This is a genomic window from Acinetobacter sp. YH12041 (assembly GCF_013419975.1).
In the GTDB taxonomy this organism is placed as follows: Bacteria; Pseudomonadota; Gammaproteobacteria; order Pseudomonadales; family Moraxellaceae; genus Acinetobacter.
In genome coordinates, this window is the sequence record NZ_VOZC01000017.1 from 1 (window position 1) to 57671 (window position 57671).

Here is a 57671-nt window from a genome sequence, read left to right on the forward strand (position 1 = left end):
GGTGCATTCTAGAGGATTTCAGAATCATTGCAACCCCCAATTCACTATATTTTTCACGTATGTATCTTTTTTCTACGAATTTCGTTAAAAAATCGCTTTTTTATCTAAATTTTGAGCATTTTTCTTCAATAAAAGCCGTATTTATTGCAATTCAATTTAAAACAGTAAAATTTATTAAGACCTGATAACTATCAAAAAACTGTGATTTTTAAATAAGACCGTACAATTTAAGGGCTGTATCCAGAATTTTCCGAAACTTTCTTATATCAGCTTACACATTTTGCTGTTTTCTATCCGACTTATATATATGGAGCTTTTTTTAAGATCAAAATCCTTGCTGAATACAGATTTTTTCTTAACACCCGCTTTTAAGAAGCAAAAATGAGGATATGATCTTTCTAGATTTCAGATCATCCAGAAAGCTTACTTAAGTGCAGAAGAATAAGCCAGAAGATTAAAATCGTTTAAGCCACATTTGAGTATCTATCTTTTACCCAATGCTGCATCACTTCCTCAATCACTTCTTTCTTGCCATTGTAATCTTCAGCAGCAAACAATAATTTGGCCCGACGTGGCAGACGTTCTTTGACTAATGAAAAGAGTAAATAGTGGGAGGCAAGATCTAATTGCTGAAATAAGGTCTGTGCCTGATCAAAAGATTTTTGTTTCTGCTCAGCAGACTCATATTCGAAGAGAAAACGCAAAATGAAATTGATGTCTTCATCAAACATCTGTTCAGTCTGGTATTGATACACCTTATTTACCTTTCTTTTTATAGATGGATTGAGATTCAAAAATGATTCATTTATCTCATTATAGATTTAGCTTTAATCCCAGCTGATTCATCCATCTTTGTTTTGAATTTATTGAAGATTGAACATATAGCCAGACAACACCAATAAAAAAGGAAGAGATCTCTCCCAAAATCTCTTCCTTAGAATTGAATCTTTACCCGATCCATTATGTCATTATTATAGTTATTCACATTATATTAACTTGTCTCTTTACTTAGAGACCTGATCAATTATGGAGTTGTCTGTTATTGATCATTACCCTCTAGATATGCTTTTCACGGAATCTCTAGACGAATAAATCTTATACACAAAAAACCAGAAATGCAAGCCAAATGGCAAAATTTAAATGTTGTTTTTATAAGGTTTTTTTTGAATTTCTATATTTATATAATTCATATACAACTTAAAAAATAAAAGCAGGCAGAAGCCTGCTTTTATTTCAATAACTTAGAACCAGGCTTAGTCGACGAAGGTCACTTTTGCAATTGCTTTTTTGCTAGCCTGGATAATTAAAGTTACGTTCTCTTTCACAGAAAAAGACGCATCAACCGGTTTCCAGTCCACTTTTACAGTGCCGCGACCTAAGGCATCTTTAGCTTGAGCAGCATTTTTGGTTAAGCCAGCTTCACGTAAAATTGAAGTAATGAAGATTTCACCACCAAATTCGCCACGTGAAATGGTCACTTCTGGCGTACCTTCAGGCAGCTCACCTTCAGTAATGATATTACCTGCACCTTTATGGGCGTGAGCAGCAGCTTCAGCACCGTGGAAACGTTCCACCAGTTCCAGCGCAAGGATGCGTTTCACTTCCTGCGGGTTACGGCCTTCTTCGATTTCTTTCAGCAAGCCTTGAATTTCTTCTATAGATTTGAAGCTGAGCAGATCGAAATAACGCTCAATCAATGAATCCGGCATAGACAGTACTTTCTGGTACATCGCGCCCGGTGCATCAAATACACCAATATAGTTGCCTAAAGATTTAGACATCTTGTTCACACCATCCAGACCTTCAAGAATTGGCACAGTAATGCACACCTGCGCTTCCTGGTTATAACGGCCTTGTAGAGTACGGCCCATCAACAGGTTAAAGGTCTGGTCTGTACCCCCTAACTCCACGTCAGCTTCTAAAGCAATTGAGTCATAACCTTGAACCAGTGGATATAAGAATTCGTGAATCGCAATCGGTTGCTGGTTGTTATAACGCTTGGTGAAGTCATCACGCTCTAACATACGTGCAACTGTTTGTTGTGATGCCAATTGAATCAAATCAGCTGCAGTTTTTTGTGCAAACCATTCCGAGTTAAACACGACTTTGGTTTTGTTTGGATCAAGAATTTTAAATACTTGTTCCTGATAGGTTTTTGCGTTTTCTAGTACCTGCTCGCGTGACAATGGCGGGCGGGTTGCACTCTTACCAGTCGGGTCACCGATCATCGCAGTATAATCCCCGATCAGGAAGTACACTTCATGACCCAAGTCCTGGAATACTTTTAATTTATTGATTAAAACTGTATGACCTAAGTGCAGGTCCGGTGCAGTTGGGTCAAAACCCGCTTTAATTTTTAAAGGACGATTCTGCTTTAATTTCTTCAGAAGGTCTTCTTCGGAAATAATTTCGTGGGTGCCTCGTTGAATGAGGGCAAGTTGTTCTTCAGCCGGCAGGAAATTTGACATCACAAAATCCAAATACATCAGTTATTCAATTTGTGCGATATACTAACACTTTTTCAGCACATTGCAGGCTTAAGAATAATCATGACAGCGATCTATATTGGGGTAATGACCGGCACAAGCATGGATGGTGTCGATATTGTTGCTGCTTCTTTTGATCCACTTCAGCTTCATGCCACCCTCACCTTGCCTTTTGATCCCGATCTTCGTGATGAATTGATGGCGTTAACTTTGCCAGATGACAATGAAATCGACCGCATGGGCAAAGCTGATGTCGCATTGGCACAAATGATTGGTCATGGCATCAATACGCTGATTAAAGAAAATAATTTAGATCGATCTCAAATCAAGGCAATTGGCTCGCATGGCCAGACCATCCGTCATCGCCCCGAACATGGTTTTACCCTGCAAATTGGTGATCCGAATATTATTACCGAAATCACCCAGATTCCGGTCATTTCCGATTTCCGTCGTCGTGATCTGGCTGCTGGCGGCCAAGGCGCACCTTTGGTTCCCGCTTTCCATCAAGATATTTTCCAGCATGACAGCATTCACCGTGTGATTCTGAATCTGGGCGGCATTGCCAATGTGAGTATTCTGCCGGCAGGTCAACCAGATCAGGTCTATGGCTTTGATACTGGGCCTGCCAATATTCTGATGGATGCCTGGTGTCAGCGTTATACTGGCCAGCCCTTTGATGAAAATGGTAACTGGGCTGCTTATGGCACGCCAATCCGTAGCCTATTGGACCGTTTACAGGAACATGAATTCTTCTCAAAAGAGCCACCGAAAAGTACCGGCCGCGAAGACTTTAATCTGGAATGGCTGGATGAACAGATTGCTGACTGGCGCAATGACCTTCAATATGATGAACTTGAAGATACACCAGAGAATGTGCAAGCTACTTTAATGAAGCTCACTACCCGTGCGATTAAAAAAGCCATTTACCGTTCCGGTCTGGATACCGGTGAAGTTTATGTTTGTGGTGGTGGTGCCTATAATTCACATTTATTGGAACAGTTACGCTGGCGTTTGCGTAAACATCATTGGAGCGTACAAACCACAGCCGACCTTGGCTTAAATCCGACTTGGGTGGAAGGCACAGCTTTTGCCTGGCTGGCGATGCGTTTTATGAATCAACTCAGCGGCAATCTGCCGGCTGTGACAGGTGCATCAGGTTATCGCGTTCTGGGTACAATTACCTCTGTATAAGAGCAGCTTTAAGCTCACTATATATAGTTATAAAAAAGGTCTGCATATTTGCAGACCTTTTTTATAATGAAGAATCATATTTAGATCATGTCTAAATTCTTCCTAACGCATCATGAGTTTGGCATTTTCATTTCTAAATGCACGCAGGATTTGCTGTCCTGCACGACCGGTCGGGCTTAAACCCAGACGGTTCTGTTCCTGACGAATCGCCTGACGGGTTTTATCCCCAATTAGACCATCTACCTCACCAATATCATAGCCACGGTTTAACAGGAATTGCTGGATCTCGCGACGTTCCGCACGTGACGTACCCGGATCATCGGTTGGCCAAGCTGCCTGGATGCTTCCTTTACCTTGTAAGCGGTCAGATAAATGTGCAATCGCTAAAGCATAACTTTCTGCTGCATTATAGCTATAAATGGCATCAAAATTCTTAAAGACTAAAAATACCGGGCCATTTTCACCTGCAGGTGCCAATAAGCCAGCCTGAGAAGATTCTGATAAATTGCCCTGCAATGGCGAAGTACCGTCAGCGCGCACCACACCACGGTTCATCCAGCTACTCAGTGATTTTTTATTGCGTCGGCCTTCGCCTGAAACAGACATGCCTTGTGGAATTTTTACTTCAAAGCCCCAAGGTTGGCCAGTCTGCCAGCCACGTTTTTTCAGGAAATTGGCTGTAGAAGCCAGTGCATCAGGAATACTGCCGACTAAATCACGACGACCATCCCCATCAAAATCTACCGCTAGTTCATCATAGGTTGATGGCATAAACTGGGTGTGACCAAATGCGCCTGCCCATGAACCTTTGAGCTGGCTTTCATAGACATCGCCACGCTGTAACAGTTTCATAGTGGTGAAGAACTCACCACGGAAATAACTTTGACGACGACCTTCACAACTCAAAGTACCCAAGGCCTGTAATAAAGGATACTTCCCGGAAATGTCTCCAAAATTACTTTCTACGCCCCATACGGCTACGATGGTTTCTGCCGGCACTCCATAGGCTGCGCTAATCCGGTTTAATACCTCACGATGTTGCTGCAGTTTTTGTCGACCCAGCTGTACACGTTCTTCATCCACTAGTCCGGACAGATAATCCCAGATTGGGGTCGAAAACTCAGGCTGATAATTCAACTTTTCAATCACAGAATAATCGGGTGTTAAATTTTGCGTATAACGATCGTAGGTTGAACCACTTACGCCTTGTGCAATCGCCTGACTGCGCAAATTGGCAAGACAATTCTGAAAATTATTTTGGGACGCATAATTGACCGGGCTACTCGGCACAGAAGACATATCCGTTGATGTCACACGCTGACCATTAATAATCAGTTCTGCCTGTGCCTGTGTAGCAGCTAAAACCAAAGAACCAACAAAAAGTGCAAGCCGTTGCATAAGACCCTTAAATATTTAGATTTTGAATTATGTTTCTACCTTAACAGCTCATGATGAAAATTAAAGCGCCAATGCGTAAATTTAAATTCATAATTCCTACACTTTTGAATTCATTTTGTAGCTTTTAAATTTAAAAACTTATCCACAAGTCCATTTTAAATTCAAATCAGGCTCATTTTTTAAATTTAAATTCAAAACTCAGGAAATTACTTTTGAATTTAAAAAATGATTGTGGATAACTTGTCTTTAGATCAGGACTGCTCAATCAGCCAAAGGCTTCTGGTATATAGTATTTCTATTTTAAATTCATTTTTATTAGAAGTAACTATATTTAAATTCAGAACTTTGAATTCATTGATCAGCTTTTAAATTTGAATTCATATTTTTGAATTTAAATTTAAGCAGCGAAGTTTAAATTCAAAGTTCATTTTTAAATTTGAATTTATTTTTATGAATTTAAATTCAAAATCTATTTCCAGTTTTAAATTCAAACTCAATATTAAGTTTATCCACAAGTGAATAACCCAGAATTCAGCCCAAAATAGCAGCGAATTAAATTATTATATTTATACTCAATTGATCAGTTTATAAGCAATTGATTTTAAAAATGATCCGACCAATGGCAGGGGATTTTTAAAGAGGCGCAATCATGCCTGAATCTGGACAAATAAAAAAGCGATCACCGAAGTGATCGCTTTTTTTATCAGCAGCTTAAAGCTTAGATGGTCATATCTTCGCTCAATGCCAGTGGATTTGGCAAAATCTTGGCCAGTTGACGGCATAAAGTGGTCAACTGAGCACTGTCTGTGGGCATCAAAGTGATGTGGCCAATCTTGCGGCCTTCACGTTCTGTTTTGTTGTACAGATGCAGGTGGGCACCTTCTAAAGCCAAGACTTCTTCAGATTTAGGATGCTGACCGATAATGTTCACCATCACAGTTGGACGCACCACTTCAGTTGAACCCAGTGGCAGACCTGCGACCGCACGAATATGGTTTTCAAACTGCGAGCAGACAGCGCCTTCAATCGACCAGTGACCTGAGTTATGCACACGTGGTGCCATTTCATTTGCATACAGGCCTTTGTCTGTCACAAACAGCTCAAGGGTCAAGACACCCACATAATTCAAGTGATTGAGCAGGCGAGTGATGTAATCCTGCGCGACTGGCTGCAGATCCGCACTATTGGGTGCCGGAACGATGGAATGCGACAGGATGCCGTTATGGTGATGATTTTCAGCCAATGGCCAGGTTTTGACATCACCATTTTGACCACGTACCGCAATGATGGATACTTCACGCGAGAAAGTCACAAAACTTTCGGCAATCAATTCACCAGCAGGGCCGAGTTCCGCCCAGGCCTGATCAATCTGATCTGCTGAACGTAGAACGAACTGGCCTTTGCCGTCATAACCACCACGAGAGGTTTTCAACACGATCGGTAAGCCAAGCTCAGCAACGGCCGCCTGCAAGCTTTCGACTGAAGTCACCGCTTTATATGGTGCAACCGGAATTTCCAGTTCATCAAATAGTGCCTTTTCAGACAGACGATGTTGTGCAATAGCTAAAGCCTGACGAGGCGGATGTAGATCTTTGTTTTGCGTTAAAACGTCTACATCAGCCAGCGGTGTATTTTCAAACTCCAGGCTGAAGACATCTGCGCTATTGATGAAATCCTGCAAGCCATTTACAGCTTTGGTTGAAAAAACCGGACCCAAAGCCGCAGAAGGGCAGTCCGTATTGGCTTCAAAGAACGTACATTGAATATTTAGAGGTAGTGCGGCTTGTGCCATCATCCGGCCTAGCTGACCGCCACCAAAAATACCGATGGTTTTATCCATTGTGTTTGATCCCGTATTAAGCTTGGACTTACATTTGACCTGGAATATTGTTACTTGCGACTTTCTCGGTTTGTGCCGCGCGGAAATCTGCGACATTTTTTGCGATCTCTGGACGGGTTAAACCTAAAATCTGTGCTGCCATAATGGCTGCATTGGTTGCACCGGCAGGACCGATCGCCAATGTTCCTACGGCGATACCCGCTGGCATTTGCACGATAGAAAGCAATGAATCGACACCATTTAAGATCGAAGATTTGACGGGTACGCCCAGTACTGGCAGATCAGTTTTGGCTGCACACATACCTGGTAAATGCGCTGCACCACCTGCACCGGCAATAATCACCTGAATACCACGATCACGCGCTTGTTCAGCATATTCAAACAGACGGTCCGGGGTACGGTGTGCGGAAACGACTTCGGCTTCAAATGGGACACCAAGCTGCTTGAGCATTTTGGCAGTGTGTTCGAGAGTTGCCCAATCTGATTGAGAACCCATGATAATACCTACGAGAGGAGTATCTTGTGCAGCAGCCGCATTCATTGCAAATTTTCCAGAGATTAAAGTAAGAAAGATAAATCTCGACGAGAGAGCCAAGCTTGAATAGGAATGCATATTATAGACTGATTTTTCAGCTTCATAAAATTTAACGGTCAAAGCAAGGCTCGATTTTTCTTATTTTTTTATTGGATTCTTAAAAACTGGAATAAAAATAGGGAAGTAGTGGCTAGTAGATGATTTCAGGAACTGCGGAATACAAAATAGACACAGCCACAGAGACATAGCGCTGCCCATAAATAATCCAGTTTAAACGGCTGTTTGAACAGAAAAATCATAAAGGGAACAAAGACCAGTAGAGTGACGACTTCCTGAGTAATCTTCATTTGACCCACCGCCAGTCCCTGTTGGGCTAATAATTTGGTCGCTGGAATCATCAGGCTATATTCAAACAAGGCAATGGCCCAGCTAAATAAAATCGCCTGCCACAGCGGTGCATCATGCGGCAGAAATTTGAGATGTCCATACCAGGCCAGGGTCATAAAACAGTTGGCAATCACCAGAAGAAATAGAGCCGGTAGCATCTGCATGCACTCTGCAAAAAGTTCGGGCTTATTTTACGATTTATTTTGCCAAAAGATATTCCGGAAGCTTGAAAATTTCCCTGAATTTGTCTGTGAAACAGGATTTAAAAAATCCCGCAGGAATGCTTGAACTTTGACTATCTTTTCGGTCAAAGCCTTGCTATCGTTGCTTGCAAATCGAATAAATCATGGCAACAGCACCAGTACAAAGTGATGTGTCAGGCAAAATGGAGTGAAGTAGATGCATCTGCATATTTTGGGTATTTGTGGCACCTTTATGGGTTCACTGGCATTACTGGCACGTGATCTGGGCCATAAGGTGACAGGATCGGATCAAAACGTTTATCCACCGATGTCGACCCAGTTGGAAAATGCAGGCATTACTTTAATGCAGGGCTATGACCACAGCCATTTACAGCCGCATCCGGATCTGGTGATTGTCGGCAATGCCATGAAACGTGGTATTGATGCAGTCGAATATATGCTGAATGAAGGCCTGCCTTATATTTCAGGTCCACAGTTTCTGGCAGATCATGTCCTGCAAGGTAAACACGTTTTAGGTGTAGCTGGTACGCATGGTAAAACCACAACTACCACCATGCTGGCATGGGTACTGGATCAGGCCGGTTTAGAACCTGGCTTCCTGATTGGCGGTGTACCGCTTGGCTTTTCTGAAAGTGCGCGTTTAGGTGGCGGGAAATACTTCTGTGTCGAAGCCGATGAATATGATTCTGCCTTTTTCGACAAGCGTTCCAAGTTCGTGCATTACCATCCTAAAACGGCGATTCTGAACAATCTGGAATTTGACCATGCCGATATCTTTGATGATCTGGCAGCGATTCAGAAACAATTCCATCATTTAGTCCGCACTATTCCAAGCGAAGGCCGGATTATCGCGCCAATTACTGAAACGAATATTGATGAAGTGCTAGAGCAGGGCTGCTGGACGCCTGTGGTTCGTACTTCATTAGATGCCAATGAAAAATCTGAGCTTTATGCTGAACAGCTTTCAGAAGATGGTTCTCACTTCAAGGTACTCCAATACGGTATCGTGAAAGGCGAAGTGAAATGGAATATGACGGGTCAGCATAGTGTAGCCAATGCACTGGCAACGATTGCTGCTGCTGAACATGTCGGTGTCTCTATTGAAACGGCTTGTGAAGCACTTTCAAACTTTGGCGGTGTTAAGCGCCGTATGGAACTGCTGGACACTGTACGCGGCATTGAAGTCTATGATGACTTTGCCCATCACCCAACCGCGATTGATACCACCCTTGATGGCGCACGCAAGCGTCTCGGTGAACGTAAGCTGTGGGCAATTATTGAACCACGTTCCAATACCATGCGTATGGGCAGCCATAAAGATGGGTTGGCACATTCCGCGCGTCTAGCGGATGAAGTGATCTGGTATCAACCTGAAGGCCTGGATTGGGATCTGCAACCGGTGATTGACGCTGCACCAAATAAAGCTGTAGTCGCACGTACTCTGGATGAGATTATCCAGACTGTAGTGGCTGAAGCAGGTGAGGGCGACGCTGTAGTAATCATGTCCAATGGCGGTTTTGGTGGTCTGCATCAAAAACTGATTAGTGCTTTAAAAGCTTAAAGATTTATATGAAAAAGCCCGTAATAGCGGGCTTTTTTATTTTAAACATTAAATTCGCTTTCTATCTTTTCTTAAGAAAATAGAACCTCATCCAAGTTCAAATCAACTTTCTTATTTCACTATTAAAACAGCTAAAATTTATCTTTTTTCTTTTCATTATCTTTTGTTGCAATCTGGATATAAGACTCATTGCAGTCTTTGAGTGCCCTAGGCACAATCAATAAGAACAACAGTATTTCGATCCTCTTTTATCCTTCACCCTCCTGATGATTTTCCAGGCTGTAAAGGCAGCAAAAAAATAGCTTTATCTCTCTTGTTCAGACCCTCATTTCCTTAGGAGATCTGTCATGACAACAATGAAAGCCATGGTTTATTACGGCGCCAATGATATTCGTTTTGAAGAACGTCCTATTCCCCAAATTCTGCAACCTACTGATGCCATTATCAAACTTAGCAAAGTCACCATTTGTGGTACCGACCTCGGGATCTGGAAAGGTAAAAACCCCGAAATTGAAGAGGTCGCAAAAGAAAAAACCGGCAGCTTTAATGGCCGGATTCTCGGTCATGAAGGTATTGGTATTGTGGAAGAAGTCGGTTCTGCAGTTCAAAACTTTAAAAAAGGTGATCGGGTGATTATTTCCTGTGTCAGCCGCTGCGGCACCTGCGAAAACTGTCAGAAACAGCTGTATGCCCATTGTAGAAACGAGGGTGGCTGGATCATGGGCTATATGATTGACGGCACTCATGCCGAATATGTCCGAACCCCATTTGCCGATACTTCTCTCTATCACCTACCAGAAGGTCTGAATGAAGATGTTGCGGTCTTTCTTTCAGATATTTTACCGACCTCACATGAAATTGGTGTGCAATATGGTCAGGTCAAACCGGGAGACAATGTGGCGATTGTCGGTGCCGGCCCAATCGGCATGAGTGCCTTGCTCACTGCTCAGTTTTATTCTCCAGCCAATATCATCATGGTCGATGTCGATGATAACCGGCTGGAATTTGCCAAAACTGTCGGTGCCACCCATACCGTGAATTCAGCCAATAAGGATGCTATTCAACGTGTACTGGACCTCACTGATGGAAGAGGAGTGGACTGTGCCATTGAAGCGGTGGGCCTGGAAGCCACCTGGAATATTTGCCAGCATATTGTGAAAGAAGGCGGTCATCTGGCCAATGTCGGTGTACATGGTAAATCGGTCAATTTTGAACTGAATAAACTCTGGATTAAAAACCTGACCATCACCACTGGCCTGGTCAATACCAATACCACCGGGATGCTGCTCAAAACCTGCTGCTCCGGCAAACTGCCACTGGAAAAACTGGCCACCCATCACTTCAAGTTTGCTGAATTTGAAAAGGCCTATGATGTGTTTAAACATGCCTCTGACGAAAAGGCTTTAAAGGTCATGATTGAAATGACTTAGATCATCATTGGCAACAAAAAAGTCCGCTATGCGGACTTTTTTATTTTTTAGCATCAATCAAAAATAGGGAATATAACCACGCTGTTTATAACCTTGAGGAGAAGCAAGATTGGCCTGATTTTCATCCAGACGATAGAGCAGTTCCAGGAATCCACCCAGTTGTTCCTGTTGCAGTGCATGAGGTTCAAATTGGCCTAAACCTAAACGTGAAAATAAAGAAGAAATTTCACTATGTTTATGGACATATTTCATCGACCACTCCGAGAAATGTGGACGTTCTACCGTTGCATCCTGAAAGCGAAGCACCTGATGATGGCGTGGATCACGGCAAATACTCTGAAACAGATTTTCTATCACCTCTGCCTCACCTTCCAGACATTGAAAAAACTTGCCGTGGGAATAATATAAAACCCCGTTAATTTGGTGAGCTTTATTAAATTTTCTCGCTACAGATAATATATCGCTAAGATCCTGTAATAACTCTTGTTCAGATTCTATCCGCTCACTGGCGTAGCAAAGCTGTAGCATAAGGTCATCTCACTGAAGAAAGAATTAAAAGCATAATTTAATCAATTATTTTAATTTAAGTCGATCATTTTTTAATCAAATATCCGTTTTTGCTTACATTGTTTTAGGTTTGCTTTTCCAAAGAAAACTTCTAACAATTACCTCCTGAGAGGAAATCAATGATTTCAGATATATAGCGATAATGATGAAGGAGTGAAACCTGATGTTAAAAGATCTGATTTTCACTGTAGCGTTGTTGTGTATATGTTTTATGCTTTTGATTATGCTGAATGAGATGGCCTTGACGACCGAGACCAACATTCTGCTCAGTTCAGTTTTTGTAGGCTGGACGCTTTTACAGTTTGTTCGCCGTCGTATGTTTTTTTATATCAGTGTAAGCCTGATGATAGGAATACTTACGCTCTTAGGCAAATATGAAGAAGTGTTATGGAACAGCATAGGCCTGATGGCAGGTTATGGCGTATATAACCTGCTGCAGCGTATTTCTGTACCTGCACTTAAAGGCAAATTACAACATATCTCTATCTTGGATAAGTTTAATTCAATTGCTAAATAGCAGCTGCCACATCCTGTAGGCTGCGATCACGTTTAAACATGACATCTACATAGGAACATTGGGGAATAATTTTTAAGCTATTCTTGCGGGCAAAGTCGACCAGCACATCCAGCATTTTGCGTGCTACGCCTTGACCGCGTAAGGAATTATCTACCCAGGTATGATCAGCCACGATGGTCGATGCTTCTTGCCACTGATATGTAATTTCAGCCAGACGTCGACCATCTTCCTCCATAAAAAATACACCGCCGCGTTTTGAATCTTGATGTTGAATGTCCATACTGAAGGCTGATCCCTTAATAAAATTATTGGTTTATTTAATTTAAAACATCTTCCTGAAGAAATAATATGAATTATTGTTAAGTTTTTAATATTGGATGAAATTTTTTATTTTCTTTCATCATTTCCTGTGAATTTTTTCAAATATTGATAATTTTTTATTTCTTTATTTTGCCTGATTGAGGGTGATGCAGTTTGAGTCACCGCATGTCACTCCAAAAATTTAATTTTATCTACTCCCTAATTCAGAAAGACAGGATTAGAATGCAGCATCTTTTTGCATGCAACTTCGTATGTCTAACTCATCTTCCGCTTCTTCTGTCACCAAGCAATGGATTGGTGTCATCGCTTTAGCCTGCGCGGCTTTTATTTTTAACACCACCGAATTTATTCCTGTGGCATTACTGAGTGGAATCGGGCAAAGCTTTGCCATGTCCGCCACTCAGGCCGGCATCATGCTGACCATTTATGCCTGGATCGTGGCCCTACTATCTCTTCCGATCATGCTGCTCACTAAAGCCATAGAACGGCGTTTTCTACTGATGCTGGTCTTTGCGGTCTTTATTTTAAGTCATGTGCTGTCCTATTTTGCCTGGAGTTTTAGCACGCTGGTGATCAGCCGGATAGGGATTGCCATCGCACATGCCTTGTTCTGGTCGATTACCGCTTCACTCGCGGTTCGGGTCGCACCGAAAGGTAAAGAGTTTCAGGCACTTGGTTTATTAGCCACAGGAACGGCGATGGCGATGGTGCTCGGTATTCCATTTGGCCGGATGATTGGTGAGGCGTATGGCTGGCGTAACAGTTTTGTCCTGATTGCGTGTCTCGCATTGATCATTTGCCTGATTCTGGCCAAAACCTTGCCATTGCTTCCAAGTGTCAATTCAGGCTCCATCAGCAGCTTAAAAAGCCTGATCAAACGTCCAAGCTTAATGCTGGTCTTTGCTCTCACCATTCTGGTGATTACGGCGCAGTTTACCGCTTATAGTTATATTGAACCATTTTCCCTGAATATTGCCCGCTTTGATTCAGCCCAGACCACGACTTTACTCTTGGTCTATGGCGGAGCAGGATTCTTGGGTTCTTATCTGTTTGGCCGCTTTGCCGCACAGTTTCCGAAAATGACCATTCCTGCTTTTACTTTTGGACTGGTTATTTCCATGCTGCTGTTATTGCCCTTGTCGAGCACAGTCACAGGCCTCTCTGGCTTATCTCTGCTGTGGGGTTTGAGCATCATTGGTTTCAGCCTGGCCCTACAATCCAAAACCCTGAACCTGGCTGCAGATGCCACAGATGTTGCCATGGCCATTTATTCCGGCCTGTATAACGTCGGTATAGGCGGAGGAGCTTTGTTCGGCAGTATAGTCACGCTTCAGATCGGGCTATCGAACATTGGTTGGGCCGGAGCAGGGCTGGCGATCCTTGGATTTCTGCTTAGTCTTTATTTGGTTCAGCGTTTGGATTTTCTGCCCAAAGCTGCTGATTAAACGCTGCTTTTTGTAAAATAATTTGTGATTATGCACAAAATCTGTCATGCTCATCTGATATTGAGCAATTGCTCAAACAGAATTGAGTTTGAACAAGGGGAGTAGCCTCCTCCAAACGTTTAAGAATGAAATTTCAGTTTTTGAACGTGTCAGAATATCGTCATTACACTTTGCAAAAAGTCGGTATCTGAGCATCTTGAAATGCGACTGGATCTCCTCCAGTAAAGCACAAAGATGTAGGCAAGACCTTGATCATGTTGTTATAGATGTATTTCATCTGGCAGCAGGTCAAGGTTTTTTTTATGGCCGGTTGTCAGATGTGGAGAATTCCCATGGAAACAATTGGTACACCTTGGCTGTATCTGGCTTTTTTCATTATCGTTGCAGTGATGCTGGTCATCGATTTTATCGGCTTTAAGCATCAGCACGGACAGCCCATAAAAGTGCGCACTGCCGCCTACTGGAGTGTTGCCTGGGTCAGTATAGCGACTATGTTTGGCGGTGCATTATGGCTGTATCTGGAACAGACTTCAGGGGCTGCTCTGGCAAACCAGAAGGTGATGGAATACTTTGCCGGTTATTTGCTGGAAAAATCTCTGGCAATTGATAATGTCTTTGTCTGGCTGATGATCTTTGCTGCCTTTGCTATTCCTCCTGCACTGCAACGCCAGCTGCTGCTCTATGGCGTTTTGGGTGCCATTATTCTGCGGACCATCTTTATTTTTATTGGCGCATGGTTCGTACAGGAATTCTCATGGATTCTATATATCTTCGGTGCCTTCTTGGTGTATACCGGTTTTAAATTCCTGCGCGGTCAGGGAGAAGAGCATACCAATATTGAAGATATGGCAGTTCTGAAATGGCTACGCAAACATATCCGGATTACGCCGCAAATGCGTGGCAATAAATTTTTTGTGCATCAGAACGGTGTCCTGTGGGCAACGCCATTATTTCTGGTGCTGATTCTGGTGGAAGCTTCTGATGTGATCTTTGCGGTAGACTCGATCCCAGCCATTTTCGCTGTCACCACCGATCCCTTTATTGTTTTAACAGCGAACCTGATGGCGATTCTGGGTCTGCGTGCCATGTTCTTCCTGCTCGCTGGTGCTGCATCAAAAATGTACTATCTGCCTTATGGCCTCGGGATCATTCTGGTCTTTATCGGCTTCAAGATGCTGATGCTGGATGTATTCCATATGCCGATCTGGATTTCACTGAGCTTTATTGTGATTGTCTTGACAGTGACTGCGATCTTGTCGATTCGTCATAGCAAGAAACATAACGAAACTACGCTGTAAAGCTAATCATAAAAAAAAGCCTGCTGATGCAGGCTTTTTTATTTGTCTATAAGCTCAGCTGCATACGCACGCTCTGTTGAAATTATTCGTGATTGTCTGATCTCATAAAAAATACGCATGGTTAAATATGAATGTTCATATAAACATGCTAATTTTTTCAGCTACAATCAATCGAAAAAATCAAAAAGCGCAGGTTTTAAATGTCTTCTATCATTGCAACGACGGCAATACGCGGTCGCTTCCTGGATATCAAGAATACGGTTGCCCAAGCGCGTGAAATTCACGACCAAGTGCGATATGTAGAAGATGGCTTGCTCATCAGCCAGAATGGTGAGATTCAATGGTTTGGCAGCTGGGAAGAGGGGCAGCAGCATCTGCCTGAAGGAGTGCAGGTAGCTCATTATCCTGAGCAGCTGATCGTGCCAGGTTTTATTGATACCCATATCCATTTCCCGCAAACTGAAATGGTCGGTGCTTATGGGGAACAGCTACTAGAATGGTTAAATACTTATACCTTCCCGACTGAGATCCAGTTTCAGGATCCGGCGTATAGCCAGAAAATTGCACAGTTCTTTATTCAGGAATTGCTGAAAAATGGTACAACCACAGCTTTGGTGTTCTGTACCGTTCATCCAGCCTCGGTAGAAGCACTGTTCGAAGCGGCTACAGCACAGAATATGCGACTGATTGCCGGTAAAGTGCTGATGGACCGCCATGCACCTGAAGCCCTAACCGATACCGCAGAATCTGCCTATAGCGATTCTAAAGCCCTGATTGAGAAATGGCATGGTAAGGGACGTAATCTTTATGCGATTACGCCCCGTTTTGCTCCAACCTCAACCCCTGAACAGCTAGAAAAAGCAGGTCAGTTAAAAGCTGAATATCCAGATGTCTATGTCCATACTCATCTCAGTGAAAATAAAAACGAGATTGCCTGGGTAAAAGAACTCTTTCCGGAACGTGAAGGCTATCTGGATGTCTATCATCATTATGGGCTGACCGGTGCTAAATCCGTATTTGCCCATTGTGTGCATCTGGAGGAAGGGGAGTGGGATTACATGCATCAAACCGACTCTGCGATTGCCTTCTGTCCAACCTCAAACCTGTTCCTGGGTAGCGGTTTATTTCCGCTGAAGAAAGCCTGGGATAAAGGCGTGAAAGTCGGCTTAGGTACCGATATCGGGGCAGGAACCTCCTTTAACCAGCTACAAACCCTGAATGAGGCTTATAAAGTACAACAGCTGCAAGGAGAAAAACTTTCGGCTTTTGAGTCGCTATATCATGCGACCCTGGGTGGTGCGAAAGCCTTAAGTCTGGATGACCGTTTGGGGAATTTCAATATGGGCAAAGAAGCAGACTTTGTGGTGCTGGATCTCAATGCCACCGCTTTACAACAACTACGCCAGAGCAGGGCCAAAAATATTGAAGATACCTTTTTTGCACTGACCATGCTGGGGGATGACCGTAATATTGCAGCAACCTATGTCTATGGACAGGCTGTCTATGTCAAAGCCCAATAAATCGCGTCAGCGCAGGATCATTTTGGCTGCAATCGTCGCTGTCTGTGCCTTTGCGCTGAAGAGAGATTCACAGCAGCCCAAAAATTGATTACATTTACAGCAAGTAAAACAGGTGCATCTCAAGCAAGGATGTATTAAAATTGCTGCAATTCAGGTGTTGCAGGTCAACACCTTTTTTATTTTGCTATTTTTATTTTTTAGGTATCTACCCATGACCGTTCAAATGAGCGTAATGATTTCCGCTGAAGAAATTCAAGCTAAAGTCAAAGAGCTTGGTGCTAAAATCGATGCACACTATGCCAATAGTGACAAAGAGCTTGTACTTATCGGTTTGTTACGCGGTTCAGTGATTTTCATGGCAGACTTGTGTCGTGCCATTACCAAGCCACATGAACTCGACTTCATGACTGTATCCAGCTACGGCGGCGGTACGATTTCGAGCCGTGATGTCAAAATCCTGAAAGATCTGGACGGTGAAATCCGTGGTAAAGATGTGCTAGTGGTTGAAGATATTATTGACTCAGGTAATACCTTAAGCAAAGTCCTGGAAATCCTGCAAACCCGTCAGCCAAACTCAATTGAACTATGCACTTTGGTGAGCAAACCTTCACGTCGTGAAATCGAGCTGGAAGTAAAATTCTTGGGCTTTGAAGTCGAAGACAAGTTCATTGTTGGTTACGGTCTGGACTATGATCAAAAATACCGTCATATTCCATTTATTGGTGAAATCGGCCTTTAAGAACCGGTTTAAAAGAAGTGGCTTCGTGCCACTTTTTTTATTTCTTGAATCATTTCAGTAACACAGCAAACAAAAACGCAACAGCCCGTTGCAGGACATGACTTTTTTCAGTGCTTTTCTTGCCGCAAGATAAACATGACGTAAAAACAAAGACATGATAACAAGGAGTATGCTGATGTGGTCAATTATCGTTGCGATTGTGGTGGGTTTTATTGCGGGTCTGGTTGCACGCGCGATTCATCCTGGTGATGACAAGGCTGGATTCATTGTTACGACCCTGCTGGGGATTGCCGGTTCACTGGTTGCGACCTTTGCTGGACGTATGCTGGGCTTGTATTCCCAAGATTCTGCCGCAGGCTTTATTGCCTCAGTGATTGGTGCCGTAGTCATCCTATTTATCTATAATATGGTGACCAAACGTAAACGAATCTAAGCTCTGCTTGGAATAAGTTTCTTTCATAAAAAGAGCACCTAGATAGGTGCTCTTTTTTTATTGAGCATAGTCAGAATTTTACAGGCCGAATTCTTTGAAACCTTGTTCAATCTGTTCTGCTGGCTGAGCGCCCATGACTTTAAAACCATTCGAGAAAATAATCGCTGGTGTGCCATTTACACCGAGTGATTGTGCCAGCTGTTTATTACGTTCAATCGGGTTGGCACAGCTCTTTTTTGATTTAGGTTGTATACCTTGACCAATCAGGTCTTCCCAAGCCTGTGCTGGATTTTTTTCACAATAAACCTGTTTGGACGGCGCAATTGACTGCTGTTTTAAAGGCAGAATGAAGGTATAAATCGTGACATCTTTGAGTTTTTTCAGCTCTACTTCAAGTTGTTTACAATACGGGCAATTTGGGTCAGAAAAGATGGCAAGCTGACGTTTTCCTGTCCCTCTGACTGATTTAATCGCATCCTGTAGCGGTAACTTTTTCCAGTCGACACTGTTTTGTTTGAGTAATAAACCCTGAGTCAGATTATGCTGGTCCTGAATACGGAACATTGAACCAGCTAGGAGATGCTGGGCATCTTCATTCAGATAGACAATCTGCCCCTGCATGGAACCGCTATAGATTCCTTTCATTTCGGTAGGCTGAATATTTTCAATTTTTAGGTTGGGACTGTTTTTTGCCAGATTGGCTTTAACTGTATCCACATTGGCAAAGCTAAGGCCAGGGAAGAGGGTCAAAGCCAGCAGCATATTTCTTATTTGCATGAATGTCCTGCTCAGGTCCAAGTTAAATGTGTTTCGATTCTAGTCTTTTTAAAAAGAAAATTCTGACTATTTTATGTAGCCTGATGTTCAAATCGAACTGATCAATCAGTTATGTTTCACGTGGAACATTGACCCTTTAATGCTGATTCACTTCCACCGAGATATGCACGATTTCGTCATGAATAGAGATCGCCTCACGGATTTGATCAGCACTAATAGGGATTCCTGTTTGAACGGCAACAAAACAGGAAAATTTACCTTTACCGACTCTCGATACATGCAGGTCAGTTAAATGCAGATCATTCCCATATTCAGCAATGACTTCACGTATTTCTTCGACCACTGGGGCATCCATATCGGCATCCAGTAAAGTCTTGGCACTTTGCTTTAGCAGGCCAATCGCCCAGCGTGCAATCAGGATTGAGCCGACCAGTCCCAGTACTGCATCGAGAAAATCCCAGCCCATATATTTTCCAGCAAACAAGGCAATAATGGCCAGAACAGAAGTTACAGCATCAGCAACCACATGCAGAAAGGCCGCTTTATGGTTCAAGTCATGATGACCATGATTATTATCATGCTCGTGATGGGAATGCCCATGATGATGATCATGGTGATGGTGCCCATCATCATGCAGCAACCAGGCACAGGCCAGATTAATCAATAGTCCTAAAATCGCGATTGGAATGGCTTCGCTATAATGAATCTGAACTGGCGAAAATAGACGTTCTACTGAATGAATCGCCATAAAACCGGCTACTACAAGCAATAAAATTGCACTGCTATAACTGGCCAGAATTTCAATCCGCCAGGTGCCCATATTAAAGCGGGGATCATTCGCATAATGGCGGGCCGCTTTATAGGCAAAGTAAGCTAGTCCCAAGGCCAATACATGCGAGCCCATATGCCAGCCATCAGCAAGTAAAGCCATTGACTGGAAGATCCATCCCCCTAATACTTCCAGCACCATCATGACGGCAGTCAGAATCGTGGCAAACAGAATCTTTTTCTGTGCGAGTGGATTACCTTCATCAAATTGATGGCTGTGCGAATTGGCGGTATGTTTTTGCATAAAAGGGAACTGTTATTAATACTCCCCCCTAGTATATTTATTTTTGGAGATTTGTGGTGAGTCATGTACATGATGATAAAAAAATATTAAACCGGGTACGGCGCTTGCAAGGTCAGATGAACGCCGTAGAGCAGTCTCTCCAGAATCCTGAGACAGGCTGTATTCAGGTCCTGCAACAGGTTGCAGCCGTTAAAGGTGCCATAAACGGTTTGATGAATGAGTTGATCGAGACCCATTTAAGAGAGCATGTCATTGGAGAAGCTGTGGTTAATGAAGAAGAACTGGCTGAGTTTTTAAAATTATTAAAGCGTTATGGCTAATTGTTTAGTTCAACATTTTTGTTTTCTTTACAGCAAGATAATTGACCGCTTTTTCATCTAACCGATACACTGCCACCCATTCTCTTCTTTCTTCCACATCATTCTTTTTAAAATGTGGTGAAACTTTTACGGCAGCTACATGACAGAAAATATCTCATGGCGACCTTTCGCCATGGTCAGTCTTGCATTGATTATGGGTACCATCGGTACAGCACTGGCAAGTCCGCTTTATCCCATTTATCAACAGATCTGGCATTTATCGCCAAGCCAGATTACCTATATTTTTGTCGCCTATATGTTTGGCTGTCTGGGTACCTTGTTATTCCTGGGACGTACCAGCAACACGATTGGTTTCTTAAGAACCCTGCAAATTGGTCTGGTATTTATTAGCATTGGCTTGGTCATTTCAGTCTTTGCCGAGAATGCGCTGATTTTGTCGGTGGGTCGTTTTATCATTGGTATTGCTTCAGGTCTGATGACCACTTCAGCAATGCTAGGCATGATGCAAACCATTCCAGAAACTCATAAGCAGCTTGCACCACAACTGATATCGATTCTGACGGCTATAGGTTTTGGTTTGGGGCCGTTTGTGGGTGGGGTAATTGCGCAGTTTTCTCAAGCTCCATTAATTACTCCATACCTCCCAATTATTCTTGGGGCAGTGCTGTGTTTTGTCGGATTATTCTGGCTAAAAACCCCTGCTTTTGAACGTCAGCCTTTTAGTATTGCACCGAAATTACTGCGTCCTGAACCTCAGTATCATGCTGTGTTCATGATTGTGGGATTAACTGCATTTAATGCCTTTGCTGCTTTCAGTTTATTTGCTTCACTGTCACCGTCTTTTGTGCAGGATATCTTGCCCTGGCATGGTCCTTTGGTCAGCGGTACCGCCATTACCTGTATTTTGCTGATTTCTGCTGTGGTGCAGTTCTTTGCTAAAGCTGTTCCTGCAAAGAAATGTCTGAATATTGGCCTGATGATTATGCTGGTGAGCTTGGTTAGCCTTGCTCTTTGTATGATCCTTAAAGCAAGTATCTTGTTCTTCGCCAGTGATATCTTATTCGGGATTGGACATGGTTTTGCCTTAATGGGCGCATTCGGTGTGATTCATGCGATCACAACCTTGCAAAATCGGGCAGCCGTGATGTCGACTTACCTGTTTATTGGCTATTTGGGCACGATTGTGCCGATTATCGCGGTGGGGTATCTGGCTGATCACTTCGGCTTAGGATTTGCCGTGATCAGCTTCTGTGTAGTGATCAGTGCACTCTGTCTAATCCTTTGGCTATGGCATCAGAAACTGCAGGTAAAAGCCTGATAAAAAAGCCCTCATTTGAGGGCTTTTATTAAACTATCTTCTAAAACAACTCTAGTTGATAAAAGTTTTCTATTTCTCGCATTTGCTTTCTAAGCAATGGTTTAAGTTGTTGCCCATAAAGTTTCAAATGCCGCCCTGACATACTGGCAATTTCACTCGCATAGGCATAATCCCTACATAACTGCTCATACATCAACTTCAAAGATTTTGAATCAAACATTGGGTTTTGAATCACATGCTTTTGCATAAATTTTTCCTAAAATTTACTTTCAACAAAAGCAACGTGAATGAAGTATTCCAAAATTCAAGACAAAACTCCTCTAAAGCTCAATAAGGATACGAGTAGAAAATGTATTTACTGACGTTATAGAAAAGTCTATATTGATTTCTTAATACAAAGCTTTGGTTTTCATTCTAGTCGCTCTAGTTGTTTTCCATTGTTTGGGGATGTTTGCAGACATCCCACCTTAAAATGCTCAGCCCCACGCTGGGCATTTTATTTTTAAAAATAAAAAAGTTTATGTTTCAGGGTCTCGACCTAAAGTACCAAAAAGATTGACCTTATTAACGCCATGCATCAGACGTATACTTCCTATTTATTTCTATAAATTACTTTAAAAGAGTTATGCACAAATGGCTACCTGTTTACCTAACAAGTGCGTTAATTGTTGTCGCGAAATATCATCAAAAGTTCATAAAAATATTTATCAGCCAGTTACTTATAAATCTTCGAATGACAATCCAAGGCTAAAATATAAATCCACAAGATATAAAAAAAGCATCTGAAGATGCTTTTTTAAATACGTTTAGTCTTATTTACCAATACAGAATGTAATTCCAATTATATTTTTAATATAAATTAATAACTTATAAATTTAATTAAAACATAGTGACTAATAGGTGACTGATTGTGTCATCACTAGGCACTTTTTAAGCTGCTCCCCTTATTGGTGGCTCAGGTAGGATCAGATTTAGAATCCTATCCTTTGTGAGTGACTTTGAGGTACTCACTTGGTCAGTTTTAAAATATGAGCAAGATTGACCATATCCCCCAGTGGGGGTAATCCTATGTTCAGGTTATTTGTAGCAGTAAACCGCTCCAATAATCACGCTGTAATTCTATTGGGATTTTAAGCCCCTAATCCACACGTTTGTTTAATCCCTCGCGTGCGCGCGCGTAGATGAACGCAATTTTTCGTCCAGTGAATACCGTTGCTCACTTTTGAGCATGGGCATAGCGATAGCGGAATTCCGCTAGTGGTCTAGGCTTTTAGGAGTGGTCATTTTGACCATACCCACACTGTGTGACTGTACGAAAGTTTCGTAGTTCATCACTACTACGGAAAACTCAGGTTAGCCAACGCAATTTTGCGTTGTCCTACTTCAGAAAACTTCAGTTTTAAAAATGCAAAACCTTATAAAACCTAATATTCAAAGATGCTCAAACGCTTTGAACCTCACAAAACCTCACTTTCATTACGGCATGATTACGGCATGTTTTTCTGCTGCACTGTTAAGAATTGATAAGGTTTGAACCTGATAAAACCTGAAATTCAAAGATGCCATGCTGTTAACAATTGTTGACATTCAAAACGCTGCACCTGTTATCAATTGTTATGGTTTGGACTACTACAAAATACTACTTTCCACTTGCTGCTCGGACTTAGGATTGAACTTGTTAAAACTTGTTATTCAGGATATGCACAGAACCGCCCTGATTGCTCGATATAGCCATGTTTTAGAAATGATGTACCTTTCATCAAGTCTTAGCCTAAACCTCACAAAACCTCACATTTAGAACGCCGTAGCTGTAAGCAATAGTAAGCACCTTTAACTTTATTTTAACTTTTAACTCAAACAGGATTTTTTTTGCTGGTGCGGTTTGGAGTGGTCTCCGTTTTGGGCCAATCCATAAGGTATAAAATCCCCCCTTGCAACATAATCGTATATACGATATATTGAATGCATAATCTACTAAGGGCCACACAATGACGAACAAGACTAAAACTTATGATGCTGGTGATATGCACGACCTAGCTTCATTAGCTGAATCAGATATGAACTGGATGTGTACAGCTATCAGCCATATCAGAAAAGAAGTAATGAAGTTAAACAAGCTGGCAGAAAGTGGAAAAGAAGTCAGCCAGTATCATTTTTCTGAAATTGTTACTCAACTAGATATGTATGAATATTTAGCAGAAGACCGCCACCGCAACCATGCTAAAGGGGCAGAAGCATATAAGGCTGAGTGGGAAGATGCCAAACAAAAGGCCAGTGCATGAACAAGCCTAACGACACGCCCAAAACTCGCTATGAGAAAAAGCGCAAGCAAAAGCTAGTCAGCTTCAATACTGAGAATTCACACGATGCCGATCTATTGGCCCATGCTAATAAACTGGATGATTTTAGCGGATGGGTTAAAGAACAATTGAATGAAGACATGAAGAAAAAGAAAGGCTCACAATAGTGGGCTTTTTTAATGCCTTAAATATACATGGTCTTATGCCACGCTTTACGCTCTTAATAATTATTTAAACCTGATCAATCCAACTGAGATAACTCACTAAGAATATCAACATGAAGTTATATTTTTTATTTGGCTGAAACATCGCATAAGACATATCATTTTGATGTGGTAACAGGAAATCAGATATACAAGTTTTGATGTGGTAACAGCATTTTTTTGATGTAGTAACATGGTCAACGTATATAAAACGATCAAAAGTACGGACATGGGGTATACGGTCATGATTTTGGTATCCATCCATAAAAATAGAAATATCAACCTGACAAAACCTGACACTTTTCCCAGTATAAAAAACCTGTCAAAACCTGTTATTTGAAAGTAAGTGATAGTAAGTATTTGAACCTAACAAAACCTAACCTTTGAACTTGATAAAACTTGAAATTAGAACCCAGCAAAACCCGATGATTAAACCTGATAAAACCTGATATTTGTTTTACGTAGTTTTACAAGATAGGTATTCGTTAAAAACGGCGTAAACCTTGCTGTGCTTAGTTTTGAGCATAGTTTTGATGGTCTTTTCTATGTGGTGCTGTAAAACAAGAAATTCTTTACGTAGCTATACAAACAGGGGGTTTTACCTTGATGTACCTTGATGGAATGGGATTCCCTCAAAATAGTGGTGAACCTTTCTACATATAGCTTTGAAGCTGTTTTGATGGTCTTTCTACTGGTGGTCTATCAAAGTAATTTAAATAACTGCTGTAAAGAACAATTTTAGGATTATTGCTATACGTAGCTATACAGAATCAAAGTGATTAAATCGCTGTATGCCTTGCTGTAATTGGCATAGTTGGCATTTCTTACAAGTATCCTGTAAAGCAAAATTTAGCATGACGTAGCATGACAAAACCGCCTTTCTTGTTGGACGTAGTTTGACGAACTGCATATCTACTTAAAACGGCGTATGCCTTGTATGGCTTGGCTTTGAGTGCATTTTTATAGGTACTTTTATCAGTATCTTGTCAAACAAATATACAAGGCTTGTCATGCAAGATTTAAGGCCATTTACTGATACGTACTGATACGAAATGCAGTTTCAGCAAAATGGCTATGATGCTTATATATAAAGGCTTTGATGGGGGTTTTATGGTGCTTTTTGGTGGGGTGCTGTCAAGGTAAATCAGAGAAGTGCTGTATAGCTAAATTTCTCCTTTTAGATTTGAAATCCAGTAGGGTGACATTTGAAATGCGACCCTATGAAAGAAATGCTTTTATCTAATTAGACTATGCCGATCTAATCGAATCTAAGGCATAAAAAAAGCTCCCCATATTTAGGGAGCTTTGATTAAAGCAATTGCAGCTCATCGGCTCGAATCTCTGTCACTTCCCGATCTGCTCCTTTGCTGTCTTTCCACTTCCTTGTACGCAAGCTGCCCTCAACATAAACCTTTCCGCCTTTCTTGAGGTACTTACTCGCAATCTCGGCTAAACGGTTGTTAGTGGTGATTCTGTGCCATTCTGTAGCCTCTTTGCGCTCTCCAGTGGCCTTGTCTTTCCAAAACTCAGTAGTTGCAACGCTGAATGTTGTAACGCTGCCACCGTTGGGAAATTGTTTAGTTTCAGGGTCACGGCCTAATACACCCATCACAGTTACTTTGTTTACGTTTGGCATTTGCTTAAATCTCTCTAATTTTCTCAGAATGGCTATTTTTCAAGGGTAACGTAGGTAACAAGGGTAACAGCCTTGCTATGACAGCGTTTCAGCCTGTTACCTATATTTTTTTGCTTGGGTAACGATGGGTAACATAGGTAACGAATGAGGGAAAATTTAGAACTTGTTACCTCTGTTACCTCGTGTTACCTGTGCTGTTTTGCTATAGGTAACGCCCTCAAAGCCTTTATTCATGCGGTTGTTACCTGTGTTACCTCTGTTACCTTCGTTTTTTATGCTTCCCAGCTAAAAATAGCCTCTTTAACGGCGTAAACCTTCACTGCATTTTTCCGTGATGGGATTCTTGCTGTCTTGCTGGTCTTGCCTGTGTCATGCTCAAGTAGGTTGTAAGCTAGTAAGGCCCTTGCTGCTTTGCGACTGTCATAGCCTTTGCAGACTTCATTTTTAAACTGCTCAGGCAATACATAAAATATCTTTTCGCCGTTTTCTATCTTCCAGTAGCCGACACGGTTATTGATACGCTCGATATGATCGGGATCGGGTGTAATCGCTTCAAAACGACTTGATTCATTCGCCTCAAAAAATGCTTTAACATGGGTCACAATTTCCCGATTCTCATAATCTCCGACCTGCTCAAAACTGCCCAGCCATTGATTAAATACCTTTTGTACGGCGTTAAACGCTGTGCCTGTTTTCCAGCCTGTAATATTGGCCTTTGTTGCCAGCTCTCCAGCCGTTGCCACCAATGCAAAGTAGTTAGCCACTCGGACAATATGCCCTTGCGACTGGTTCACGGTTAAGACTTGGCGATACTGGTCTAAAAGCTCTCTAGCTTCGTCCATACGCTCGCCTTTGTTGTTGGTCAGATACTCAAGCCATGCAATGCCAGCCACGCCGTAGCAGTCTGCCATGCGCTTACTCAGTTCAATTGCTTGTTTTGGTGCATCCTCTGCAAAGTCTATACTGTCAAAAATACCGTACTCAGACTGATCTATATCAATATCAGCCAAGCGTATTTCTTGTCCCAGCTTAGTCTTTTGGCCTTGCTCGGTCATAATGTCTTTAAGGCTTTTTTCGCCACTGGATAAAAATATAACTTTCCACTGGTGCATAGGCTTTGCTGTGATTTGCTTTGTCATGCGACCTTTGCCTAAACCATTTGCAAGCATATAGACAATGTTTCCTAGCTCTTTAGGGTTCGCTATCTCTCCGATTTCATCCAGCACTAAAAAACCATCATTGTGCATATAGGCTGTATTCTCTAAGGCGTTTCCTGTGGCTCTCCATGTCCTATAAAACTGCTTTGGATTGCCCCACACGGAACTCGCAAGGTTTAAGGCTGTGCTTTTCCCTTTGGATGAACCGCCCTTGATATGAAAGCCACCGCCTTGCTGATTAAGAGGGTCTAGTAGTTGTCCAGCAAAGGCCGTACACAATGAAAAAGCCAACAAGCTATGATTCTCTGCCAATTGCGCTACATTGCTTCGCCATTGCTCTAATGTGCCTCTGCTTTGATAGTGGTTAGCTAAGGCATTGTTAGCCTGATAAACAATTAAATCACTGCTGCTTTGTCCGATCTGCTTATGAGGTAGTACAAATACATCATCATGCCAGCCGACCCGATCCACACATAAGGCATATTGACCTGTTTGATAACTCATTAAATAGCATTGAAAAAGGTTTCTTGCTCGTTGGTCAGGTGCAATCATTACGCCTTGATAAGACAATGCTTTGCGTAGGTCTGCGCCGTCCGTTTGGAATAGCTCCATAGATAGGGCCTGTGTATGCTCTATCTCGTTATCATCCTTCCACTTGAGCAATACACCCCAATTATTACTAGAATCATCTCTAGTTTTAGCAACGACCAATACAGGACTTGAGATAAAACGCTTTTGGCTTATGCCGTTCTTATCTTCATCAACAAAATAAAGCCCATCCTGTGTGATGTGGAAATGTCCGTTTTCCCATTTCATCGGCTTGGCTAAATGGCCTTTAGGCAAAATACTTTTTACTGGTAAAGCCTCTATAGCTTCATCAATAAACGCCAGTACCTCACTTACACTTTCATGCTGGCTTAATTCGATCTGAAATTCACTTACGCCAATTTTTAAATACTGGCATAGCAGTCTAACAGCCGTGTTTTGCTCCAATGCTTTGAATGGCTCAAGGTGCATTTGTTCAATTCTGACAGGTAGGTAAAGCTGTTTATAGCCTGCCTGTGATAGCTGGTTAATCACGAACTGTATTTGTTCAAAATCAAACGGCTTGAGTTCTGTTTTATGGCTGCTGCATAGGGTAGGCAGTAGCACCAATGCAACGGCGTAGCCAGTCTGGGCAATCTTAAAGAATGCCTCTAAGCTGTACGTGATAATGACAGGCTTGGCATGGTCAAAATCACCATACCTTGCAAAGCCTCTAGCCAATCCATCAGGCATGACAGCCACACGCTGCCCATCTTGCATGACAGCACATTGAACAAGCTCCATTTGCCCATCATAGATAGGCATAATTAAAGGCTGTGCATAGGTAACGCCGTTTATATCCACATTGCCATCATCAACATAGATCGGCTGCTCAGGACTGCCAAAACGTTGTATTACTGGATGTGATGAATAAGCATCATTAAACGATACAAGCTGCTCACATTCAGCTAAAATAGCTTCGGGTGTTATTAGTTCTTTGGGGTGGTCATAATCAAGCATTGTGGCTGCCCCTTTCATTGAATACGGTTAAAATTGGCATTTGAATTAATCAAAACGCCGTCATTCGATAAACCGACTTGCTGGCGGTTATCCATCATCTGCAATAAACGCTGTTCTGCTTCTTCGAACCTAATACCGAAATGCTTTGCAATGTCCTCTAACTGGTACATAGGTTCGCCGTCATCCGTGTAACCGCTTGGCGGTGGCAATAGGTTCAACTCTTTTGCCTTTTGGTGCATCTCTGCCTTGATATGCTCAGGCGTGTAGTGCATTGTCAAAATAAGGGCCCGCTCAGTGACGGGGTGGTGTTCCCCATGCTGCTCAAGCATTGCTTTGTAATGGTCAAAGGCTTTGAAAAATTCAGGGTTTACATGTTTATTCATGGCCTACCCCCTCAAAAGTTAGCTGTAAATTAGCTTTGCATGTTTCAATGCGGACGGCGTTTAAATGCTTTTCATGTTTACGGCGGTGCATACCCAGGCTATGAAATGTACCTTTATCCTTAGATACTTTTTCCTGCATACATAGGCGGTTTAATTCTTCATAAGCGGTCTGACGTGCTACATAACTCCCAGTTTTGCGGATGCTTGGCAGTACCTCAGCAAATACCCAGTTTTGGAAATTCAACGCTTCTTTTTTATTAGATCGAAAAATAATGCGATAAAGGTTAGGCTCATTAATGAACTTGAGCTTTTGAGTACCGCCATTTGTAAGGATGTGGCAATCTGCCATACCCTTTGAATCTAATTCACGTAATAAGCGTGATGTTCTGCTTACCGATAGGACATTACATACGTCAGTCAAACAAAATAAAGGCTCGTTGGTATTGCTCAAGACAACACGAACGCCTTGTTCATTGAAATTAAAAATAGATGGGTTCATGCTGCCACCTCTTTAACAAGCTCATACCGTGCATGTCTGCCAATGCCTGACTTATTGCGCTCGTTATGGGTCACAATGTCATAGCCTGCATTGCGTAAACGCTGAATAATTGCGCTCAGGCGGTAGCAGTTGAAAAGGTCGATAGCCTCGGCCTGTGAAATGGTCTTGCCTTGCTTGAGGTGTGCTAGGACTTGTTTTAATTGGGTGTTGTTCATGTTCTTATGCTCCCATTCCTGACAGTGCATCGGTCAGCTTGTGAATCGTTCCGATGTGGATTATCAGAACATCCTTAACGCCTGATTTCTTCACCATGTCAGCATGTTCACTAAGTAGCTCTTTAATCGTTCCGTTAAAGCCTCTTAGCTCTAAAAACTTCATAGATTCATCATTTACGATTAAATCTGCTTCCTGATCCGCTTCGCCAGTCGGACAATATGAGGCAAGGGCATAGGCGTATAGATCGGCTGGGTCTGTAATGCTCAAGGTTTCCAGTGCCAAGCGTAAAAAGGTATTTAGCTTGCTGGCCTCAGCCTTTAGGTAGTCATCAATTGAATAAGGCTTAGAAAATACCTCTGCACTTAATTCGGATGCTCGGATAGAAACATGGTCTAGCAGGTCAATTGCCTGTTCAATCTGTCTTGCATTGGCTTCGGTTTTAAGTTCATCAGGCAAGTAATCAAGGGCCAAGCAAGTGAAGTCAGATACATCAGTAAAAAGGCTCTTTATCTGCTCGCCGTTTACTGCATGGCTGATCTGCTCAAGTCTGCTTTGTGCCTGCTGAGTGATGCTAATTGCATCCTGTAGAGTAATTTCCATAGCTCAAGCCTCCATCGTTGCAATGGTGGCTTTGTGGCTTGCTATGCGTTCATTAATCCACTGGTCTACATCAGATTCAATCCAAGCGACACGGCGTTCGGAAATATTGACTGCTTTCGGGAACGTGCCTTGTTGCATCATTGCGTAAATTGACGATGCACCCAAGCCAGTTTTGGCCTGTACTTCTTTACGGCGGATCAGGCGTACATTTTCGATTTTTTGTTCTTTAGATAAAGTCATCTAAACATTCTCCATAATGGAAATGCCTAGACACAAAATAGGGAATAGAAAGTAATTAAAAGAAAAAAATTAAGTTTTATTAATTAGATATAACTAGCTAATAGCTATTCAATATGTTCAAAGACTAACAATGAATGCTTCCATTCGTAAACAATATGTTGACTTATGCCATGTTTGAACTACTATTAATAAATGTAAGCTAGCTTACAAAAGTTAGAAAACTTAATCCTTAATCGTTTTACATTTCTAAAGTTCCTTTAGTTTTGTGTCTTGCAGGACGGTGATTAATGATTAATGGCGTTTAGCGATGTGGTGTTGCTAAAAGCCACCTGTTCCAAAAAAAGGGTCAAGCGATGTGGTGTTGCTTGGCTCTTTTTCTTTGTCTCTTAAATTCGTTTTGTGGTTAGCAAAATAAACTTTTAAGACATTCATGGAGTTCTCAATAAATACATTGGAACTCTATGTTTTACTTTATAAGAGTTTTGCTTAAATGGCTACCTCTTTACCCAACAAGCGCGACATCTTCAGTAACACCTCACCACTTAAATAATTCACTTTTGAATAACATTGCTATTAAAAAAATATAACCTGAGTTATAGGCTTTAAACTTCAATTTAACTCTATTTAATTCGGTTTAAGTCGTTTTACCTCACTTTTGCTATAAATCTAATATAAGCAAAGTTATAAATTGAATAGCATTACTATTAGTCATATATGAATAATTAATAATTCAGAAAGTTACAATTAGATACAATTAAGCACCTTTAGCCTGATTAAAAAAGATCAGATTCGGTTCATAAATCACACTAAAAATATGGTTACTCCATTTCTGCATCATCTCTGTGCGTTCTTTTTCATACTTGGCCTTGTTATATACACCTCTTACACCTTTGGCCGTATGGTTTAAACAAGCCTCGATTGCATCACTATTAAAACCTTGCTCGTTTAAATGGGTGCTGGCCGTTCTTCTCAAGTCATGCACGGTAAACGGTGGCAAGTCTGTTAATGCCAGTGCTGCCTTTTGCGCCGTATTAAATGCGTTATGGCTGATATGAGTACCTGGCTTTCTGCCTACAAATACATAAGGCTCACTACCTGCAATTATTTTCAGTTCCTTGAAAATCTCTATCACCTGATCCGACATATAAACAACCATTTCACGGCTATGGCCTGTCGTGCTGTCTGCTTTGGTTTCAGGGATAAGCCATATACGGCTATCAAAGTCGATATGCTCCCATTTAGCCCTCAATAGCTCTGACTTTCTAACCAATGTCAGCAATGACAGCAAAAGGCCCAGCTTTCTAGGTCGGTAAATTCTTGAGTTTAGGAGGGTGGTGTAATAGGTGCGGATTTCATTTGTACTTAAATATCTATCTCTAGGTTTTGCCTTGTGTACGTGCCGTGATGGGATAGCCAAAACAGGGTTATAAGGTACAAGGCCCAACGTCATTGCATAATCAAACATGCGCTTTAACAAGCCTCTGACTTGATTAGCTGCTGCATCATATCCCTGTTCTTTTTTACGCCATATAGTACGGCGTATATCTTCAATACTGATCTGATCTAATGGAATATGGCCCATCATCGGATAAATATCATTGCTCAGGCATAAAACCATGTTGTAAGGGTCTTTACGGTCTTTTTTAATGACTTCTTTTAAATAGCGTTCGCCGTAGTCCTTGAACAAAATGCCTTTGGGCTTGGCCTTATCTTGTTTAGGTGAAATACCTTTAGCCACCAATGAGGCTGATTCATCTCTGATCTGTCTAGCGTCCTTCAATGACAAGTCAGGATAACGACCTATAACAAGCCTTTCTTGCTTGCCTGCCAGTGAATAACGATAGTGCCACGACTTAACGCCTGATTCCTTCACCTCAATAAACAGCCCATTATTCAGCTTGTCTTTAACTGAATATCGTTTGTCCTGTGGTTTCAGGTTTTGAATCTCTCTATCAGTAGAGAAAAACAGGCCGTTTATCTTTGGCATTATTCTAGTCACTCAGGCATAAAAATAAGGTTCTATTGTCACGTAGCTAGTAGGTGACTAAAAAAATCATAGCACTAGATGAACGTATAGAACATATTGGAACAATAAAAAGGCATAAAAAAAGCACTAAGTTATTAAAACTTAATGCTATTTAATTATCATTGGAACTTATTAGAATTTACTGGAATATAGACTTAAATTGAAATTACTTTCCAATACAGAATGATCCAAAGATCTTACCCAGTAAATCATCCGCACTAAAGTCACCGGTAATCTCGCCCAGCGCATTCTGTGCCAGACGTAAAGACTCTGCGACCAGTTCACCTGCGTTATAAACAACAAGTTGTTCACGGGCTTCAGCCAAATACATCTGAGTGCGCTTCATTGCGTCTAAATGGCGGGTACGGGCAATAAAGGTATCTTCTTCAGGCTGGAAGCCTGCATGCGCCGTAATCGCATCTATGAGCGACTGGACGCCAGTTTCTTGCTTGGCTGAAACGGTAATGTGACGGAAGCCGTTAAAATCTCCCATGACAGCATCGGCACCGGTCAAATCGGCTTTATTCCCAATCAGGATCAGACGTTTTGGCTCGAGATGCTCGGCAAAATATTCTTGAGCGAGTTGTAATGGGTCATCACCTTGGCTCAGGTCATAAACCAGCAACAGCAGATCGGCCTGTTCAATTTCTTTAATCGCGCGGCGAATGCCTTCTTTTTCCACGATATCGCCGGTTTCCCGCAGACCAGCAGTATCGGTCAGGGTAATCGGCAGGCCATTCAATGTGATCTTTTCATGCAATACATCACGGGTTGTCCCGGCAATATCGGTCACAATCGCACGTTCATTACCTGCTAGGGCATTGAGCAAGGAAGATTTACCTGCATTCGGTTTACCGGCAATCACCACTTGTAGACCTTCGCGCAGTAACTGACCCTGACGTGCAGATTGCTGAACCTGAGTGACGGCATTCGCCACGCCATCCAGCAGATTTAAAATCTTGCCATCCGCCAGGAAGTCGATTTCTTCTTCAGGAAAATCAATCGCCGCTTCGACATGCAAACGCAAATGAATCAGCTGTTCTAATACCGTATTGACCTTAGTCGAGAATGCCCCTTGTAGAGAACGGACTGCAGACCGGGCAGCCGCTTGGGAGGTCGCATCAATCAGATCGGCAATGGCTTCAGCCTGTACCAGATCCAGCTTGCCATTCTCAAAGGCACGCATCGAGAATTCACCGGCTCTGGCTGCAGTGGCACCCAGTTCCAGCAAACGGCCCAACAGGGCATTCTGAATCACCGGGCCACCATGACCTTGCAGTTCTACTACATCTTCACCAGTAAAGGAATTCGGATTCGGGAAGCAGATCACCAGACCTTCGTCCATCACTTCACCAGCTGCATCATAGAACTGGCGAAAACCGGCAAAACGGGCTTTAGGCAAATCTTTTTGGCTCAAGGCCTGGGCAATTTCATAAGACTTGGGACCTGACAGGCGAATGACACCTACACCGCCACGTCCTGGGGGAGTTGCAATCGCAGCAATCGTAGTTCGGTCGAGCATAACATTCACCTAGAAAAACTTAAAAGTACAGCAAAAAAAATCCGCTCAAGATTACCATCTTAAGCGGATTTATTCAGCCCATCAGTACAACTTAGTTGACTGGTGTTGCCTCATCGCGTTTAGCACGGTCTTTGGCAACAGACTTGTTGATCAGTGTTTGCTGCAAGATCGTGATCAAGTTGTTCACAATCCAGTACAACACCAGACCTGCCGGGAAGAACAGCAAGAATACTGTAAAGATCACTGGCATAATCTTGAACACTTTCGCCTGCATTGGATCAGTTGGCTGCGGATTCAGCATCTGCTGAATATACATGGTCGCACCCATGATCAATGGCAGGATGAACCAAGGATCCATTGAAGATAAATCTTGGATCCAGAACATCCATGGTGCATGGCGCAGTTCTACAGATTCCATCAATACCCAGTACAGTGCCAGGAAGATTGGCATTTGCAGTAACAATGGTAAACAGCCAGCAAGTGGATTCACCTGTTCACGTTTGTACAGTGCCATCATTTCCTGAGAGAAGCGCATACGGTCTTCACCGAACTCTTCTTTCATGCGTTGCATTTCAGGTGCAATCACACGCATTTTCGCCATAGAGCGGTAGCTCTTCGACGACAATGGCCACAGGATCAGTTTAACCAGTACGGTTAACAGGATGATTGCCCAACCCCAGTTACCCACTAGACCATGGAAGAACTCAAGACCAACAAACAGCAGTTTGGCAATTGGCCATAACCAGCCATAATCTACAGTCTGGTTCAGACCAGTCGCTAGGTCTTTCAGCTCCGATTGAACTTTTGGACCAGAGTAGAAGGTCGCATCGATTTCAGCTACGGTACCTGCAGGCACATTGAAAGTTGGAGAAGTAAAACCAATGATATTCATGTTATCAGTTGATTTACGTGATTCCAGCTTCGCGCTGTAAGCTTCACCATTGGCTTGAGTCAGCTTCAGGTTACCTGGCACCCAGGCACTCACGAAGTAGTGCTGAACCATTGCAACCCAGCCACCTTTGGCTTCGGTATTCAGTTTTTCTTCAACAAAGTTGTCAAATTTTAACTTGTTGTAGTTTTCATCCGGTGTACCCCAAGCGCCGCCCAGGAACGTTCCCAGTGTGAAGATACCCTGATCAGATTTACCAGGATCTTCGGAATTGTCACGTTTGATCTGACCGAACATCTGACCTTGCCAGGTCTGGCCGCTGCGGTTGACCACTTTGTGATTCACAACTACCGGATATTCACCTTCAGTAAAGTTGAAGGTTTTAATGACTTCTACACCATCAGCCGTTTTAAAGACCATAGGTACAGAAAGTACTTTGACAGTTTCGCCATCTTTATTTTTAGCGGCTTTGGCATCTGCCAGTGTATAAGCCGTTTTTTCCAGCTCATAGGTTGGACGGCCACTACGGCTGCTGTCCGGTCCATTCAGACCGATCAGGCCCGACTGAGCGACATAAGTCCGTTTCGCATCGCTTTCCAGCATGACGAACGGTTCATCGCTGTCTTTATTCTTGTCATGATTGAGTAATTCAACACGAACAATATCACCACCTTTAGGATTGATCCAAAGATGATAAAGGTCAGTTTGTACTGAAATAAGCTGCTGACTTACAGGTGCGGTGGCATCCGTTGCTTGCTGCGCTGGCATATTTGCTTGTGGCAGATCAGAGGCGGTCGTCGCCGTCTGAGCATTTGGCAAATCTGCAGATACTTCATGTGAAACAACCGCAGCTTCTTGCTGTGGTTTGGTTTCAGCATTGCCATAATCTTTTTGCCACGCCAAAATGAGCAAATATGCGACAACAAACATGGCTCCGAGAATTGCAATCCTGGCCCATTGTTGCATATGTATTACCCCAAGTGGTTAGAGTGATTTTGGTTCAATAAACGATCACGAAAGGGTACAGCAACGTGAAGCGTTTGAGAATCTATTTGCTGAAATGAAATAAAACGAATCGCTTTCGGGGGAACCGGATCATATCCAGAGCCACCCCACGGATGACAACGGCAAATACGCTGAGTAGCCAGCCACACACCACGTACAGCTCCATGTGTATGGACTGCTTCCAAGGAATATTGAGAACATGTTGGAATATAACGACAGCGTGGTCCCAATAAAGGACTAATCGCAATCTGATAGAAACGTATTAACCAATGCAGTAAACGTACCATTGGCCATCTCTACTTTTGTGGGGAGGATGATGCTATTTTGGAATGCTTTTTGGCAAGACGGTTGAGTTTCTGCCAGGCAAATTGTAATTGCTGATGCAACTCTGCGTTCGGTACCGCTTCTATACCTACTTTAGGCATAACCACAATATCCAAATCATCTAGTTGCTGTTGATGCAGGCGAAAACTTTCGCGAGCAAGTCGTTTTACTCGATTTCGTTCGTGCGCACGGCGCACTTTTTTCTTGGCAACAACTAAACCCAAACGGCTGTTTGGCAGTTCGGAATGTTTTGCAAGAAAAAGGAAATGGGGTTGATGCACTTTAAAAAGCGCACCATCAAAGACTCCTTTATAATCTGCAGCACAGCGTAAACGAAGCTCTGTACCAAAACTATAAAGTGTAGTCATAACACCCAAAATCGGCAAAGCCTAACTGATTAAACAGTTAAGCTGTGACGACCTTTTGCACGACGGCGAGCTAGAACTTGACGACCAGCTTTAGTAGCCATACGAGCACGGAAACCATGAACGCGTTTACGCTTTAATTCAGATGGTTGGAATGTACGTTTCATATTGAAACTCCAAAAATGATCTTTCTATAAAGGTCCGCGATTTTAGTGCTCATTGCTTGAGCTGTCAATGCAAAAGCCACTTTCTTTTCAAATAAGACTGAAATCAAAATTGTAAATAGGGATTAAAAAAATTGTATTCAAATACCTATATATAAGTTAACCACAATATAACTATTTGTTTTAAAATTAAATATAAGTTATTAACACTTATATCAACATAGTTATCCACAACTTATGTGAAATCTAAATTTAACCCATGAGTTTTGAATTTAAATTTAAACTTTTCTCAGTTATCCACAAAAGAATCGAATCTTATAAATAAATTCAAATTTATAAATTTAAATTTATTACTATTAGGGTGGACTTTTTCTGTGGAAAAGCTAATTTTGTATTATATAAACAAAAACTTAGTTTGTGGATAAAACTGTTTTTATTAATTTTATACTTTGTGGATAACTTTGTGCTATATTTTATCCACAGCTTGCGGATAAACTTATCCACACTAGCTTTTTAAATTTAAATTTATCCACCATGACTGCTTTTTGCGCAAAATCTGTGGAAATTGCCATGACAGATGTGGATAACTTGGTTAGAATGGCGACCCGCTTTGGTCGCGGTCAGCCTTTTTGATTAACAATGGAATGAATAGGGGATTCACATGCTTTGGACAGACTGCTTAAATCGCTTGCGACAAGAGCTCTCTGGAAATGTCTTTACAATGTGGATTCGCCCGTTGGTTGCGGAAGAGCTGGACGATACCCTGCGTCTTTATGCACCTAATCCGTATTGGACGCGCTACATTCAAGAGCATCATCTGGAACTGATTTCAATTTTGGCCGAACAGCTGTCTGAAGGTCGCGTACGTAAAGTTGAAATTCTGGTGGATTCGCGTCCAGGTGCAATTTTATCTGCCAGTGAACAGCCAGCGACGACAACAGCGGCTTTGGAATCTGCGCCTGTGGTTGCGCCAGCGCCGCGTCCTAAGAAAGAAAAAGAAGATTCAGGCAAAAATAGCCGTAAACGTCAGCTGAACCCTTTATTTACCTTCTCGTTATTTGTTGAAGGCCGTTCTAACCAGATGGCGGCTGAAACCTGTCGTAAGGTGTTAACCCAACTCGGGGCTTCACAACATAACCCGCTATTTTTATATGGTCCGACTGGTCTGGGTAAAACCCACTTGATGCAGGCAGTCGGGAATGCATTATTACAGGCAAAACCCAATGCCCGCGTAATGTATATGACTGCGGAAAGCTTTGTGCAGGATTTTGTCAGTTCCCTACAACAGGGCAAGGTTGAAGAGTTTAAGAAAAACTGCCGTTCACTGGATCTTTTGCTGGTTGATGATATTCATTTGCTGGCAGGTAAAGAAGCCAGTCTGGTGGAGTTCTTCTATACCTTTAACGCGTTGCTGGATGAATCGAAGCAAATTATTCTCACCTCGGATCGTTATCCTAAAGAATTGACCGAACTGGATCCACGTCTGGTTTCACGTTTTTCCTGGGGACTTTCTGTGGGTGTGGAACCACCCGATATTGAAACTCGCATTGAAATCTTGCTGAAAAAAGCTGAAAACACTGGTGTAGACTTACCACGTAACTGTGCGCTATTTATCGCCCAACAAGTGGTAGCGAACGTCCGTGAACTTGAAGGTGCGCTTAATAAAGTGGTGGCGATCTCGCGTTTTAAAGGAACGCCGATTGATCTGGATGTGGTACGTGAGTCTTTGAAAGATGTCCTCGCAATTCGTGCCCGTACCATCAGCACTGAAAATATCCAGCGTGTAGTGAGTGAGTATTTTCGCATTCCACTTAAAGAGCTGGTAGGTCCAAAACGTACCCGTATTTATGCGCGTCCACGTCAGCTTGCAATGGGTCTGGCACGTGAACTGACTGGAGACAGTTTCCCGGAAATTGGTATGGCTTTTGGTGGTAGAGATCACAGTACAGTCATGCATGCCTGCGAAAAAGTACAGAGCTTGCGTGAAGAAGATCCGATCTTCAATGAGGACTATAAAAACCTGCAACGCCTGTTGCAGAGTTGACCTAAAACGCTCAAATTCTGTTCTTGCTATGCGGCCTGTTTTGCCGCATAGTTAACTGCTAAAAATTCAACTTTTATCTTGTTAATCTTCAGCTTTAGAGGAATGTACCGTGCGTTTAAAAATCGCGAAAGAAAGCTTACTGAATGTTCTCTCACATGTCGTAGGAGCGGTTGAACGTCGCCATACCTTAAATATTCTTTCAAACCTGAAAATCCAGGTGACTGCTGAAGCTTTGACCGTCACCGGTTCGGATCTGGAAGTGGAACTGGTTGCCAGCACACAGTTGGCTGAAGGTGCATGCCTGCAAGCCGGTGAAACCACTGTTCCAGCACGTAAGCTGATTGATATCTGTAAATCTTTGCCATCAGCAGCCCTGATCGACCTGCAAATTACCGATGACCAGCGTTGTATCCTGAAATCTGGAAATAGTCGTTTTGTGCTCGGTACTTTGCCTGCGGATGACTATCCATTACTGAATACTGAAAATACTCAAGGCACGCAAGTGACTGTGACTCAGCGCGAATTAAAGCGTCTGTTTGAAAAAACGGCTTTCGCAATGGCTGTGCAGGACGTACGTTTCTATCTGACCGGTACTTTACTTGAAATTGATGCCAATCAGCTTCGTGCGGTAACGACAGATGGTCACCGTCTGGCACTGTGTGAAACAGCAGCACAATCGACTGCAACTCAACCGATTCAAGCCATTGTTCCACGTAAGGCAGTCGCTGAATTGCAACGTTTATTAAGCGTTGAAGATGAGCAGCTTTCTCTGCTGATTGGTCGTGAATTATTGAATGTGACCATTCGCATGGCCAGCCGTGATAAAGAACAGACCGATATCACAGTTCGTTTCACTACGAAACTGATTGACGGTAAATTCCCGGACTACCGCCGTGTGATTCCACGTGGTGGCGACAAGAATGTGATTATTGCGCATGACGTGTTTAAGCAATCTTTACAACGCGTGGCTATTTTGAGTAATGAAAAACTGCGTGGCGTATTCCTGAACTTTAATGCCGGTTCATTACAACTTCGTGCCAATAACCCGGAACAGGATGAGGCGATTGAAGATCTGGCCATCCAGTATGCAGATGCACCACTGGAAATGTCATTCAATGCGCAATACTTGATTGAAGTGCTAGGTGTACTAGATGGTGAAGATGTATCAATGACCATGACTGAAGCAAATCAGTCTGTACTGGTTCAGGATCCATCTCATACCGATCAGACCTATGTCGTGATGCCAATGCGTGTCTAAGCGACAGCTGAGCTAAGCCAACGCTATGCATATTACGCGTCTTCATATTGAACGTGTACGAAACTTAAAAACGGTTGCACTCCAGGGATTGCAACCGTTTAATGTTTTTTATGGCCAGAATGGTTCAGGCAAGACTTCAGTACTGGAAGCTATTCATTTACTGGCCACAGGACGTTCCTTTCGTACCCATATCCCGAAAAATTACATTCAGCATGGCGCCTCGGATGCGATTGTGTTCGCCCAATCGGAAACTGAAAAAGTCGGCATGCAAAAAATGGCCAGCGGGGAACAGCTGATTAAGGTCAATGGCGATGCGATTGCGACTCAAGGCCAGCTTGCCAAAATGTTGCCCTTACAACTGCTCGATCCACAAAGTACCGATATTATCGATCATGGCGCCAAACCACGTCGTCAGTTATTGGACTGGTTAATGTTCCACGTGGAACCAGAGTTTTATCATGCCTGGCAATATTATTCACGAGCCTTAAAACAGCGGAACAGCCTGCTTAAATCCAAACGTTTTCTAAGTCTGTCTGATCTGGAACCGTGGAACCAGATGCTGAGTGAGTATGGCGAGATTTTGCACTCCCAGCGTGTCGGCATCGTGGAACAGTGGAAGCCATTTTTTGAGGATGATCTCAAGCATCTACTGCCTGATCTGGAGATTTCTCTGGAATACAGCCCTGGCTTTCACAGCGAAAACGGCCTGCTGAATGACCTGACCAATCATCATGATAAAGATGTGGAACGACGCTATACCGAATATGGTCCACATCGCGCAGATTTGCGTCTCAAGACCCCTTTGGGGGATGCTGATGTGATCCTGTCCCGTGGACAAAAAAAGCTTTTAATGATGGCACTTAAACTGTCGCAAATCGCAATGCTGCATTCTTGTAATAAGGAAACTGTGGTATTATTAGATGATGTGACAGCAGAATTAGATTTAACCGCACAACAACGTTTAATTGAGCGATTGAGCCAGCTTGGTAGTCAAGTTTTTATTACCACTTTAGACCATGAATCAGTACAAAAGCACCTACATGATCTGTCTATCTCATATCAGTTATTCAATGTTGAAAACGGTACAGTTCAAGTTGTTGTGCAATAGTTTTTAAATTTTTACCTATCTTTGGATAAACCTATATTTCACTAGGGAGAAACCATGAGTTCAGAAGATCAAGCTGCTTCTCAAACAGAACAAACCACTGAAAAAGCTTATGATTCCTCTAGCATCAAGGTATTACGTGGTTTAGACGCAGTACGTAAGCGTCCAGGCATGTACATTGGTGATACAGACGATGGTACCGGCTTACACCATATGGTCTTCGAGGTCGTAGATAACTCGATTGATGAGGCGCTGGCAGGTCACTGTGATGAAATTTTAGTGACTATTCATGAAGATGAATCAGTTTCAGTATCAGACAATGGCCGTGGTATTCCGACCGACATTCATCCTGAAGAAGGTGTGTCTGCTGCAGAAGTAATTTTAACCATTCTGCATGCTGGCGGTAAGTTTGATGATAACAGCTATAAAGTTTCTGGCGGTCTGCACGGTGTAGGTGTATCCGTAGTAAATGCATTGTCAGAAAAACTGGAATTAACTATTCATCGTGCCGGTAAAATCCATGAACAGGAATACCGTCATGGTGATCCACAATTCCCGTTAAAAGTGGTGGGTGAGACCGATAAGACCGGTACTCGCGTGCGTTTCTGGCCAAGTGCTGAAACCTTTAGTCAGACCATTTTTAATGTCGATATTCTGGCACGTCGTTTACGTGAACTGTCCTTCCTGAATGCAGGTGTACGAATCGTATTACGTGACGAACGTATCAATGCCGAATACATTTTTGACTATGAAGGCGGTTTGGCTGAGTTTGTTAAGTACATTAACCAAGGTAAAACCCACCTGAATGACATTTTCCATTTCACCACTCAGGCGGAAAATGGCATTGGTGTAGAAGTTGCACTGCAATGGAATGATTCTTATCAGGAAAATGTACGCTGCTTTACCAACAACATCCCGCAAAAAGATGGCGGTACTCACTTAGCCGGTTTCCGTGCAGCACTGACCCGTGGTTTAAATAACTACATGGACAGTGAAAATATCCTGAAAAAAGAAAAAGTTGTGGTTTCAGGTGATGATGCGCGTGAAGGTCTGACTGCCATTGTGTCAGTAAAAGTGCCTGATCCGAAATTCTCTTCACAAACCAAAGAAAAACTGGTGTCGAGTGAAGTGAAATCTGCCGTCGAGCAGGCCATGAACAAGGCCTTCTCTGAATATCTGTTAGAGAATCCACAGGCGGCTAAATCAATCGCTGGCAAGATCATTGATGCAGCGCGTGCCCGTGATGCGGCGCGTAAAGCACGTGAAATGACCCGTCGTAAGAGTGCGCTCGATATCGCCGGTCTTCCAGGTAAACTGGCGGATTGTCAAGAGAAAGATCCAGCTTTATCTGAACTGTACCTGGTCGAAGGTGACTCTGCGGGCGGTTCTGCAAAACAGGGCCGTAACCGTAAGATGCAGGCAATTCTGCCGCTAAAAGGTAAGATCCTGAACGTGGAACGTGCCCGTTTTGACCGTATGATTTCTTCTGCAGAAGTGGGTACGCTGATTACGGCACTCGGCTGTGGTATTGGTCGTGAAGAATATAACCCGGACAAGCTGCGTTATCACAAAATCATCATCATGACCGATGCTGACGTGGATGGTTCACACATTCGTACATTGCTGCTGACTTTCTTCTTCCGTCAAATGCCGGAACTGGTGGAACGTGGTCATATCTATATTGCACAGCCGCCGCTGTACAAGCTGAAAAAAGGCAAACAGGAACAGTACATCAAGGACAATGATGCACTGGAAACTTACCTGATTTCGAATGCGATTGATGAGCTGGAACTGCATATCAGTGCTGATGCCCCTGCGATTCGTGGGGAAGCTCTGGCCAATGTGATTACCGATTATCAAACTTCACAAAAGAGTCTGGCACGTTTAACTGTACGTTATCCTGCAAGCTTGCTGGATGCGTTGATTTCACTGGAAGCATTCAAGCTGGATCAGCTGGAAGATAAAGCTTATGTGGAAACCTGGGGTGAAGACCTGCGTGCAGCGATTGAAAAAATCCAGCCAAGTTTACGTCCTGAATTGAGTCTGGAACGTTTTGAAAAAGATGTTGATGGCCAGATCGTAGAAAGCTGGTTACCACGGATTACAATTTATGTGCATAACCTGCCGCATCATTACCTGCTAGATGCTAGCCTGCTCAGCTCAAGTGAATATGCACGTTTACTGAAAAATTCGAAAAGCTGGTTCACGCTGCTTGAAGAGGGTGCTTATTTACAGAAAGGTGAGCGCAAGATTCAGGTCAGCAGTTTCCATCAGGTTTGGCAGCACATTCTGCAAGACTCTCGCCGCGGCATGATGATCCAGCGTTATAAAGGTCTGGGTGAGATGAACGCGGACCAGTTGTGGGAAACTACGATGGATCCGGAAAACCGTAACATGCTACAAGTGACGGTGCAGGATGCAATTGAAGCAGACCGCATGTTCTCTTGTTTGATGGGGGATGATGTGGAACCACGTCGTGCCTTCATTGAAGAAAATGCCTTGAATGCCGATATTGATACCTGATCCATCGGAATAAATCGAAACGAAAAAGCGCCTTTTAAGGCGCTTTTTTTACGTAAATTTTCTATTAATGCCAGATGAACTGTTTAGAATAATTTTAATCTAAGCAGTTTTTAGACCAATGATCTGCTAATGCTAGGTCTTAAAAAACCCTGGTTCAGTAGAATCAAGTCTTATTTATAAAGAGGTTTATCCATGGATAGCCAGCTTGAAGAAATACGTGAGATCTGGGCAAATGCATTCTACAGTGGCGACTATGATGTGCTGCGCCACTATGAACATCAGGACTTTCAGGTGGTTTTTGAACAGGAAGGCCGCGTAGAAGGAAGTTATCTGCGTTATGACCGGATCGCTCATGCGGTACAAAATGGCGTATGGAAACCGCTGAAGCCAGACATAGAATATGAAGAATACGAGTACAATGAAGATCAGACCGAATGCCGGATCTTGATTGGACTGGAAAATAATAAACAGCGTCTTCAGGAGATCTGGAAGCTAGAGGATGAATGGAAAATTCTAGAACTTAGATTTTTGAAATCCTGAATTTCAATGATTTATTAAATTACTTCGAAATTTTTTAAAAATATTTGAATAGTGTTGTTTTAAATCTTACTTAAACCTTGATCAATCGTGTGGATAACTGCAAAGTTATCCATATTTTTTATGTGAATAAGATAGTATTTATCCACAAGTTATATTGCCTTTCTTATCTCTCATTTTTTTAAATTTAAATTTAATTTCTCTATCTTGTGGATAAGTGTTTTTAAATTTAAAATGGGTTTTTGAATTTAAAAGACTAGTTGGAGCCATATCTTCTATGTTCTTTAACGGCAACCAGTTCAGGTGAGTTTTTATCTGTTTTTAATGGTAAATTATATAAATAACTTAAAAATTAATGGTTTATATTGATATTGTAGATTTAATTAACAATCAGCGTGGAACATATTTTAATTCTAAAAATCTTCACTGTAGTGAAACTACACAATTAATTTAATAATCAAGTGAACTTTCAATTTTTTATTACTGAATCATAGGCTTATAGATTTTTCTAACTTTTACTTCTATAGCTTAGTTTCTTTAAGCTGGATCATCACGTGACCTAGTGCCAGTTCATTTGATAAACAGGCAATAGATCTGAGCTTTTAGAAACTGAAAATAGAAAAAAATACGGTTTATAAAATGGTGATCAAAAATAAAAAAAGCGCCTAATGGCGCTTTCTATTTTTTACCATTGTATTTATGGGGTCAGAATAATCTTGCGGCAGTCTTCTTCACGTTTATCGAAAATACGATAGCCTTCAGCAGCTTCTTCCAGTTTCATGCGATGGGTAATAATCACTTCTGGAGACAGCTGGCCATTTTCTACATATTCAAGTAATTGTGGCAAGAATTTATGCACATGTGTTTGACCCATTTTAAAGGTCAAGCCTTTATCGAAGGCATCACCAAACAGGAAGCCATGAATTGGACCAGCATATACACCTGGCACACTCACCACACCACCACGGCGTACTGCGGCGATACATTGACGTAGGGCAAAGCCGCTCGAACCTTCAATTTTTAGATTCGTCATCACAGTTTCAAGCAAACTGCCTTTGGCCTCGAAACCAATCGCATCAATGACGGCATCAACACCACGATGACCGGCAGTATTCTGAATAATATATTCAGCTGCATCGACTTCATCAAAATTCACTGGAATTGCACCATAAGTTTGATGGGCGAAACGCAGACGGTAAGGGTGGTGATCGACCATAAAGATCTGTTCGGCACCCAGCATACGTGCGCAGGCAGCCGACAGTAAACCAACTGGACCAGCACCATAAATCGCAACACTGGAGCCGCGAGTGACCTGGGCATTGGTTACAGCCTGCCATGCAGTAGGCAAGATATCAGTCAGAAACAGGACTTTTTCATCCGGTAATGATCCTGGCACTTTAAATGGGCCCACATTACCTTTAGGCACACGAACATATTCAGCCTGTCCGCCTTGTACACCGCCATATAAATGGCTATAACCAAACAGAGCCGCACCTGGTGGAATTTGTTTCTTATTGATAATTGCACCACGGCCAGTATTGGTATTTTCACAGGCAGCCATCAGTTCATGTTCACAGAAAAAACAGTGACCACATGCAATCACGAAAGGAATAATTACCCGGTCGCCTTTTTTGACTTCTGTGACTTCAGGGCCGACTTCTTCTACAATTCCCATAAATTCATGGCCGAAAATATCGCCATCTTCAGTGGCCGGGATTTTACCCCGGTATAGATGCAGATCTGAGCCACAGATGGCAGTCGCTGTCACCCTTAAAATGACGTCATCTGGTTCCTGAATCACTGGATCTGGAACGGATTCAACTCGTACATCCCGAGCACCATGATAGGTAAGAGCACGCATGCGGATTTCCTCTCTCTAGTTCAACATTAAACAGACTCGTATCAAGGCTGCCAAAAATAAAAAACACTTTTATTAGAGCCTTATGGGCCAAGAAATCGCTGTAAATTAATGTATGAAATAAGACATCCGAGTGTTTAAAAAATAAACTTATATAGGATTTGCGTAATTCACTACAAAATATGTCAAAAAACGGTTTCGATAAAAAAATCAGGGAAAAGATGGAGAGAGCAATATATAAAAAGTATAAAAAAGAGATTAGCTCCAGTTGCAGCTAATCTCTAAGATTTGAATCAAGGTTTAAAACTTAACCTTCCTGAAAAGATTGCTCCAAACTTTCTAGCTCCATCATCAGTTCTAGCATTTGCTCTTCGGCAGTTTCCAGTTTCTGTTTCAGTTCAGTTTGCTCGTTCATAAGTTTCAGCAAGTCATCTTTACGTGCAGCTTCATATAAATCGCTATCTGCCAGCAATTCTTCAATTTCTGCCAGACGCGGTTGTAACTTGTCAATTTGCGCTTCGCATTTTTCGATATTCTTGCGAATCGGACGAGTCTGCTCACGACGCTGAGCGGCCAGTTTGCGCTGTGCTTCCTTATCTACTTTGGCTACCACCACAGGTTTAGCTTCTGTTTCTACTACCTGTGCTTTGGCTAAGGCATTCTGTGCATTGATCTGCTGTTGACGCGCTTCACGTAACCATTTGGCATAGTCCTGCAAATCACCCTCAAATTCGGTACAACGTCCGGCATGTACTAACAGCAATTCATCACATACTGTCGCAATCAATTGACGTTCATGCGAAACGAGTACCACCGCACCTTCAAAATCCTGCAAAGCCATAGTCAGGGCATGGCGCATATCCAGATCCAGATGGTTTGTCGGTTCATCCAGAATCAGTACATTTGGACGCTGCCAAACAATTAAAGCCAAAGCCAAACGTGCACGTTCACCCCCAGAGAAACTCTCACATGGGGTATCCATGCGCTCACCGCTAAAACCGAAACTGCCGAGGAAAGAGCGTAAAGAAGCTTCACTGATTTTTGGATCGGCGATGCGCGCCAGTTGTAGCATTGGGCTGGCATTAGCATCCAAAGCATCCATCTGGTGTTGAGCAAAATAACCAATATTGAGTAATTCTGAGGCTTTACGTTGACCATTTAATAACGGCAAATCTCCGACTAAGGTTTTGATTAGGGTTGATTTACCCGCACCATTCATTCCCAGTAAACCAATGCGAGAATTTGGGGTGATTTGCAGGTTAATTTTGCTGGCAATCGATTTATCGCCATAACCAATTTCCGCCTGTTCCAAGGCCAGAAGTGGTGAACTCATTTTGGTCGGTTCACGGAAACTGAAGGTAAAAGGCGTATCTACATGAGCAGGGGCGAGATCCTGCATACGCTCCAGCATTTTGATCCGGCTTTGGGCCTGACGTGCTTTAGTTGCTTTGGCTTTGAAACGGTCAATAAATTTTTGTAAATGTGCTCGGGCTTCCTGCTGTTTCTCAAAGGCCTGTTGCTGTTGCGCCAGACGCTCGCTACGGGTCACTTCAAAAGTTGAATAATTACCGGTATAGAGGGTGAGTTCCTGATTTTCGATATGCAGAATATGATCCGTCACGGCATCCAGAAAATCACGGTCATGCGAAATTAGCACTAAAGTGCCTTCATACGCCTTTAACCAGTCTTCGAGCCACAAAATCGCATCCAGATCCAAGTGGTTGGTCGGTTCATCGAGTAATAGCAGGTCTGAACGGCTCATCAGGGTACGGGCCAGATTCAGACGCATCCGCCAACCGCCTGAAAAGCTGGAAACATCCAGGCGAATCTGATGATCCATAAAGCCCAGACCGGCCATCAACTGAGCTGCTTTAGATGGAGCAGAATAGCCATGAATCTCGTCGAAACGGCCATGTAACTGTGCCAGTTCAGCATCGGATAGTTGTTCCGGATGTGCCAGTTTGGCCTGTATATCCCAATACTCTTCATCGCCTGACAGAACAAAATCAATGGCCGGCATATCTAGGGCTTTAATTTCCTGAGCCATATGCGCTACGGTCCAAACGGATGGACGAGTCAGCGAACCTTCATCTGCACTGAGCTCACCTAAAAGAGCCGCAAACAGGGTAGATTTTCCTGCGCCATTCACACCGGTTAAACCAATTTTCCAGCCGGGATGAAGCTGCATGGAGGCTTTTTGAAATAACACTCGCCCACCACGGCGTAACGAAACTTGGTCTAACTGAATCATTGAACTTACTAACAAGGGCAAAAGAGAATGCCGCTATTCTAATGGAAAGCCCGGAGAAAACAAAAAATCTTCGTTGCAGTTTATCCTGTTCAGGCTTTAAAAATTTATAGATTCATATATGATGAACTATGTTTTGAGTAAATACTCTATTTTGTTTAAAAACCGAAAGATAGAGCCATCAAGGTTCATAATAATATTGAGTAGAATAAAAATGAAAAAAGGATTTTTAATTTTATCTGCACTGGGCCTATGGGCTTCAAGTGCACATGCTGCCCCAGTCAATGTCTGTGTATTTGATTTACTGGGAAAATCGGGTGAATCCTTCAAGCTGCTGGAAGAGTGGGCATTGGCCAGCAAGCAGTGGGGAGCTACGGTTCAATTGATTGCTTATCAGGATGAAGCCAAAGTCGATCAGGATGCCAAAGCTGGAAAATGCGATGGCTTCTATATGACATCCATGCGCGCGCGAGCTTATAACAAATTTGCCGGCTCCATTGATGCCATTGGCGGCGTTCCTAATAATGACATCGCCATGAAAGCGGTGAGTTATGTGCTGGATAAGCGTAATACCAAACGGATGACCACCCAGATTGGCAAGGAAAAATTTGAAGTGGCCGGTATTGGCCAGATTGGTCCTGCTTATATTTTTGTCCGTGATCGTAATATGAACAAGCTGGAACATATTAAAGGCAAGAAGTTTGCAGTTCTACATTATGACTATGCCCAAACCATTATGGTGAACCGGGTAGAAGCCGTACCGGTGAATTCGGAAATTTCCAATTTCATCCGTAAATTTAATCAGGGTGAAGTAGATATTGTGGCAGCGCCCGCTTATGCCTTTAAACCTCTCGAAGTGACTAAAGGACTGGGGCAGAAAGGAGCCATGATTAACTTTCCGGTGGTCAATGTCACAGCAGATCTGATTATTCGACCGGATAAATTTCCGGAACAGTTTGCAGCCAATTCCCGACAATGGTTTTTTAAGCAGTTACCACGCAGCTTCGCGATGGTGAAACGAATGGAAGCAGAAATCTCGCGTAAATATATACTGAACCTGAGTCGTGAGGAACAGGTCAGTTATCAAAAAATTCTGCGTGAAGGACGCATGGATTTAACCAAACAGGGCATCTATGACGCTGGCATGATGACAGTATTAAAACGGGCACGTTGTACTGTAGAAAGAACCAATTTTGAGTGCTCAATTAGTGGTGAATAGTTTTAAAATCATGTATATCTTTGTAACTACATCGAATGAAATGTAATTCAAAGTAGCCAAGCGAAAATATTAAGATACTGATATATTTATAAAAAAGTCGAATAAAGGAAATCGGATAAAGCTCATTTATCTTTATAGGCCAAAAAACGGCTTTTATCTGGAGTAAATGCTCTATTTTTTTGAAATAAATTTGCTTAATATTTGACGCGTGTACGGACACTCAGCTAACAACAAGATTTCAAAGGATAACTAAAATGAAAAAAACACTCTTATCATTGGCTGCATTTTCTGCATTTGGTTTTGCAGGTGTGGCACATGCAGAAAAGGTCGATATCTGTGTGTTTGACCTACTTGGTAAATCTGGCGAGTCTTTCCAGATGGCTCAGGAATGGGCACTGGCAGCAAAAGGCTGGGGCGCAGATATTAATCTGATCGCTCGTCAGGATGAAGCCGTCGCTGACAATGACTTTAAGGCTGGCAAATGTGATGGCGTATTCATGACCGCCATGCGTGCCCGTCAATATAACAAGTTTGCTGGTTCAATCGATGCCTTAGGTGGTGCTCCAAGTAATGCCATTGCACAGCGTGCGATTAGCTTCGCTTTAGATAAGCGTAATGCGGCTAAAATGGTTACGACCATGGGCGGTAAAAAGTATGAGGTGGCCGGGATTGCGCCACTGGGTTCAGCTTTTATCTTTGTGCGTGACAAAAACATCAACTCTATTGAAAAAGCCGCAGGGAAGAAGTTCGCTGTTCTTGGCTATGATGATGCGCAAAAAATCATGGTTCAACGTGTAGGTGCTCAGGCCGTAGTGTCTGATGTATCCAACTTCGTGGCCAAGTTTAATAATGGCCAAGTCGATATGGTGGGCGCACCGGCGTATGCGTACAAGCCACTCGAAATCTATAAAGGTCTGGGCAATAGCGGTGCGATGTTTAACTTCCCGGTACTGCATGTCACCTCTGACTTTGTGATCCGTCCGGAGAAATTCCCAGCCGGTTTTGGCCAGAAGTCTCGTGACTGGTTCATTAAAAACCTGCCTAAGAGCATGGCGATGATTAATCGTCTGGAAGCTGGTATTCCAGCGAAATATAAGCTGAATCTGAGTGCAGAAGATAAAACCAAGTATCAGAAGTTATTACGTGAAGGGCGTATGGATATGACCAAGCGTGGAATCTATGATGCCAGCATGATGTCGGTATTGAAACGTGCACGTTGCTCTGTCGATAAGGCCAACTTTGAATGTTCACTTTCTGGCGAATAATTTGATTTTTAAGGAAAAAAGCTTAGATTTATCTAAGCTTTTTTTATATTAAACAAAGTCAGATCTGCCATTGCAGATCACGGTAAAGCAGTTAAGCTGATTAAAAATAATGCTTTCATGTTTAGTATAAAAAACAATAACATGTAGCACTTAAAGCAGATAACAAAAACAAGGCAATCAAGGAAAGCAAAATGATGCAGAGAGGATGGAAAGCCCTGGCTGTAGGTGCAGCACTCACGGCAGTTTCAGGTCTGACGCAGGCTAAACAGGTAGTATGTGTATTCGATCTGGTCGGCAAAAATGGTGACGTCTATGCCGTAATGAAAGACTATCAGCTGGCTGCAAAAAACTGGGGTGCTGATATCGAGCTTAGGGTAAATACCAATGAAGCTGTCGTCGCAGAAGATTTTAAAGCCGGTAAATGTGACGGGATCAGTGTTACCGGTATGCGTGGCCGTCAGTTTAACCGTTTTACCGGTTCACTCGATGCGATCGGCGCAATTCCAGATCTGAACCTGGCGGTAAAAGTCATGCAAGGCCTGGCGAGTCCGACCTTTGCCAAGCTCATGGTTCAAGGCAAGTATGAAGTCGCAGGAGTGATTCCGGTAGGCGATGCCTTCCTGATGGTCAATGACCGAAGCATTAATACAGTTGCGAAAGCAGCAGGTAAAAAAATTGCTGTACTTGACTATGACGAAGCACAAAAAATCATGGTTCAACAAGTGGGTGCACAGGCAGTCAGCGCCGATGTGACCAACTTTGGCTCTAAATTTAACAATGGCCAGGTCGATATTATTGGTGCACCGGCTGCCGTATTTAAACCGCTAGAGCTGCATAAAGGTTTGGGCAGCAAGGGTGCCATTGTGAATTATCCGGTATTGCAGGTCACTGGTAATATCATTATTCGTCCAGATAAATTCCCGGCAGGATATGGACAAAAATCACGTGAATGGGTGAAAAGCCAGTTACCACGTGCTTTTGGAATTTTGGGTAAAATGAAGGCAGATATTCCCTCTAAATACTGGATGGATATTCCTGAAGCAGATAAGCCAGGTTACCAAAAGCTGATGCGTGATTCGCGGATTGATCTGACCAAACGCGGTATTTATGACAAACGTATGATGAAGTTACTCTGGCAATTCCGCTGCAAGCAGAATCCGAAAAACTTCGAATGTGCATTACAGGATGAGAACTATAAACAATCCTGATAAAATTACTCTGATTTGACTTTTAATCTGTACAGACTGACCATATATTGAGTGTGTTATACTTGAAATATGGTCTTTTCTTTTTAAAGACATTCCATTCAACAGAGGAATCCGCCATGAATGCTCAAGCGCTTGTGCTCACCGACAATGCCGCAAATAAAGTACGCCAGTTGCGTGACAGTGAAGGTAACCAAGACTTAATGCTCCGTGTGTATGTCACCGGTGGCGGCTGTTCAGGTTTCTCTTATGGCTTTAACTTTGCGGAAAGCCAAAATGAAGATGATGCAGAATTCGTCAATGGCGATGTCAAAATGCTGGTCGATTCTCTGAGCTATCAATATCTGGTCGGTTCAGTGGTTGACTATGTTGAAGGTCTGGAAGGTTCACGTTTTGTGGTACAAAACCCGAATGCGACCACGACCTGTGGTTGTGGATCTTCATTCTCGATCTAATACCTATCAAGTTGAATAAAAAAGTCCTCATATGAGGACTTTTTTATATCTGAAGAAAGCTTAGCTTTCCAGTTTGACCGCTTCAAGCAGGTCAAAAATCACTGTAGTGACATCCTGACTCAGTTCGCGGTTATTAAATATCTCGTAGGCTGTAATGGTAATGTCCGTATCACTCGGCAACAGACGCTGTTCTTCCTCAATCAAGTCATTGATCGGTAACAAAGTCTGTTTCACTTGCAGATGCAAAATATCCTTAAATTCAAGATTTTCATCATCCAGCTCGATCAGCTGTTCATTGAAATAAGGCAGCAAAATTGAATGAAGATAAGGTTGAATATCCTCGATATCAAAGATCTCGATATCACGGGTTTCATCAATCGTACTAATGTGGTCATTTACTTCAATTAAAATATGGTAGTAACTCACATGAATCTCCAAGAAAGTTGGCCTAAGACGTCCTACTGTTCTTCACAATAACATGAAATGAAACCAAGTTGTATTTTTACTAGCCTAAACACATAAATAATATAGGGAATTAAAACCTGAATGTTATCGGGTATACAATAGGGTCTTGTCTGCCGGGCGTAGTTTGAAATCTTGCAGATTCTGTTCACCCAATACAGGATACATTAAGGCTTCCGGATCATTATGATGATAGAGACCCAAGGCATGGCCCAGCTCATGTGCCAAAGTTAAACGTAAATCATCTTTGGCATCAAACTGGTAAATCTGGATCTTATCTCCCATAAAAATACCCTTATGAAACTGGCGTGGGGGAAAACGCTGCTGGGCCTGCTGGATATTTCGCTGATGGCTTTGCACACTGTTTTGATGAACAGAAACTTGCTGATTAAATGAAGATAGCTGTTCCTGAAGATAGGCATATTCGCGCTTAAAACTTTCCAGTTTAGGCTTGAGCATTTCCATCTCATACTGAAGCTGTTCACGCTCGGCAGATGAGCTGGCTTGTTGACGGCGTTGCAATAAGGTTTGAAATTCAAACTCAAGCTGACTTTTTTGCTGGATCAGTCGTTGCTGCTGATCTTCCAGATTTTTCTGTGAAACTTGCAGATTGCTGACTTCACGCTGATATCTGGCTTCATCGGCAAGTAACTTTTTTTCAACCTTTTTAAAGGCTTCATAGTCCTGTTGGCGTTGATCATAAATCAGTTGAATGGCCAGCTGAGCATTCTCATCATAGACCATCAGATCATCGAGATTGGTTCCTTCATGCCAGATCTGAATAGCTTCCTGACTTAATTGAATGACCTCATCACGGGTCAAGCCAAAACCGGGATCGACTTGGTCAATCCGGAAACGTAGGCGCGTATCAAAAGGATGGGTCAAACGGTCAGCCAGGGAATTAAATTTTAATTGTGGATGGGTCTTGGTTTGTAGATACAAAAACAGTGACACAATGAAAACGACAATCCCCAGAAAGCTTAAAAGACGCATAGTGTTTTTTTAAATATTGTTTGGCTCAATGTAGCTAAAAAACCAGCAAAATCCTAGCGTCAGAGCGATAAAAAGTGGCAATAAAAAACCGTGCTTATGCACGGTTCTGTTCAGGTCAGATTATGATTTTTTACCTTTCCACTGTTCAACCTGTCTTGGCATATTGGAATGATAGATAAAACCAAGGCCTATACCATTCAATAAGAAGATCATAAATTCAATTAAATATTTCAGGTTATAGGAATGTCTGGTTTGGTGATTAAAGGCATACAGCGTGATTTCAGATTTAAAGATCTGGAAAATAATATAGCTCAGCAATCCAATAGCTAGAATGATAAAGCCTTTTCCGGAAGGATAACGCTGAGGTACTGCCAGGATCAGTAATACAATAATGGCAATCAGAAAACCTAGGGAAAAAGAAGCTTCAATTCCGAAGGTTTGCAGGTAATTAAAAGGTGCTAGTACCACATTCGGCGGTAAGATCAGAAGCAGATTGCCCATCGGGTAGAGCAGCATGATCGCAAGCCCGGAAGCCAGAAGAAAAAGCTTAATAAAATTCTGCATACGTTTTTATTTTTAAGTTATTTATTTCATTATAGTTTAATTAAAAAACATTCTATTGCCTATGCATTGAGCAAAAAAAAGACCGCATAAAATGCGGTCTTTTTCTCAAAGTGACAAATTATTTTTTGTCATCTTTTACTTCAGTGAATTCAGCATCAACTACGCCGTCATCTGCTTTTTGAGCTTGGCCTTCGCCGCCTTGGAATGCATTAGGATCGAAACCTTGTGCACCGCCTTGGCCTTGAGCTGCTTCATAAGCACGTTGGGTGATCGGCATAATAATGTTTTGCAATGCTTCAGTTTTCGCTTTGATTGCTTCGACATCATTTTCTTTCGTAGACGCTTCTAACTCAGAAACCGCAGTTTCGATTGCAGTTTTTTCGTCAGCAGTCACTTGTTCGCCAAGATCTTTTACTGCTTTTTGAGCAGAAGAAACTAGTGCATCCGCTTCGTTACGTGCTTTTGCAAGCTCTTCGAACTTACGGTCTTCTTCAGCATTTGCTTCAGCATCTTTGATCATTGCTTCGATTTCAGCATCAGACAAACCTGAGTTTGCTTTGATCTGGATAGATTGCTCTTTACCAGTGCTCTTATCTTTCGCAGATACTTTCAAGATACCATCCGCGTTGATGTCGAACGATACTTCAATTTGTGGCACACCACGTGGAGCAGGTGGGATGTCGCCTAACTGGAAGTTACCCAACAATTTGTTTTGTTGAGCCATTTTACGTTCACCTTGGTAAACTGAAATGTCTACAGCAGGCTGGTTGTCCGCAGCAGTTGAGAACACCTGAGATTTCTTCGCAGGAATCGTCGTGTTTTTCTCAATGATTGGAGTCAACACGCCACCCATGGTTTCAATACCAAGAGTTAGTGGAGTTACGTCAAGAAGAAGTACGTCAGTTTTATCACCAGACAATACCGCACCTTGGATCGCAGCACCCATTGCGACTGCTTCGTCCGGGTTCACGTCTTTACGTGGCTCGCGACCGAAGAATTCTTGTACTTTTTGTTGTACAAGTGGCATACGAGACTGACCACCTACCAAAATTACGTCAGAGATGTCAGAAGTTGAAAGACCTGCATCTTTCAGCGCAATCTTACAAGGCTCGATGGTACGAGCTACAAGATCAGCAACTAAACCTTCAAGTTTTGCACGAGTTACGTTGATCACTAAGTGTTTAGGACCAGTCGCATCTGCAGTGATGTATGGAAGGTTGATTTCAGTTGCGTTAGAAGAAGAAAGCTCGATTTTTGCTTTTTCAGCTGCTTCTTTCAGACGTTGTAACGCAAGTGGATCGTTTTTCAAGTTCACGTTTTGTTCTTTCTTGAACTCTTCAACCAGGTAGTCGATCAATGCATTATCGAAGTCTTCACCACCCAGGAAGGTATCACCGTTAGTTGATAACACTTCGATTTGCTGGTCGCCATCAAGATCCGCAATCTCAATGATTGAAACGTCGAAAGTACCACCACCCAAGTCGTATACCGCAACTTTACGGTCGCCTTCTTTCTTGTCCATACCGAACGCAAGTGCCGCAGCAGTTGGTTCGTTGATGATACGTTTAACTTCTAGGCCTGCAATTTTACCTGCATCCTTAGTTGCTTGACGTTGTGCATCGTTGAAGTAAGCAGGAACAGTAATCACCGCTTCAGTGACTGTTTCACCCAGGTAGTCTTCTGCAGTTTTCTTCATTTTTTTCAGAACTTCTGCAGAGATCTGTTGTGGAGCAAGTTTCTTGTCGTTTACTTCAACCCAAGCATCACCATTGTCAGCTTTCAGGATTTTGTAAGGAACCAGACCGATATCTTTTTGTACCGCTTGGTCTTCATAACGACGACCGATCAGACGTTTGATCGCGAATAATGTGTTTTTAGGGTTGGTTACCGCTTGGCGTTTAGCTGATTGACCAACAAGGATCTCACCATCTTTGTACGCAATAATAGATGGAGTTGTACGTGCGCCTTCAGCGTTTTCGATAACTTTAACTTTGTCGCCTTCAAGTACTGCAACACATGAGTTTGTAGTACCTAAGTCAATACCAATGATTTTAGCCATTTGGATGTTTCCTCAAAAATTTTTTTGTGATTTACACTTGTTATCCGATATGAGAGCCGTTCAATTTTTTTCAAGTAAATTTTTAGAAAAAATTTCACAAACTCCCGATTTATTTCGCTTAAGCGCCAACCATGACCATTGCAGGACGTAATAAACGACCATTGAGGGCATAGCCTTTTTGCAAGACTGTACCGATTTCATTAGATTTGGCATTTGGATCAATACCGACTGCCTGATGCAATTCAGCATTAAAACCATTTGCGGTATCAACTGCGACTACACCAAATTTCTCTAGTGTATTGAGCAACGCTTTCAGCGTCAGTTCTACGCCTTCACGTAACGGGCCCTGTTCTTCCCCTGCAGCAACAATCGCGCGCTCCAGGTTATCCACTGTATCTAGCAGCTCTTTAGAGAACTTTTCCAGCACAGTGTCTTTATGCTTTTCTGATTCACGCTGAATACGTTCTACACTTTTTTGTGCTTCGTAAACTGCATTGGCAGTGCGTGCCTTTTCTAACTTTAAGTCACCTTCAAGTTGTGCAATCTGCTCTTGTAAAGATTCAACGGTAACTTCTACTTGCTCAGGTTCAGCTTGAGTTTGCTCTACCTCTTGTGTCGCTTGCTCTTGCTCAAGATCTTGAACTTGTTCGTTCTGCTCAGTTGCCATTGATTTACTCCGTTTAAATGGGTTTTTAAACATGTACAGTCCTTGGGCGTCAGAGTTAACTGCGTTAATACTGAACTGCCATGATTGAAATTTTTAATTATTTAAAGAAATCGGGGCAGGGGTAAAAAATTCAAGCACAAGTACAGATTAATTTTAGGATTTATTTAGATTTAATGACTTTCATAAATGTAGCATCGTATTTTTAGATAGAAATAATAATTTTTATCTGTTTTAAATATTTTTAAGACCGGTGCATCATAGCGTCATTAACAGCGACCTTGTTCTGAGGAGAGAGCTGAACCAGGTTGCTGTTGCCTTATTTTTTTAAGCTGTTTTTTCCAGTCGGATCCCTCACACATGGTCCGGCTTTTTTTTGTCCAGATTATTTTTTAGACATAAAAGCGATTAATAACTAAGCAATAAAGTATTACACAAAAAATGAGCAACGCTATATTATTCATTTCAGATTCTATCGCTGTAGTTTCTTCTCTTTTTTAGAAATGTGTTTTCGTGGCTTATCTTTTCTCTAGATAAGCCTTTTTTTTGCCTGAAATTTGCTACGGTTTTCGACTTATAAAATGGGATCATCTTCATCAAGGCTGTGTTGAGTAAAAACATTTCTTCTATTCAAAGAAAATAACTGGAATGAGATCAAAACCATAAAACCGAGTCCATAAAAAAAGCCCTGATCTAAATCAGGGCCTCTTTTTTTATTTATATTCTGCCTAATCACGACGATTACGTGGTCGCTGCTGTTCCTGTTTACGTCGCTGATCA

At 42.4% G+C, this 57671-nt stretch carries 54 protein-coding genes (1 of these 54 running past the window's edge); 22 read left to right on the forward strand and 32 right to left on the reverse strand.

All coding sequences use genetic code 11. The annotated features are described in order from the left end of the window. Window positions 1-464: 464 nt before the first annotated feature. Window positions 465-755, reverse strand: coding sequence for a hypothetical protein (locus FTU00_RS12135; RefSeq protein ID WP_180179784.1), 291 nt, complete (start codon window positions 753-755; stop codon window positions 465-467). A gap of 498 nt (window positions 756-1253) precedes the next feature. Then, window positions 1254-2486 carry a tyrosine--tRNA ligase gene (tyrS, locus tag FTU00_RS12140; protein ID WP_161792066.1) on the reverse strand — a complete coding sequence of 411 codons (1233 nt, stop codon included), beginning with the start codon at window positions 2484-2486 and terminating at the stop codon, window positions 1254-1256. A gap of 63 nt (window positions 2487-2549) precedes the next feature. Here tyrS and FTU00_RS12145 point away from each other — a divergent pair, with 63 nt between their 5' ends. Further along, window positions 2550-3677: an anhydro-N-acetylmuramic acid kinase gene (locus tag FTU00_RS12145; RefSeq protein ID WP_180012277.1), complete on the forward strand. Its 1128-nt coding sequence runs from the start codon at window positions 2550-2552 to the stop codon at window positions 3675-3677. A 102-nt stretch (window positions 3678-3779) separates the two neighbouring features. Here the strand turns inward: FTU00_RS12145 and FTU00_RS12150 are convergent, their stop codons facing one another. The 4 genes from FTU00_RS12150 to FTU00_RS12165 all read right to left on the reverse strand — a co-directional run bounded on the left by FTU00_RS12150 (window position 3780) and on the right by FTU00_RS12165 (window position 7995). Next, window positions 3780-5075 (reverse strand): lytic murein transglycosylase, encoded by a 1296-nt coding sequence (locus FTU00_RS12150; RefSeq protein WP_218951794.1) that lies wholly within the window; start codon window positions 5073-5075, stop codon window positions 3780-3782. A 718-nt stretch (window positions 5076-5793) separates the two neighbouring features. Next, window positions 5794-6915: a 5-(carboxyamino)imidazole ribonucleotide synthase gene (locus FTU00_RS12155; protein ID WP_180179785.1), complete on the reverse strand. Its 1122-nt coding sequence runs from the start codon at window positions 6913-6915 to the stop codon at window positions 5794-5796. A gap of 28 nt (window positions 6916-6943) precedes the next feature. After that, window positions 6944-7456 (reverse strand): 5-(carboxyamino)imidazole ribonucleotide mutase, encoded by a 513-nt coding sequence (purE, locus tag FTU00_RS12160; protein ID WP_004780321.1) that lies wholly within the window; start codon window positions 7454-7456, stop codon window positions 6944-6946. A gap of 197 nt (window positions 7457-7653) precedes the next feature. Further along, a complete protein-coding gene (locus tag FTU00_RS12165; protein WP_004780323.1) occupies window positions 7654-7995 on the reverse strand; it encodes a DMT family protein in 342 nt (113 codons plus the stop codon). Window positions 7996-8236: 241 nt separating this feature from the next. Here FTU00_RS12165 and mpl point away from each other — a divergent pair, with 241 nt between their 5' ends. Then, the gene (gene mpl, locus FTU00_RS12170) at window positions 8237-9601 is read left to right on the forward strand and encodes a UDP-N-acetylmuramate:L-alanyl-gamma-D-glutamyl-meso-diaminopimelate ligase (protein ID WP_180179786.1); all 1365 of its coding nucleotides are present in this window, start codon (window positions 8237-8239) and stop codon (window positions 9599-9601) included. 347 nt (window positions 9602-9948) lie between these two features. Continuing rightward, window positions 9949-11031, forward strand: a complete 1083-nt coding sequence (locus FTU00_RS12175; protein ID WP_180179787.1) for a zinc-dependent alcohol dehydrogenase family protein — start codon at window positions 9949-9951, stop codon at window positions 11029-11031. A 57-nt stretch (window positions 11032-11088) separates the two neighbouring features. Here FTU00_RS12175 and FTU00_RS12180 read toward each other — a convergent pair whose 3' ends face one another. After that, window positions 11089-11559 carry a BLUF domain-containing protein gene (locus FTU00_RS12180; protein ID WP_180179788.1) on the reverse strand — a complete coding sequence of 157 codons (471 nt, stop codon included), beginning with the start codon at window positions 11557-11559 and terminating at the stop codon, window positions 11089-11091. Window positions 11560-11761: 202 nt separating this feature from the next. Here FTU00_RS12180 and FTU00_RS12185 point away from each other — a divergent pair, with 202 nt between their 5' ends. Next, window positions 11762-12115, forward strand: a complete 354-nt coding sequence (locus tag FTU00_RS12185; RefSeq protein WP_104426804.1) for a hypothetical protein — start codon at window positions 11762-11764, stop codon at window positions 12113-12115. On the opposite strand, the gene FTU00_RS12190 is transcribed toward FTU00_RS12185, so the two are convergent. Next, on the reverse strand, window positions 12108-12395 hold the full coding sequence (locus FTU00_RS12190) for a GNAT family N-acetyltransferase (RefSeq protein WP_004780333.1): 288 nt from the start codon (window positions 12393-12395) through the stop codon (window positions 12108-12110). The two genes, FTU00_RS12185 and FTU00_RS12190, sit on opposite strands and share 8 nt — an antisense overlap. Before the next feature lie 292 nt (window positions 12396-12687). Here FTU00_RS12190 and FTU00_RS12195 point away from each other — a divergent pair, with 292 nt between their 5' ends. The 5 genes from FTU00_RS12195 (at window position 12688) to FTU00_RS12215 (ending at window position 17871) form a co-directional block, all read left to right on the forward strand. Beyond that, the gene (locus FTU00_RS12195) at window positions 12688-13881 is read left to right on the forward strand and encodes a sugar transporter (RefSeq protein ID WP_180179804.1); all 1194 of its coding nucleotides are present in this window, start codon (window positions 12688-12690) and stop codon (window positions 13879-13881) included. Window positions 13882-14213: 332 nt separating this feature from the next. Beyond that, window positions 14214-15179 carry a TerC family protein gene (locus tag FTU00_RS12200; protein ID WP_180179789.1) on the forward strand — a complete coding sequence of 322 codons (966 nt, stop codon included), beginning with the start codon at window positions 14214-14216 and terminating at the stop codon, window positions 15177-15179. A gap of 200 nt (window positions 15180-15379) precedes the next feature. Next, complete coding sequence (guaD, locus tag FTU00_RS12205; RefSeq protein ID WP_180179790.1) at window positions 15380-16699, forward strand: guanine deaminase; 1320 nt, start codon at window positions 15380-15382, stop codon at window positions 16697-16699. 211 nt (window positions 16700-16910) lie between these two features. Continuing rightward, window positions 16911-17438, forward strand: coding sequence for a hypoxanthine phosphoribosyltransferase (gene hpt / locus FTU00_RS12210; protein WP_004780337.1), 528 nt, complete (start codon window positions 16911-16913; stop codon window positions 17436-17438). A gap of 175 nt (window positions 17439-17613) precedes the next feature. Then, window positions 17614-17871 (forward strand): GlsB/YeaQ/YmgE family stress response membrane protein, encoded by a 258-nt coding sequence (locus FTU00_RS12215; protein WP_034171345.1) that lies wholly within the window; start codon window positions 17614-17616, stop codon window positions 17869-17871. A gap of 78 nt (window positions 17872-17949) precedes the next feature. Here FTU00_RS12215 and FTU00_RS12220 read toward each other — a convergent pair whose 3' ends face one another. Continuing rightward, window positions 17950-18648, reverse strand: coding sequence for a DsbC family protein (locus tag FTU00_RS12220; RefSeq protein WP_180179791.1), 699 nt, complete (start codon window positions 18646-18648; stop codon window positions 17950-17952). A gap of 136 nt (window positions 18649-18784) precedes the next feature. Beyond that, window positions 18785-19720 carry a CDF family Co(II)/Ni(II) efflux transporter DmeF gene (gene dmeF / locus FTU00_RS12225; protein WP_180048208.1) on the reverse strand — a complete coding sequence of 312 codons (936 nt, stop codon included), beginning with the start codon at window positions 19718-19720 and terminating at the stop codon, window positions 18785-18787. 56 nt (window positions 19721-19776) lie between these two features. On the opposite strand from dmeF, the gene FTU00_RS12230 reads away from it, so the two are divergent. Next, the gene (locus FTU00_RS12230; protein WP_180018418.1) at window positions 19777-20040 is read left to right on the forward strand and encodes a metal/formaldehyde-sensitive transcriptional repressor; all 264 of its coding nucleotides are present in this window, start codon (window positions 19777-19779) and stop codon (window positions 20038-20040) included. 172 nt (window positions 20041-20212) lie between these two features. Continuing rightward, complete coding sequence (locus FTU00_RS12235; RefSeq protein ID WP_180179805.1) at window positions 20213-21358, forward strand: MFS transporter; 1146 nt, start codon at window positions 20213-20215, stop codon at window positions 21356-21358. Between the two features lie 40 nt (window positions 21359-21398). On the opposite strand, the gene FTU00_RS12240 is transcribed toward FTU00_RS12235, so the two are convergent. After that, the gene (locus FTU00_RS12240) at window positions 21399-21605 is read right to left on the reverse strand and encodes a hypothetical protein (RefSeq protein ID WP_180168045.1); all 207 of its coding nucleotides are present in this window, start codon (window positions 21603-21605) and stop codon (window positions 21399-21401) included. A 1741-nt stretch (window positions 21606-23346) separates the two neighbouring features. Here FTU00_RS12240 and FTU00_RS12245 point away from each other — a divergent pair. Both FTU00_RS12245 and FTU00_RS12250 read left to right on the forward strand, forming a co-directional pair. After that, window positions 23347-23640, forward strand: a complete 294-nt coding sequence (locus FTU00_RS12245; protein WP_180179792.1) for a hypothetical protein — start codon at window positions 23347-23349, stop codon at window positions 23638-23640. Continuing rightward, window positions 23637-23825 carry a hypothetical protein gene (locus tag FTU00_RS12250; protein ID WP_180081633.1) on the forward strand — a complete coding sequence of 63 codons (189 nt, stop codon included), beginning with the start codon at window positions 23637-23639 and terminating at the stop codon, window positions 23823-23825. Before FTU00_RS12245 ends, FTU00_RS12250 begins: the two co-directional genes overlap by 4 nt. Before the next feature lie 1345 nt (window positions 23826-25170). Here the strand turns inward: FTU00_RS12250 and ssb are convergent. From ssb to rpmH, 13 genes are all read right to left on the reverse strand, one after another. Further along, complete coding sequence (gene ssb / locus FTU00_RS12255) at window positions 25171-25497, reverse strand: single-stranded DNA-binding protein (RefSeq protein ID WP_180179793.1); 327 nt, start codon at window positions 25495-25497, stop codon at window positions 25171-25173. A 272-nt stretch (window positions 25498-25769) separates the two neighbouring features. Further along, the gene (locus tag FTU00_RS12260) at window positions 25770-28199 is read right to left on the reverse strand and encodes a DUF927 domain-containing protein (RefSeq protein ID WP_180179794.1); all 2430 of its coding nucleotides are present in this window, start codon (window positions 28197-28199) and stop codon (window positions 25770-25772) included. Window positions 28200-28213: 14 nt separating this feature from the next. Further along, on the reverse strand, window positions 28214-28582 hold the full coding sequence (locus FTU00_RS12265) for a hypothetical protein (protein WP_180179795.1): 369 nt from the start codon (window positions 28580-28582) through the stop codon (window positions 28214-28216). Continuing rightward, window positions 28575-29081 carry a BRO family protein gene (locus tag FTU00_RS12270; RefSeq protein ID WP_180028815.1) on the reverse strand — a complete coding sequence of 169 codons (507 nt, stop codon included), beginning with the start codon at window positions 29079-29081 and terminating at the stop codon, window positions 28575-28577. Before FTU00_RS12270 ends, FTU00_RS12265 begins: the two co-directional genes overlap by 8 nt. Then, window positions 29078-29296, reverse strand: coding sequence for a helix-turn-helix domain-containing protein (locus FTU00_RS12275; RefSeq protein WP_151862552.1), 219 nt, complete (start codon window positions 29294-29296; stop codon window positions 29078-29080). The genes FTU00_RS12270 and FTU00_RS12275 overlap by 4 nt, the downstream gene beginning before the upstream one ends. 4 nt (window positions 29297-29300) lie before the next feature. Then, window positions 29301-29897: a hypothetical protein gene (locus FTU00_RS12280; protein WP_180179796.1), complete on the reverse strand. Its 597-nt coding sequence runs from the start codon at window positions 29895-29897 to the stop codon at window positions 29301-29303. Between the two features lie 3 nt (window positions 29898-29900). Further along, window positions 29901-30137 (reverse strand): AlpA family transcriptional regulator, encoded by a 237-nt coding sequence (locus FTU00_RS12285; protein WP_004814006.1) that lies wholly within the window; start codon window positions 30135-30137, stop codon window positions 29901-29903. A 754-nt stretch (window positions 30138-30891) separates the two neighbouring features. Beyond that, window positions 30892-32124: a tyrosine-type recombinase/integrase gene (locus tag FTU00_RS12290; RefSeq protein ID WP_180179797.1), complete on the reverse strand. Its 1233-nt coding sequence runs from the start codon at window positions 32122-32124 to the stop codon at window positions 30892-30894. Between the two features lie 205 nt (window positions 32125-32329). Then, window positions 32330-33685 (reverse strand): tRNA uridine-5-carboxymethylaminomethyl(34) synthesis GTPase MnmE, encoded by a 1356-nt coding sequence (gene mnmE / locus FTU00_RS12295; RefSeq protein ID WP_180179798.1) that lies wholly within the window; start codon window positions 33683-33685, stop codon window positions 32330-32332. 91 nt (window positions 33686-33776) lie between these two features. Next, window positions 33777-35540: a membrane protein insertase YidC gene (gene yidC / locus FTU00_RS12300; RefSeq protein WP_179993056.1), complete on the reverse strand. Its 1764-nt coding sequence runs from the start codon at window positions 35538-35540 to the stop codon at window positions 33777-33779. 5 nt (window positions 35541-35545) lie between these two features. Continuing rightward, the gene (gene yidD, locus FTU00_RS12305) at window positions 35546-35866 is read right to left on the reverse strand and encodes a membrane protein insertion efficiency factor YidD (RefSeq protein WP_004780345.1); all 321 of its coding nucleotides are present in this window, start codon (window positions 35864-35866) and stop codon (window positions 35546-35548) included. Window positions 35867-35875: 9 nt separating this feature from the next. Then, entirely contained in the window at window positions 35876-36271 is a 396-nt protein-coding gene (gene rnpA / locus FTU00_RS12310) for a ribonuclease P protein component (RefSeq protein ID WP_034706193.1), read from the reverse strand. Window positions 36272-36300: 29 nt separating this feature from the next. Further along, window positions 36301-36435, reverse strand: coding sequence for a 50S ribosomal protein L34 (rpmH, locus tag FTU00_RS12315; protein WP_000831329.1), 135 nt, complete (start codon window positions 36433-36435; stop codon window positions 36301-36303). A gap of 658 nt (window positions 36436-37093) precedes the next feature. On the opposite strand from rpmH, the gene dnaA reads away from it, so the two are divergent. The 5 genes from dnaA (at window position 37094) to FTU00_RS12340 (ending at window position 43902) form a co-directional block, all read left to right on the forward strand. Beyond that, window positions 37094-38476, forward strand: coding sequence for a chromosomal replication initiator protein DnaA (dnaA, locus tag FTU00_RS12320; protein WP_004780349.1), 1383 nt, complete (start codon window positions 37094-37096; stop codon window positions 38474-38476). 109 nt (window positions 38477-38585) lie between these two features. Further along, window positions 38586-39734, forward strand: coding sequence for a DNA polymerase III subunit beta (dnaN, locus tag FTU00_RS12325; protein ID WP_159124285.1), 1149 nt, complete (start codon window positions 38586-38588; stop codon window positions 39732-39734). 25 nt (window positions 39735-39759) lie between these two features. Further along, entirely contained in the window at window positions 39760-40842 is a 1083-nt protein-coding gene (gene recF, locus FTU00_RS12330; RefSeq protein WP_166139276.1) for a DNA replication/repair protein RecF, read from the forward strand. 54 nt (window positions 40843-40896) lie between these two features. Beyond that, complete coding sequence (gene gyrB / locus FTU00_RS12335) at window positions 40897-43362, forward strand: DNA topoisomerase (ATP-hydrolyzing) subunit B (RefSeq protein ID WP_166139278.1); 2466 nt, start codon at window positions 40897-40899, stop codon at window positions 43360-43362. A gap of 192 nt (window positions 43363-43554) precedes the next feature. Beyond that, complete coding sequence (locus tag FTU00_RS12340; RefSeq protein ID WP_180012252.1) at window positions 43555-43902, forward strand: hypothetical protein; 348 nt, start codon at window positions 43555-43557, stop codon at window positions 43900-43902. 694 nt (window positions 43903-44596) lie between these two features. On the opposite strand, the gene FTU00_RS12345 is transcribed toward FTU00_RS12340, so the two are convergent. Next, window positions 44597-45760, reverse strand: a complete 1164-nt coding sequence (locus tag FTU00_RS12345) for a zinc-dependent alcohol dehydrogenase (protein ID WP_180179799.1) — start codon at window positions 45758-45760, stop codon at window positions 44597-44599. Between the two features lie 304 nt (window positions 45761-46064). Then, on the reverse strand, window positions 46065-48008 hold the full coding sequence (locus tag FTU00_RS12350) for an ATP-binding cassette domain-containing protein (RefSeq protein ID WP_180179800.1): 1944 nt from the start codon (window positions 48006-48008) through the stop codon (window positions 46065-46067). Window positions 48009-48219: 211 nt separating this feature from the next. Between FTU00_RS12350 and FTU00_RS12355 the strand changes: the two genes are divergently transcribed. From FTU00_RS12355 to erpA, 4 genes are all read left to right on the forward strand, one after another. Next, window positions 48220-49224, forward strand: a complete 1005-nt coding sequence (locus tag FTU00_RS12355) for a putative solute-binding protein (RefSeq protein WP_180179801.1) — start codon at window positions 48220-48222, stop codon at window positions 49222-49224. Between the two features lie 254 nt (window positions 49225-49478). Continuing rightward, the gene (locus tag FTU00_RS12360) at window positions 49479-50489 is read left to right on the forward strand and encodes a putative solute-binding protein (RefSeq protein ID WP_004780360.1); all 1011 of its coding nucleotides are present in this window, start codon (window positions 49479-49481) and stop codon (window positions 50487-50489) included. A gap of 194 nt (window positions 50490-50683) precedes the next feature. Beyond that, entirely contained in the window at window positions 50684-51697 is a 1014-nt protein-coding gene (locus FTU00_RS12365; protein ID WP_166139095.1) for a putative solute-binding protein, read from the forward strand. Between the two features lie 116 nt (window positions 51698-51813). Continuing rightward, window positions 51814-52149 (forward strand): iron-sulfur cluster insertion protein ErpA, encoded by a 336-nt coding sequence (gene erpA / locus FTU00_RS12370; protein ID WP_004780362.1) that lies wholly within the window; start codon window positions 51814-51816, stop codon window positions 52147-52149. Between the two features lie 60 nt (window positions 52150-52209). Here the strand turns inward: erpA and FTU00_RS12375 are convergent, their stop codons facing one another. From FTU00_RS12375 to FTU00_RS12400, 6 genes are all read right to left on the reverse strand, one after another. Then, a complete protein-coding gene (locus FTU00_RS12375; protein WP_162835342.1) occupies window positions 52210-52587 on the reverse strand; it encodes a hypothetical protein in 378 nt (125 codons plus the stop codon). Window positions 52588-52698: 111 nt separating this feature from the next. After that, entirely contained in the window at window positions 52699-53604 is a 906-nt protein-coding gene (locus tag FTU00_RS12380; RefSeq protein WP_180179802.1) for a matrixin family metalloprotease, read from the reverse strand. A gap of 120 nt (window positions 53605-53724) precedes the next feature. Beyond that, window positions 53725-54120, reverse strand: a complete 396-nt coding sequence (locus FTU00_RS12385) for a hypothetical protein (RefSeq protein WP_257218537.1) — start codon at window positions 54118-54120, stop codon at window positions 53725-53727. Window positions 54121-54286: 166 nt separating this feature from the next. Continuing rightward, the gene (gene dnaK, locus FTU00_RS12390; protein WP_104426786.1) at window positions 54287-56227 is read right to left on the reverse strand and encodes a molecular chaperone DnaK; all 1941 of its coding nucleotides are present in this window, start codon (window positions 56225-56227) and stop codon (window positions 54287-54289) included. A gap of 118 nt (window positions 56228-56345) precedes the next feature. Then, the gene (gene grpE / locus FTU00_RS12395; RefSeq protein ID WP_180004189.1) at window positions 56346-56894 is read right to left on the reverse strand and encodes a nucleotide exchange factor GrpE; all 549 of its coding nucleotides are present in this window, start codon (window positions 56892-56894) and stop codon (window positions 56346-56348) included. 725 nt (window positions 56895-57619) lie between these two features. After that, window positions 57620-57671: the final stretch of a hypothetical protein gene (locus FTU00_RS12400; RefSeq protein ID WP_180025579.1), read on the reverse strand. The gene runs 443 nt beyond the window's last position; the window shows 52 of its 495 coding nt (coding positions 444-495); the start codon falls outside the window, past its right edge — the gene reads right to left on this strand; it ends in the stop codon at window positions 57620-57622.

Coding starts and splice junctions, on each gene's coding strand:
- tyrS (WP_161792066.1), bottom strand. CDS start 2,486: ATGTATTTGGATTTTGTGATGTCAAATTTCCTGCCGGCTGAAGAACAA.
- FTU00_RS12145 (WP_180012277.1), top strand. CDS start 2,550: ATGACAGCGATCTATATTGGGGTAATGACCGGCACAAGCATGGATGGT.
- FTU00_RS12150 (WP_218951794.1), bottom strand. CDS start 5,075: ATGCAACGGCTTGCACTTTTTGTTGGTTCTTTGGTTTTAGCTGCTACA.
- FTU00_RS12155 (WP_180179785.1), bottom strand. CDS start 6,915: ATGGATAAAACCATCGGTATTTTTGGTGGCGGTCAGCTAGGCCGGATG.
- purE (WP_004780321.1), bottom strand. CDS start 7,456: ATGAATGCGGCTGCTGCACAAGATACTCCTCTCGTAGGTATTATCATG.
- FTU00_RS12165 (WP_004780323.1), bottom strand. CDS start 7,995: ATGCTACCGGCTCTATTTCTTCTGGTGATTGCCAACTGTTTTATGACC.
- mpl (WP_180179786.1), top strand. CDS start 8,237: ATGCATCTGCATATTTTGGGTATTTGTGGCACCTTTATGGGTTCACTG.
- FTU00_RS12175 (WP_180179787.1), top strand. CDS start 9,949: ATGACAACAATGAAAGCCATGGTTTATTACGGCGCCAATGATATTCGT.
- FTU00_RS12180 (WP_180179788.1), bottom strand. CDS start 11,559: ATGCTACAGCTTTGCTACGCCAGTGAGCGGATAGAATCTGAACAAGAG.
- FTU00_RS12185 (WP_104426804.1), top strand. CDS start 11,762: ATGTTAAAAGATCTGATTTTCACTGTAGCGTTGTTGTGTATATGTTTT.
- FTU00_RS12190 (WP_004780333.1), bottom strand. CDS start 12,395: ATGGACATTCAACATCAAGATTCAAAACGCGGCGGTGTATTTTTTATG.
- FTU00_RS12195 (WP_180179804.1), top strand. CDS start 12,688: ATGTCTAACTCATCTTCCGCTTCTTCTGTCACCAAGCAATGGATTGGT.
- FTU00_RS12200 (WP_180179789.1), top strand. CDS start 14,214: ATGGAAACAATTGGTACACCTTGGCTGTATCTGGCTTTTTTCATTATC.
- guaD (WP_180179790.1), top strand. CDS start 15,380: ATGTCTTCTATCATTGCAACGACGGCAATACGCGGTCGCTTCCTGGAT.
- hpt (WP_004780337.1), top strand. CDS start 16,911: ATGACCGTTCAAATGAGCGTAATGATTTCCGCTGAAGAAATTCAAGCT.
- FTU00_RS12215 (WP_034171345.1), top strand. CDS start 17,614: ATGTGGTCAATTATCGTTGCGATTGTGGTGGGTTTTATTGCGGGTCTG.
- FTU00_RS12220 (WP_180179791.1), bottom strand. CDS start 18,648: ATGCAAATAAGAAATATGCTGCTGGCTTTGACCCTCTTCCCTGGCCTT.
- dmeF (WP_180048208.1), bottom strand. CDS start 19,720: ATGCAAAAACATACCGCCAATTCGCACAGCCATCAATTTGATGAAGGT.
- FTU00_RS12235 (WP_180179805.1), top strand. CDS start 20,213: ATGGTCAGTCTTGCATTGATTATGGGTACCATCGGTACAGCACTGGCA.
- FTU00_RS12240 (WP_180168045.1), bottom strand. CDS start 21,605: ATGCAAAAGCATGTGATTCAAAACCCAATGTTTGATTCAAAATCTTTG.
- FTU00_RS12245 (WP_180179792.1), top strand. CDS start 23,347: ATGACGAACAAGACTAAAACTTATGATGCTGGTGATATGCACGACCTA.
- FTU00_RS12250 (WP_180081633.1), top strand. CDS start 23,637: ATGAACAAGCCTAACGACACGCCCAAAACTCGCTATGAGAAAAAGCGC.
- ssb (WP_180179793.1), bottom strand. CDS start 25,497: ATGCCAAACGTAAACAAAGTAACTGTGATGGGTGTATTAGGCCGTGAC.
- FTU00_RS12260 (WP_180179794.1), bottom strand. CDS start 28,199: ATGCTTGATTATGACCACCCCAAAGAACTAATAACACCCGAAGCTATT.
- FTU00_RS12265 (WP_180179795.1), bottom strand. CDS start 28,582: ATGAATAAACATGTAAACCCTGAATTTTTCAAAGCCTTTGACCATTAC.
- FTU00_RS12270 (WP_180028815.1), bottom strand. CDS start 29,081: ATGAACCCATCTATTTTTAATTTCAATGAACAAGGCGTTCGTGTTGTC.
- FTU00_RS12275 (WP_151862552.1), bottom strand. CDS start 29,296: ATGAACAACACCCAATTAAAACAAGTCCTAGCACACCTCAAGCAAGGC.
- FTU00_RS12280 (WP_180179796.1), bottom strand. CDS start 29,897: ATGGAAATTACTCTACAGGATGCAATTAGCATCACTCAGCAGGCACAA.
- FTU00_RS12285 (WP_004814006.1), bottom strand. CDS start 30,137: ATGACTTTATCTAAAGAACAAAAAATCGAAAATGTACGCCTGATCCGC.
- FTU00_RS12290 (WP_180179797.1), bottom strand. CDS start 32,124: ATGCCAAAGATAAACGGCCTGTTTTTCTCTACTGATAGAGAGATTCAA.
- mnmE (WP_180179798.1), bottom strand. CDS start 33,685: ATGCTCGACCGAACTACGATTGCTGCGATTGCAACTCCCCCAGGACGT.
- yidC (WP_179993056.1), bottom strand. CDS start 35,540: ATGCAACAATGGGCCAGGATTGCAATTCTCGGAGCCATGTTTGTTGTC.
- yidD (WP_004780345.1), bottom strand. CDS start 35,866: ATGGTACGTTTACTGCATTGGTTAATACGTTTCTATCAGATTGCGATT.
- rnpA (WP_034706193.1), bottom strand. CDS start 36,271: ATGACTACACTTTATAGTTTTGGTACAGAGCTTCGTTTACGCTGTGCT.
- rpmH (WP_000831329.1), bottom strand. CDS start 36,435: ATGAAACGTACATTCCAACCATCTGAATTAAAGCGTAAACGCGTTCAT.
- dnaA (WP_004780349.1), top strand. CDS start 37,094: ATGCTTTGGACAGACTGCTTAAATCGCTTGCGACAAGAGCTCTCTGGA.
- recF (WP_166139276.1), top strand. CDS start 39,760: ATGCATATTACGCGTCTTCATATTGAACGTGTACGAAACTTAAAAACG.
- gyrB (WP_166139278.1), top strand. CDS start 40,897: ATGAGTTCAGAAGATCAAGCTGCTTCTCAAACAGAACAAACCACTGAA.
- FTU00_RS12340 (WP_180012252.1), top strand. CDS start 43,555: ATGGATAGCCAGCTTGAAGAAATACGTGAGATCTGGGCAAATGCATTC.
- FTU00_RS12345 (WP_180179799.1), bottom strand. CDS start 45,760: ATGCGTGCTCTTACCTATCATGGTGCTCGGGATGTACGAGTTGAATCC.
- FTU00_RS12350 (WP_180179800.1), bottom strand. CDS start 48,008: ATGATTCAGTTAGACCAAGTTTCGTTACGCCGTGGTGGGCGAGTGTTA.
- FTU00_RS12355 (WP_180179801.1), top strand. CDS start 48,220: ATGAAAAAAGGATTTTTAATTTTATCTGCACTGGGCCTATGGGCTTCA.
- FTU00_RS12360 (WP_004780360.1), top strand. CDS start 49,479: ATGAAAAAAACACTCTTATCATTGGCTGCATTTTCTGCATTTGGTTTT.
- FTU00_RS12365 (WP_166139095.1), top strand. CDS start 50,684: ATGCAGAGAGGATGGAAAGCCCTGGCTGTAGGTGCAGCACTCACGGCA.
- erpA (WP_004780362.1), top strand. CDS start 51,814: ATGAATGCTCAAGCGCTTGTGCTCACCGACAATGCCGCAAATAAAGTA.
- FTU00_RS12380 (WP_180179802.1), bottom strand. CDS start 53,604: ATGCGTCTTTTAAGCTTTCTGGGGATTGTCGTTTTCATTGTGTCACTG.
- FTU00_RS12385 (WP_257218537.1), bottom strand. CDS start 54,120: ATGCTGCTCTACCCGATGGGCAATCTGCTTCTGATCTTACCGCCGAAT.
- dnaK (WP_104426786.1), bottom strand. CDS start 56,227: ATGGCTAAAATCATTGGTATTGACTTAGGTACTACAAACTCATGTGTT.
- grpE (WP_180004189.1), bottom strand. CDS start 56,894: ATGGCAACTGAGCAGAACGAACAAGTTCAAGATCTTGAGCAAGAGCAA.